This window comes from Chryseobacterium sp. MYb7, assembly GCF_002979455.1.
In the GTDB taxonomy this organism is placed as follows: domain Bacteria; phylum Bacteroidota; class Bacteroidia; order Flavobacteriales; family Weeksellaceae; genus Chryseobacterium.
In genome coordinates this window covers 1-57,141 of sequence record NZ_PCOU01000034.1, presented here as the reverse complement: position 1 = coordinate 57,141, position 57,141 = coordinate 1, and the positions used below count along the sequence as shown (strand labels likewise).

Sequence of the window (57,141 nt, the reverse complement as noted above, 5' to 3'; positions counted from 1 at the left end):
GGTTTTGGTTTTGATGTTGGAGCTATTTATAAAGCAGATAACGGATGGAAATTCGGGGGAATGGTGAGAGATATTACCACTACTGTCAACTTCTGGACGATCAATCAGAAAGAACTTTCAACTGTGGTGAATGGGGAAGAGTTCAACCCGGCTCCGAAAGACAAACTGGAACTTACAATGCCTAAGCTGAATGTAGGTGCCAGTAAATTATTTGAAATTAATAGCAGTGTATATGTATTGCCGGAAGCGGGTATCAATGTTGATTTTGCTAAAACTGCTTCATTGATTTCCACAGATTTTGCCAGTATCAGTCCTTATGCAGGAGCTGAATTGGGGTATCAGAAAATGATTTTTGTGAGATTGGGGATCAACAGATTCCAATCCATTACAGATATAGAAGACCTTAAAAGAAAAGTTTCTTTCCAGCCAAGTGCAGGTCTTGGAATCAGATACAGAGGGCTTACACTGGATTATGCGATTACGAATTCAGGAATAGGCGGATCTAATTTCTATTCCAATTTCTTCTCATTGAAGCTGGATATGGGAGCATTCAGAAACGATTAAAATAATTAAAATGAAAAAGGTATCAACGTTGGTGTTGGCAATATGCTCAACAATGGTTTTTGCACAGAAAGTTTCAGACTACAAATATGTTGCAGTTCCTGAAAAATTTGAAACGTTTAGGGAGGATTATGGGTTGAAAGACTTTTTCACCAAAGCTTTAAAAGGGAAAAAATATATAATACTTCCAGTTATTAAAGATAACTGGCCTTCAGAAGCCAGAAATAATTTCTGTAATGTAGTGAATGCTGATGTCATTAATGATAAAAGCTTATTTAAGAATAAAGTAATAGTACAGTTTAAAGACTGTAATAATAATATGATTCTGGAGTCTAAAGGTGGTTCAAAAATCAAAGAATTTGAAGAAGGCCTACAGGATGCTTTGAGAGAAGCTTTAATACAAATGCCGATTTCTAACCCTGTTGCACTCTTACCTGCTACAACTACTACTAGTGCCAGTACTCAGAATTCGTCTCCTGAACCTGTAAAATCTACAGCAACTCCTGAGTCTAGCAATTTCTCAAATGGGAAAATGGATCTTCAGAAAATCCAGATTGATCCTAGTCAGTTTATTTTGGCTAAGTCTGGCAGCTCTGTTCCGTTTGCTGTTTTCAAAACAAGTTCTAAGGATTCTGTTTTCATTGTAAAACTCGCTGACGGAAATACGACTGTTGGGTATTTTGAAAATGGAAACATAGTAATCGATATTCCACAGGCAGACGGAAAATATACCAAAGAAATTTTTACAGCTAAATAACCAAAAAAACTAAAAAAATATCCTTAATTCATTTCTATGAGTTAAGGATAAACTCTTATCATAATGAGAAAAATCTATATTTCGATACTGGCAGCTGTGTCAGTATTTTCGAGTGCACAAACTATTCTGAACACCAAATTACAGGAATTCAATTTCGGCGGTTCAAGTGATCCCACTAATTTTATCAAATTCAATGATCGTATCATCTTTCCGGCAACAAGATTTACTGAAGAAGGAAGAGAGTTATGGAGTTTTGATCCTGCTACACAAAAATCAACTTTATTGAAGGATATCTTTCCAGCATATAGTGTAGGGATATCAGGAAATCCTAATTTTATGAAGCTGAATAATAAAGTATATTTTATTGCTGTTCAGAGCAACAATTCATCCAACAATCAACTTTGGGTAACAGATGGAACTACAGCCGGAACTTCAAAAGTAAAAGATCTGAATTTTGAGTTTGCTGTAGAAACAGCTGCAGCAGCCGGAAATAATATTTTCTTTTATCATCATAATGAGCTTTGGGTTTATAATATAACTACAGACAACCTTCAGCTCCTGAAAACATTTCAGTATTCTTCCGGAGACATGAATATGTATGTCATGAATGATACATTGTTTATTGCCGCAAATGATGGTGTACATGGAAAAGAAATATGGAAGTCGGATGGAACTATTGCCGGAACATCTATTTTAAAGGATATCGTTCCTAATACATATGGAAGTATCAATGGAGATTTTAAAGCATTGGCTTTTAATAATAAGCTTTATTTTGTTGCTAATTTAGGGACAGGAACTGCGGGATATGAGTTATATGAGACAGATGGAACAGAGGCAGGAACGGTATCAATAAAATCCATAGGTAATCCTTTATTTGATGGAGCAGCAACAGATAATTATTTTGTTTTTACAGGATTTGATGCTGCCAATGGATATGAGCCGTGGGTTTCTGATGGAACGGCAGCAGGAACTCATTTGTTAAAAAATCTTACGCCTGGAGCAACAAGTTCTATGGCGATGAAAAAATTTGCAAAGCTTAATAATAAAATATATTTTGAAAGCGGGGCTAATGGAGTTAATTCTGCATATGGCAACTATATCTGGGAAACCGATGGTACGGAAGCAGGAACAGTTCTGTTCAATAGTCATACGGATGCTTTGATATATGGGACGAGTTCAGATGGCAATCATTTGATTCTTACGATGGCCAATTACGGAAACAGATATTGGGTAACGAATGGAAATTCTTCTCAGAGTTTTGAGATTACAGGACTGGGAATGCCTTATAATAATAGCTTTATAGACCTGAATTCTAAGATTTACCTTACAGGAAATACCCCAAAATATGGAACAGAAGTATTTTCAGTAAATCCATTTACACAGGAAATTGCATTAGAATCAGATATCAATAGGCTTGAAAGTTCTAATCCTCATGCTTACCAGCCTTTGAACAATGATCTCATTTTTATTGCTGCAGACAGACAGTACAACAACCAGATTTATAAAAGAAATAAAAATACACAACAGATAGAAAGGCTCTCTAACTTTGGGGGGAACTCATTTGTTGGAATGTATACAGAAGCTAATGATAATTTCGTTAAAGTTGGAAACTACCTTTATACCGCTGAAGGTGCTTACAGAACAGACGGAACAATAGCTAATACCACAAAAATTTCATCTCCGGATATTTCCAGTAGAGTAATATATACCAGTTTGAATGATAATACCTTGCTTTTTGCAGGATATAACAATCTGGTAGGGACAGAACTTTGGAAAGTGGATAATACATCTAATGCTGTTACTTTGGTAAAGGATATTTCTGCTGATAATATGGGAAGTCTTTATACTGTAGATTCTAAAACAGCCGTATTGAATGGCTTTGCTTATTTTATTGCAAAAGAAAACGGGAAGTTAGGGATCTGGAAAACAGATGCCACTGAAGCCAATACTTTAAAGACAATCCAGTTCTCTTATCAGGATGGAACAGATGGTGATATAAAGGTATTAAATGCTTTTAACAATAAATTGTTCTTTACGAAACAACAAGAAAATACATCAAGTAATTATAGTTCCGGGCAAAATGAACTTTGGGCTTCAAATGGAGATCAGGCATCCGCTGTATTATTAAAATCTTACGCTGTACCTTATGGCTCTTCCAGTATTTCAAGAGAAACAGCAATATTTAATGATAAACTGTTTTACATTACTTCCGGGTATCCTTCTCCAGCACTGAACTCTACAGACGGAACAGTCGCCGGAACAGAAGAAATTTTACAAGGAAATTTTTATGGAGACGTTAAGTTTAAAAAATGTGGAAATCAGTTATTTTTTACCAATAATAACAGTACACAGCTTTGGAAAACAGATGGTACAGCAAATGGAACGTCGAAATTATCCCAAAACTTTACTTCTATAAAAGATATGATATGTACCAACAATTATCTTTATTTCCTGAATGGAGATTCCCAGAAAGTATGGAAAAGTGACGGAACTTCTGTATCTCCTTTAGATATCTTTGTTACCAATGACGACAATCAGCTGCTTGCTAATGAAAATATTCAGAAAATAGGAACTGACGGAGAAAAACTATATCTGACAATTTCTACAAAAGAACATGGAAGTGAGTTGTATGAAACAACAGATCCACTGCCGGTTTATTTAGCAACGAGTGAAACCCCTAAGACCGTAAATAAAAACGGAAACATAGACCTGCAGATTTATCCTAACCCTGTTTCAGAGTATTTCTCTATTAAATTGAAAGATAACTATCGGGTGGAAACCATAAAGATTTTTGATGCTTCCGGAAAATTATTGAAAAATATACCTTACAATAATGATAATATTAATGTTGCAGAACTATCATCGGGAATATATTTCGTGAAGATAAAGACAAGTAAAGGAGATTATCTCGGTAAGATCATAAAAAAATAATAAATATAAAAGGCTCTTGAAAAAAAGAGCCTTTTATAATATATATGTTGATGTGTTTTTCATAGTCTCAAAATTGGAAATGATATTTTTGATGTGATTTTAATAAAAAAAGTAGTCATGCGTTTTTTATAAAATCACTTAATTTCCTATATGGGTAAATAGAATGTGTGAAAAACTTATAAAATTTGAATGATTTACATGGTATTATTGGTATTAGTTGACAATACTAATTTATGAAAAAAATATAAATAATACTATTATTTGATAAAATATTTATCAAAATATGAGTTTCTTTATTGTATTTCCTTTTACTTTGAAAAATTGTTGATTTTTTATCCCATTCTGATGAAATAGGAAATGGTGGTGAAATCCTATGAAAAGTACATTTTAGTTGTAAAAATTTAATAGCTTATACCACAAGGGAATTAATTAGCATTAAAAAACTCCCAAATCACTTTCGCCTTACTTTTCCCTAAAATTTCCTCCAGAGTCTCGAGATTGGCTTCTTTGATGCGTTTTACAGACTTTAATTTAGATAAAAGAAGTTCAATAGTCTTCTCTCCAACCCCCGGAATTTCTTCCAGCTCAGATTTTATAGTAGAATTTTTCCTTCTCGTTCTGTGATGCTTTACCCCAAATCGGTGAGCTTCATCACGCACGCGCTGAAGGATTTTCAATGTTTCGGACTTTTTATCCAGATATAACGGAATAGGATCTTCCGGGAAGAAAATTTCTTCCAGCCTTTTGGCGATTCCCACAATGGTAATTTTTCCATAAAGCCCCAATAATCTAAGACTTTTCACTGCAGAAGACAGCTGTCCTTTTCCCCCGTCTATCAGAATCAGCTGGGGAAGATTTTCACCTTCATCAAGCATTCTTTTATAGCGGCGATAGATCACTTCTTCCATCGTCGCAAAATCGTTAGGTCCTTCTACAGTTTTAGGATGGAAAATTCTGTAATCTGCTTTGCTAGGCTTGCCGTCTTTGAAAACAACACAAGCAGACACAGGATTGGTTCCCTGAATGTTTGAGTTATCAAAACCTTCAATATGTCTTGGCTCCACAGGCATTCTCAGAAGTTTTTGCATTTCTGCCATGATTCTGTTTGTATGTCTTTCAGGATCCACAATCTGAACCTGTTTTAGCTTTTCCAGACGATATTCTTTAGCATTCTTCTCAGAAAGCTCTACAATTCTTTTTTTATCTCCTACTTTAGGAACAATCAGCTTTACATTAGGAATTTCTACAGACAAATGAAACGGTAAAAGGACTTCTTTAGAATCCGAAGAGAACTTTTGACGAATTTCTATCAAAGCCTCCTCCATAATGTCTTCATCTGTTTCTTCAAGAATTTTTTTGATCTCTGTAGTAAAACTCTGGATGATATTTCCATTTCTGATTTTGAAGAAATTCACATAGGCTGCCGTTTCATCACTGGTCATTCCGAAAACATCCACATCATCAATATTGGGATTGACTACCGTATTTTTAGCCTGATAATCTTCCAGAATATCCAATCTTTCTTTAATGATTTGTGCCTCTTCGAACTGAAGATTGGAAGCCATTTTCATCATCTGATTCACCAGATAATCTTTAGCCTTCCGGAAGTCACCTTTGATGATCCCACGAATGGCATCTACCTTTTCATCATAATCTTCCTTGCTTTCAAGATCTTCACATGGCCCTTCGCAGTTTTTGATATGATATTCCAGGCATACTTTATACTTTCCGTCCGCTATTTTGGAAGGTGAAAGATTCAGATTACAGGTTCTGAGCTTGTAAATATGTTTGATCGTATCCAGTAAGATCTTTGCAGGACGTACTTTTGCGTAAGGACCATAATATTCTGATCCGTCTTTAATCACATTTCTCGTCAGGAAAATTCTTGGGAAATCTTCATTTTTGATGCAGATCCATGGATAGGTTTTATCATCCTTCAGCATGACATTATAAAACGGCTGATGTTCTTTAATCAGATTATTTTCCAATAAAAGTGCATCATATTCGCTGTTTACAATGGTTGTTTCCAGCCGCTGGATTTTACCGACCATTATTTTGATCCTGTATCCGGAAAGGTTTTTGTTGAAATAGGAGAGAACCCTCTTTTTCAGATTTTTAGCTTTCCCAACATACAAAAGCTGTTCGTTTTTATCATAATAACGATAAACGCCGGGTTCGGATGGTAAGGTTTTGAGCTGTAGTTCTAAAGAAGGATTCATACAACAAAATTAAGGAAACTTTCCCTATTTAAAAAAAGAAAAACCTGCAGATGATTCTACAGGTTTCAGTATTTTGATTGTTTATTTTTATCCGTGGTTCATTTCAGTATACTGGTAGATAAGAAAGCTTAAATAATTCCATTCTACAGAATTCTTAGGATATTTTTTCATGAATTCCGGGTTGTCTCCAAATAAAAAATCATAGTTGTCTTCAAAATCATCTTTGTGAAGCCACATTACCTTATCTCCCTTCCTTACATAATAAGATTTGATAACACCGCCGCCAAATGCAGGAGCGCCTGCAAAGTCTGTAGTAGCTGTTTCTGAAGCAAATGGATCGTGATAAACGGTAATAAGCTCATTAAACTCAGGATTGATAACCTGCATTAAAAAAGCTCTTGGTTCCTTTTTATTCTTTAATGAAACAATCTGATTTTCATACGGAACAGCATCTTCAGTTACGGATTTGCCATATTTCTTTGTGCTGTAATTTCTCATATTTGAAATAAATTTCGCAGCTTTCATAGATTTTTCAGTCTCTGTAGGATATAAATACATTTCAGCAATATCTGCCGCAGTAAATTTCATAGGTTTTTTTGTATCTACATCTTCGATCGTAATAGAAAGAATCTGCCCTCTCTGTTTTTCCCAAGATTTACTGTAGCCCTGATGTTCAGTGTTGTCCTTTAAGATAATGGTGGAAACTTTTTTATCTGTTGCCGTATTGAAACCTTCATTAAACAGATAACGGTTCATTTCTTTTCTTTCTTCTTTGGAGTATTTTACTTTTTGCGCGAAAGCAGTAGTACCTGCAACGCATAAAGCAAGCAGTAGAGTTTTCATTCTCATGTCTATTGGTTTTAATTTTCGGGGCTAAAAGTAATAAATTAATTTACTTCTTTTTATAAAAATCTACAAGATTGAAATTTAGTTTTTCCAATTATTGTTAAATGCGTAATTTTAAGAAAATTTTTTAGAAATGATATACGGAGTAGATGTTTTTACTTTCCATGATGTTCTGGAAATCTGTAAAAAGCCAAATAAAGCCAAGCTGAATAAAGCAGCAAAGGAACAAATTTTAAAATCTCAGAAAAACGTACAGAAAATAGTAGAGTCCGACAGATGTGTATATGGAATCAACACAGGATTTGGGCCGTTATGTGATACTAAAATATCGGCTGACGAGACCGCACAGTTACAATATAATCTGATTATTTCTCATGCAGTAGGTGTTGGAAAGCCCATTGATAAAGAGTTTTCCAAGATTATGATGATTGCTAAAGTTCATGCCCTTTCAAAAGGATTTTCAGGAGTTTCTCTGGAAGTTATTGAAAGAATGATTCTGATGCTGGAAAAAGACATCATCCCGGTAGTTCCTGAACAAGGATCTGTAGGAGCTTCAGGAGATCTTGCTCCATTAGCACATTTAGTATTGCCTTTGCTTGGTTTAGGACAGGTTTGGGAAGGAGGTCAGGTTTCAGAAACGTTGGATGTTCTGAAGAAACATGACCTTGAGCCATTAGCTTTAGGACCAAAAGAAGGATTGGGATTAATCAACGGAACTCAGTTTATCCTTGCTCACGCCATCAAAGGACTTGAAAAGTTTGAATACTTATTAGACCTTGCAGACATGACAGCTGCCATGAGTATCGAAGCATACAGAGGTTCTGAAAGTCCTTTCAAAAAAGAGCTTCACGAGATCAGACCTTTTGAAGGCAGTAAAAAAGTAGCGGCAAGAATGCTTAAGTTCCTGAAAGGGTCAGAAAATATGAAAGCTCACGAAGATTGTGAGAGAGTTCAGGATCCTTATTCCATGAGATGCGTCCCACAGGTTCACGGAGCCAGCAGAAATGCTTTTGAGCATCTTAAAGGAATGGCTGAAACAGAACTGAATTCTGTGACAGATAACCCGATTGTATTAAGTGCTGAAGAATCGATCTCAGGTGGAAATTTCCATGGACAGCTGATGGCATTGCCTTTAGACTATGCTACACTGGCAGCCGCAGAACTAGGAAATATTTCAGACAGAAGAAGCTATTTATTATTAGAAGGAAAATATGGACTTCCAAGATTATTGACGGAAAGCTCAGGATTGAATTCAGGATTTATGATTCCTCAGTATACTTCAGCTGCTTTGGTGACGGAGAATAAAACATTATGTTTCCCTGCATCAGCAGATTCCATTCCTACAAGTTTAGGTCAGGAAGACCATGTTTCTATGGGAAGTATTTCAGGAAGAAAATTCAATCAGGTTCTTGGAAATCTTGTGAATATTCTGTCTGTTGAGTTGATGTTTGCAGCTCAGGGACTGGAATTCAGAAGACCTGCAAAATGCTCTAAAGTGATTGAAGAAAACTTTACAATTATTCGTTCTAAAGTTGCCAAGCTTGAGGATGACAGACTGATCGGTAAAGATATGCTCGCAATTGCAGAATTGATTAATGAGAGAAAATTTATTGTCAACTAATCTAAAATAAACAAAGGCTTCCGAAAGGGAGCTTTTTTGTTTCCATAAATCTTTTAATCATTAAATTTTTGAATCTTTAAATCAAATAAAAATGCACATCCTCAGAACAAATTCCTCCAATACAGATTTTCAAAACCTTGTAAAATCCCTTGATGCCACTTTGTCTGAGCATAATGGAGAAAATGATGATTTCTTTGCACAGTTCAATACCATTGACACTATCAAAAACTGTATTATAGCTTATATAGATGATATGCCGGCAGCCTGTGGAGCCTTTAAACCGTTTTCAGAAGATACCGTAGAAATAAAAAGAATGTTTACCGATCCGGAATTCAGAAAGAAAGGATTAGGATCAGCCATTGTAAAAGAACTGGAAAGCTGGGCAGCAGAGTTGAATTTTAAAAAAGCAGTATTGGAAACCTCCAGGGACTTGAAAAGTGCGATCTCAGTATATGAAAGAAACGGATTTTCCAGAATTCCCAATTACGGACAGTACATTGGTGTAGAACAAAGTGTATGTTACGGAAAAGAATTATAGACTTTAAAACTAAAGAATAATTTTCTCAATTCATAAATATTACAACTGAAGCTGTGAAATTCCCCTCCTCTGGAGGGGTGGCGAAAATTCAAAGAATTTTTGTCGGGGTGGTAATAGCTATCTGTCTTCCAATATGTTAATTTAATATTCATGTAATGGTAAATTCATTTTTTTTAAGTTTTTAATTCCCGTTAAAGTGTTATATTGTGGCTCCAACCAAAATAATAACATATGAAAAAAACTGTATTCCTACTGGCAATATTTTTTGCTTTAAACTCGTGTTCCAGAGAAGAACTTCAGAACGAAAATGTAAAAACAGAAATGGCTCAGAAAGATCCACTGACTGCAAAACAGATCAATGAAAGGATCAATCAGGCTATTAAAACGGATGGCTCTTTCAACTGGAAGAATGAATCCGATCATTTTGTATGGAGTGCTATTTTCCGTGGAAACAAAATGGTATCTATCGGTTTTGGAGCTTCTAAAGATGATTTCGACAGGAGTAAATCTCCAAACAGCAGTGATATGGAAAAAGAAGTTCTTTCCGTCATCAGAAAATATGAAGAAAAAGATGAAAGAAATTTCCTTCTTCTTTCAGATCAATATCTTAATCAGATGGATGTTGTGATTGAAAAAGAAGAAACCATTGCTGCTCTTCGACAAATGAAAAACATCCGATACGTAGAGCCGGCAGACTATCATTATTTTGAATTTGAAGCTCAATATAATGCAGCTGCGAAATCTTCAGGAAGCGGTTCATCAGGATGTGGTTTTTCTTCAGCAACATTAAATGCTGCAGACTATACGTCTACAACACCAAGTGCAAAAATTCCATGGGCTTTTGCAAAACATAATATTCCTGATGCATGGAGCTATAGCACAGGTGCAGGTGTTACCATAGGACTTATTGATACAGGAGTTTCTCCTGAACAGACTTTATTGGGAGGAAGTTTTAATAATGGCGCTTCTTCAGGAAGAACCATCAGTAAATTCGGAGTGTATAATTCAGACGGATCTGGTGATCAGTGCGGGCACGGAACAAAAATGGCTTCTGTAATGGCCGCTCCGAGAAATAATGCTGGATTACCTGTAGGAGTAGCTTATAATGCCAATCTGATTGCCTACAGAGCAGCAGAAAATGTTGTATTGGAAACTTCCAGTGAGCAGACTGCTGTAAAAACAGCATTTACAGATCTGGGTAACAATACCAGTGTGAAGATCATCTCTATGTCGATGGGGCATATCTTCTCTGTTGGAAAAATAGAAGACGGTGTTAAATATGCTTATTCTAAAGGAAAACTGATTTTCTGTGCCGGAGGTACTTCTACGAGCTTTACCAATTTTGTAGGTGTAATTTTCCCTGCATCGATGTCAGAAACTCAAGCGATCACAGGAGTAAAAGAAAATACATCCAATCAGAAATGTGATGTTTGCCACTCAGGAAGCCAGATCGACTTTACTTTCCAGATGGAAAGACCTTCAGGAAACACCGTTCCTGTATTGAGTTATTACAACGGGCAAGCTGATTATGTAGGAGGTTCGTCAGTAGCCACTGCAGCTACAGCGGGAATTGCAGCTTTGGTTTGGGCTAAAAATCCGTCATGGACCAGAGAGCAGGTACTTAATAAAATGAGACAGTCTGCTACATACTATCCTAATGTAAATTCAAGCTACGGCTACGGAAACATCAATGTTCTGAAAGCGGTACAATAAATACTCATTTCATAAAAAATGAAAGGAAATATCTCAGCTGAGGTATTTCCTTTTTATTTTAAGATCAGAGCTGTTTCCTGTTTAATCTCCTAATTGATAATCAAGTGGAAGCATGTTCTCAATTTTATTTTTGTAAAAATCGCCTTCATTGATGAGCTGATCAGGAGTTGTAATATTGCCTTCCTTTGAAACTTCAAATGATTCCCCATCAGAATGCAGAAATGATGATAAAATATTACGGTTTGTTCTTTTGACAAATTCTTTTCCTTTGAGTTCGTAATAAAACTTCGGATAATTAACCTGAAGAATATCTTTAAATTCAATAAAAACCTGCCCGTTAGACCTTTTAACATAATCCGAATCAGGAATTTTTGTTTTTACAATAGCCAGCATATATGGGCTCTGAGCATTCTTTCTGCGGGAAATTTCTTGGATGTTTTCAGGAATCGTATTGAGGTCAGGCTTGGTTACGAGTTCCAGATAGTTTTTTAAAGTATTCAATTCTTCTTCTGAAGGATATTCCGGGTTGGGAATTCTCACCACCTGATTGACAATAAAACCCGCCTCAACAATTTTATTATCAAAGATACTTCTGAAAAAATGGAGGAGACTGCCTTCATAGGCATTCATACGGTTCAATTTTACCTTATCCGTATTTTTTGTTTCTTTAAAAAAACTGGTTCCGGTATAGTTGACCATTTGGGAATTGAAATCTGCGGAAAAAGTGATCAGATTATAATTGATTTCATAGCCCAGATTTTTATTTTCAATAATGAGTGTATTGGGAGCTTTTACTTTCAGAAGTTTGTTCTTCTTGTCATAAGAGAACTTTAAAGATCGTTGGTTTTTGATTTTCACTTCTTCCCGATTATAGCCTATAAATGTGTCCAGAAAATAATTGATGTAGTTCTGATAAGCTTCAGATGTATAAGGAACCAGCCTTATTTCCTCAATAGCATTGGTTTTGGTCAATACTACCTTTAAAGTCTTATTCACCACATCCGATAATCCAATTGTAAAAGTTTCATAGTTCTCTTTCTGAAAAACAAGATTCCCATATTTTTGGGTAGAAAGATTCAGGGTAAAAGTTCCGTCCTCTTTTGAAACGGTTCCTGTTTTGGTTCCGTCAAGATAAATGTTCACATCAGATATTCTGTGGCTGGTATCATCTACTACAGTTCCTTTTACCATTTGTGCGGAAAAAAGGGAAGTGGTAAGCAAAAAAAATAGTAATACTGTTTTCATGGTAAACAATATTACTAAACTTTTAGTGATAATAAAAGAAGAATTTATCCTATCCTTACGCTAGTCATACTCAATGATCCACCAATAAGCTCATCATTGAATAAAGTAAGTTCTTCAGATTGATCTTTCAGCCCTAACGTATACAATAAAGGCAGATAATGGTCAGGGGTAGGAACAGCATATTGTAAGAAAGTTCCCTGTTTCTGATAATCAATAATATTCTGAAAATTACCATCCAGAAGCCAGTTGTTGGTTTTTTCACGAGCTTCCACTGCCCAGTCCCAGCCGGCTCCCACCGTATTTATATTTTTCCAGTCGATGAGACGGAGATTATGCACAATATTTCCGCTTCCGATGATCAGGATACCTTTTTCGCGAAGCTTGTTCAACCTTTTGGCAAGGTCGTAATGATACTGTGGAGGTTTTGTATGATCAATGCTCAGCTGGATTACCGGAATATCTGCATCAGGATACATATGTTTGATCACTGACCATGCACCATGATCCAGCCCCCAGCTGTGATCTTCTTCCACCTCTACAGGAAGAAGTAATTCTGCGGTTTCTTTAGCAAGCTCCGGATTTCCCGGAGCAGGATACTGCACATCAAAAAGTGCTTTTGGAAAACCATAAAAATCATGAATTGTTTTGGGCATATCCATCGCCGTTACAAAAGTTCCGTCTGTATACCAATGGGCAGAAATACAAAGAATTGCATTGGGTTTTGGAATTTCAGTGGCTGCTTTTCTGAAACCCTGCACAAACTGATTCTCTTCAATGGCATTCATTGGAGAACCATGTCCAAGAAATAAAACGGGCATTCTCTGTGTGCTTTTAAAACCGTCGCTTATGTTTTGAAGATCGTTGAGGTTCATAAATATTGAAGATTATAAAAAAATAAAAGGTTCAAGGCTTTTAGAAAATCCCTGAACCTTTTGTAATATATGTTAATTTACTATGCCTGTTTTACAAACTGTAATTCACCAGCTACTTTTACATCATCACTCACCATTACACCTCCTGCTTCAAGAGCTGCATTCCAGTTTAATCCGAAATCTTTTCTGCTGATTTTTCCTTCAAAAGAGAAACCTGCTTTTGTATTTCCCCATGGGTCTACATTAATTCCTCCGAAGTCTACATCAAGCGTTACAGGTTTTGTAATTCCGTTGATGGTTAGATTTCCCACAATAGAGTTATTGAGTGCCTGAGATTCAAAAGTGATGGTAGGATGTACTTCAGCATTGAAGAACTCTGCAGACTTTAAGTGGTTATCTCTGTCTGTATTGTTTGTGAATACAGAATCCGTCTGGATAGTAGCGGTAGTTTTTGCATTTGCAAAAAATTCGTCTTCAGATTCAATTTCAGCGGTGAAAGTTCTGAAGCTTCCTTTTACGTTAGAGATCATCATGTGTTTTACTTTGAAAGTAATTTCACTATGCGTAGGGTCTAAAATCCATTTTGTTGCCATTGTATTTTGTATTTTTTGTTTGTTATTAATAATGCAAATTTAGGATAGAGCACCTATACAAGTCATTGATATAGGATAAGAAATGAGATTTTTTGTAAATCGTCAAATTTGCTTTGCAAGTGAATGGTGAATATTTATTGCTTTCCAAAAATCAAAAATTGACAAGTGCAGAGGATTGACCATTCACAATTCACCGCTCTAATCCCTTTAAAAATTCTACTATTAAGTTATGGAATAATTTCTTTTAGTGAATGAATTCCATTTTATGAATGTTTTAATTTAACATTTTTTAACGAATGGTTTTTATTTCTTATTTTTGGTGGATTCAATTTTATACAATGAAATTACATAAATTTTCTTTATTGATGCTGGTTTTAGGCAGTTCAGCATTTGCCCAGACCCAGAAGTTTACCATGGCGGAGGCTGTAAATGGAATGAGAACCAACCTTGCCGTGAAAAATATTTCCCAGTTTTCATGGGCTGCTGACGGAAAATCTTATATCCAGGCAGTAAAAGGCGGTTATCTGATTACAGATTTAAAAACCAACAAGCAGGATACGCTGATCTCGTTAAACCAACTGAACAGAAACCTTTCCAATGATAAGCTGAAAGCTGTTCCACCTATTAAATTTACAGGAAATTCCAATGGATATTTTACGACTGGTGGTAAAATGTCGTGGATTGAAAAATCAGGAAATGACTGGAAAGTAAAAAGCACAGCTGCCATTGATCAGGATGCTGCAAACGTGAAAATGTTTGGTGATGGTCAGACTTTTGCTTTCACAACAAAGAATAATTTATTTGTCAACAGAAACGGGAAAACCATTGCTGTAACCAACGAAACTAATGAAAATATCATCAGCGGGCAGGCCGTTCACAGAAATGAATTCGGAATTGATACAGGTATTTTCCCTGCTCCGAACTCTGAAAGTGTAGCTTTCTATAAAATGGATCAGAGCATGGTAGCAGATTACCCAATCATCGACTGGTCTGTAACGCCTGCTGTCAATCACAATATCAAATACCCAATGGCTGGTCAGACTTCTCACCAGGTGACATTAGGGGTTTTCAATATTAAAACCCAAGCTACTACTTTCTTAAAAGTAGAAGGTGAAAAAGATCAGTATCTGACGGCCGTTACATGGAGCCCGGATTCAAAATACATTTTTGTAGGGGTACTGAACAGAGGTCAGAATCATATGAAAATGAATCAGTATGATGCTGCTACAGGAGAATTGGTAAAAACTTTATTTGAAGAAACAGACAGTAAATATGTGGAGCCACAGCATCCACTTACTTTCTTCCCGAATTCTAACACAGACTTCATCTGGCAGAGCCAGAGAACAGGATATAATCATTTGTTCCACTACAGTCTTGAAAAAGGATTGGTAGCACAGATTACAAAAGGGGATTGGCTGGTAACTGATATTTTAGGATTCAATGAAAAGAAAAAGGAAATCTATTTTACTTCAACAAAAGAAACGCCTTTAGAAAGACATTTATACAGAATCAACTGGACGAATTTCAAGATGCAAAGGCTGGACAATGAAGAAGGAATGCACATCGGAACATTGAGCAGTGACGGAAACTATCTGTATGATGCTTACAGCAATGCCAATTCACCGAGAGTTGCCAATATTATCAATACTTCCAATTTAAAATCTACGAATATCCTTACTTCTGAAAATCCATTAAAAAATTATCAGAGACCGGAAATTAAAAATGTAACATTAAAGGCTGACGACGGAACTCCTTTGTACGGAAAGATCATTCTTCCAACCAATTTTGATCCGAATAAAAAATATCCAACCATTGTTTATCTGTACAACGGGCCGCACTTGCAGCTGATCACAAATACTTTCCCGGCTTCAGGAAATCTTTGGTATGAATATATGGCTCAGAAGGGGTATATCATTTTCACAATGGACGGAAGAGGTTCTTCTAACCGTGGACTAAAATTTGAGCAGGCTGTATTCAGAAACCTGGGAACTACAGAAATGAATGACCAGATGAAAGGAGTAGAGTACTTAAAGTCTCTTCCTTATGTAGATGGAGAAAAAATGGGAATCCATGGATGGAGCTTCGGAGGATTTATGACGACAAGTTTCATGCTTCGTAAGCCGGATGTATTCAAAGTAGGAGTCGCAGGAGGACCAGTAATCGACTGGAGCATGTATGAAATCATGTATGGAGAAAGATATATGGACACTCCTCAGGAAAACCCTCAGGGATATGCTGCTGCAAACCTTTTGGATAAAGTTCAGAACCTTAAGGGAAAATTACTGATGATCCATGGAGCGCAGGATGATGTAGTAGTATGGCAGCATTCTATTAAATTTATCAAATCTGCAGTTGATAACGGAGTTCAGTTGGATTACTTTACATATCCGGGACATCCGCATAATGTGATTGGGAAAGACAGAGTTCATCTGATGCAGAAAATCACAGATTATTTTGATTTGTATCTGAAGAAATAATAATACAATCCAGCCTAAAACAAGGCTGGATTTTTTTTTGAACATTACCTTAACCTTATTGTATTATACTAAATTTAGATTGCTTCGCTTTGCTCTCAATGACAATACCACGTTATTAGTGGAAGATTAGTGTTATTTGTGTTTAAAAAATACAACTTTTCGATCTTAACAAACATCAATGTTTTTGATATTTCATAGTGGTATTTTTGTATCACTAAAATCAACAATATGGAATTAGGAATAGGAATGTTCGGGGATTTGGCTTTAGACCAATCTACCGGAAAATATAGAGATGCAGGAATTAAGATCCGTGAAATATTGGATCAGGTAAAATTAATGGATGAGGTGGGAATTGATGTTTTCGCAATGGGAGAACATCACCGTCCGGACTATGCGGTTTCCTCACCGGAGATCGTTTTGGCTGCGGCAGCAAGTATTACAAAAAATATAAAACTGGCCAGTGGAGTTACTGTTTTAAGTTCTTCAGAGCCGGTAAAAGTATATGAAGATTTTTCTACGCTGGATCTTATTTCAGACGGTAGGGCAGAGATCTTCGTGGGACGCGGAAGTTTCATAGAGTCATTTCCGTTGTATGGTTATTCATTGAATGATTATGAACAGCTATTTGACGAAAAATTAGAATTATTACTGAAAATCAATTCTGAAGAAAATGTAAGCTGGTCAGGGAAACTTCGTGCTCCAATGGAAAATCAAACCGTTTATCCAAGAGCAAAAAATGACGGAAAACTTTCAATCTGGAGAGCCGTTGGAGGAACTCCACAGTCTGTTCTGAGTGCTGCACAGCTTGGAATGCCTTTAGTGGTGGCTATCATTGGAGGAATGCCTATCCAGTTTAGAAATCTGATCGAATTTTATAAACAGGAATACCAAAAAGCGGGACATGATGTTTCGAAAATGCAGATTGCGGTTCACTCCCATACATTTGTAAGTGATGATCAGAAAGTGGTGGATGGATATTTTCATAACTATAAATCTCAGATGGACAGAATTGGGTCTTCCAGAGGATGGGCGCCTTACACAAAAGCACAGTATGAGGGAGGAAGAAGCAAAGATGGAGCATTATTTATCGGAAGTCCGGCAGAAGTAGCAGACAAAATTGCTTATATGAAAGAAATTTTTGGAATCACCAGATTTATCGGACACATGGATGTGGGAGATCCTGCACATGATGTGATGATGAAATCTATTGAGCTATTCGGAAAAGAAGTAAAGCCTGCTGTACAAGGATTATAACAGGAACGTTTACAGATATGACAAGGAGACCAGAAAAGGTCTCCTTTTTTATTTTCTTATTTTTTAAATATAATAAACAGTTAATCATTTATTAACATCGTAATCTTTTAAACTTCATTTCTTTACAGTGATGAAACAAAGCGATAGCTATTAATGATTGACCTGTCTATGATCCACATGATACAAAATCTGTATTATACTGGTAACGAACAGTTTCCTCCTACTTCTATTTCACTAAGCAGGTCGTTTGGATGTTCCAAAGTCTATTATTATTCAGGATGTCTTCCTCATTATACCTTTCTGATGGTTTCATTTTTCAACATTCTGGACGCTCTGTTGATCCAGTTATTCCAAAATCTAAACAAAAAACCATGCTTTTAAATAATATCCTATTTTTTTCAGTGGATCCGGATCTCAGTACAGGCCTTGTCATTATTTTCATCCTGTGCCTGGTAGCCGTTGTGGCTTTTGAGTTTGTAAACGGTTTTCATGATACAGCCAATGCTGTGGCTACCATAATTTATACCAAAGCCCTTAAACCTGTTATTGCAATTCCGTGGTCCGGTTTCTGGAATTTTCTGGGAGTTTTTACTGGAGGAATTGCCGTAGCGATGGGAATCTTAAAACTGGTTCCTATGGATACGCTCATAACGCTGCCAATTGCTGTGGGAGCCTCTTTGGTTTTGGCTGTTCTACTGGCTTCAATCATCTGGAATCTGGGAACCTGGTATTTTGGAATACCGTGCTCCAGTTCCCATACTCTGATTGGGGCTTTGATTGGTGCCGGGTTAGGATTTACCTGGTATTATGGAGGCGGCGTGAACTGGCATAAAGCTGAAGAAATTGGGATGTCACTCATTTTATCCCCTATCGTAGGATTTTGTTTAGCTGTTCTGTTGATGTGGTTCTTTAAATATATAATCCGTTATAAGGCACTTTTTCATATTCCGGAAGGAGCCAATGACAAACCTCCTTTTGCTATAAGAGCCATTTTAGTAACAACCTGTACTCTAGTAAGCTTTTTTCACGGTAGTAATGACGGACAAAAAGGAGTAGGGCTTTTTATGCTGATTCTGATTGCTTTCATGCCTGCCCAATTTGCAATTAATCATGATATTCCTAATGATAAGATTATTTCCATCCTAAATACAACAGAACATACATTACAGGCTGCCGCTGCCCAAAATACTCAGAATACAGCAGAATTTAAGACATTGAATCTGGCTGTTGAAAATGTAAAAGAGAATCTAATCCATAAAAATGAAAAAGACAAAGCGGCTACCTACAGATTTAGAAAACAGGTAGACAACCTTGTTGATTCTCTGAAAAAACTGAACGAAAATAAAGCCATAGCTATTGACGAATCCAGCAGAGCAATACTTAGCAGTCAGATTTCTGAACTTAAAAAATTAACCGAATTTGCTCCTCTATGGGTCATTATTATTATCTCCGTATCTCTCGGGTTGGGAACTACGATAGGCTGGAAAAGAATTGCAGTAACCATTGGTGAAAAAATAGGAAATGAACATTTGAATTATGCACAGGGTGCCTCCAGCGAAATTGTTGCAGCATCTACTATCGGTATCAGTACATTTCTGGGATTGCCGGTAAGTACCACGCACGTTTTGTCAAGTGGTATAGCAGGTTCTATGGTGGCTTCCGGTGGTAAAAGTAACCTTAATCCGGCTACATTAAAAAGTATTGGTCTTGCCTGGGTGCTTACTTTACCGGTATCTATTGTATTATCTTTACTGTTATTTATATGTTTCCATCTTTTTATTTAGTGGCAGATTTTTTAGTTCAGTGATTATTATTAAAACCGAAAAAAAATGAAACAAATATTAGTTGCCTCAGACTTTTCAAACAACGCAGGTAATGCGTTGTTGTATGCTCTGTCCCTCGCTAAAACCTTAAAGATGAAAGTAACAGTGCTGAATGCCATTCATCCTACGGAAGGGATTAATAATAGTACATACAACGCTATTTTTATTGAAGATTACTATGCAAGAAAAAGATCTGCTCTGAAAGAATGGACAGAAACCTTCTGTAATAACAGCGAATATAAAGATATTCCGGTTAAAACCGTTTGTGATGTTGGCTTTTTAAGAAATGTCATTACAAAATACATCGAATATAATGATGTATCGTTTTTAGTAATGGGAATGACGGGCGCTACGGGCATTAAAGGAATTATAGGAAGCAATGCCAGTTTAGCCATTAGCAAAATGCGGATTCCGACATTAATTGTTCCTGCGGAAAGTATACTTCATCCAACACCTGTTATCACGCTGGCTGCTGATTATAAAACCACAAAACTATCCGTAAGGGATGTAAAGGCATTGAACCAGATCCTTAAAGTTTCTGATCCTAAAAAGCTGGAAGTACTTCATATATCGGACAAAGATACAGCTGCTAGAACCATAGAACATGGAGAAAAGAAATTAAAAGATCAGCTTTCCTCTGTGGAAATCACCTTTCATTACGTTGAGGATGATAAACCATCAAGCGGAATTATTGATTTCATAGAAACCAATAAAACAGATATTTTATGTCTGGTAAAACACAATCATAATATTATTTACCGATTATTCTCCGGTAGTACTGTAGACGAGATCCTGAACAAATCTGTGAAGGCTGTATTGATTCTTCATGCATAAATTTTCAAGCCAGCCTTCGTTGAATGTCTTTTGAAGTTTAAAGATTAATTATACAATTTCAATCAGGCTTCCTCTTTCCTCGTCTTTAATGATATTGAGAGATGTAGGGATTTTCTCTTTCAGCTCTTCAACGTGAGAGATAATTCCTACAATCCTGTTTTCTTTCATCAGATTGGTGAGGGTTTCAAATACGATATTCACAGATTCTGTATCCTGAGTTCCGAAACCTTCATCAATAAAGAAAAAGTTCTTATCTGCCTGTGCATTGGCCTGAACACTTTCTGCCAGAGCTAAAGCAAGACTCAACGAGACCTGAAATGCCTGTCCTCCAGAAAGCGTTTTTACACTTCTGCTTTTTCCTTCGTTGAGATAATCAATGATTTCGAAATCGTTATTTTCATTAAGCTGAAGACTCAGCTGATTTCTTGTCATGCGGTGAAAGCGTAGATTGGCATGATCACAAAGCTGTCTCAGATAAATAGACGAAACATATTGTACAAAACCTGCTCCTTTAAACAGATTTGTCATGATTTTTAAATTTTCCGAACGTTTCTGAAGCTTTGCCAGTTCTTTTAAAAGGCTTTCTTTTTTTACAAATTCCTTTTCTAATCGATCTATTTCAGCGGTTTTAGTCACTACAGAATCACTGATTTTTTTCTGCTCATTTTGCGCTTCAACAAATTGCTGTTCAGCTAGAGAAAACTGTTCGTTATCGAATGAAAGACCTTTCAGTTTTAATTCCAGTTCTCCGATGAATTTCTTTAAAGCTTCAAATTCAACTTTGAAATGCTGAACTTTCGCTCTTACTAATTCAACGCTGATTTCCTGAAGTAAAATATCCTCAACCTCTTTGAACTCTTTGAAATTTTGATCTGCCAAAGCTTTGACGATAGCTTCTTCGTTACCGGAAATTTCCTTCTCCAGTTCTGCAATCTGCTTTTCAGATTGGCTGACGATCGCTTTTTGTTCTGCTAATTTCGGTGAAAGAATTTTTTCCTGCTCTAATGCTTTTTGGTAACTTTCCTCAGTTTCTTTGTTGGATTGTACCAGTTTTTGATAGGTTTCTTCAATCTCAGTTTTTTCTTTTTGAGCATAAAGATTCCAATCCAGAATTTTAAGACCGGAACGGCTGATATTGATCTGTTCCTGCTTCGAAACTTCTTCCAGACGAAAAGCTTCTAAAGCGCTCTTATACTTTTCCAGAGTTTTGGTTTCTCTGTCCAGATTTTCCCTTTCCAGAGTGATATTCCGCTCCGTTTCTTCAATCTTTTTTTCCAACGTAAAAGACTCCGAGCGTTTTTTTTCAAATTCTTCTTCCCGATCAGGAGAGAATGGTTTCCATGTGAAATTCAGAATATGTTTTTCAATGTTTTCCTGAATCTGGAGGACAATTTTCTGTTCCGAAAGAAGCTGTTCCTCGAATATTTTTTTTCGATCCAGAATTTTATCAATTTCTGCTTCCTGCTTTTGAATAGCAGCCGTTTTTTGTTCTACAGAAGTTATTTTTTCCTGAATTTCCAACAGTTCAGCATTCACATCATGGAATTCTACAATATGCGGATGTTCTTTAGAACCACAAAGAGGGCAGTTTTCACCGTCATGAAGCTCACTGGCAAAACGGGATAGCTCTTTTTGTATTTTGAGATGATCCAGCTTTTGAGAAAGTTCCTTTTTTTGAATTTCTAAGGTTTCTTTTCTGATTCTGAATTCTTCTTTATAATTTTCGGTGTAATGAAAAGGTTTTAGCTCTTCTGTAATTTCCCCGATTTGTTTTTGATGTTTCTCAATCTTTTCGGTTTGTTCCTGCAGTGATTTTTTAAAATTCTTTTGTTGAATAAACCAGTTGCCTACTTCAGAAAGCAGAGCAGAATCAAGTTTTTGTTCCTTTAAGACTTTAATCTGTGCAGAAAGTTCATCAATGTTCTTTTGAATCTTCTCTTTGTGAAGATCAACTTCTTTTACTTTCTCAGAACCTTTCTGCGTTCTTTCATTCAGAATTTTAACTTCTTCCGAAAACTTCATGATTTGAATGATGAGGTTCAAATCGTTTTCCTGGATTCTGGATTGCTCCAAAGCTTTAAACTGTGGCTCAAGAGCTGTAAGTTGTTCTTTTATAAGATTAAAAGCTTTTTCAGTTTCCTGCCAGATTTTGATCTGCTGTTCTTTCTCATTTCGTTTGTCCGAAATCTCTTTTGAAAGTTTATTTTTTTCAATAATTAAAGGATTGAAAAGTCTGAAAGTTCGGTCATATAATTCCGCCTGTGCTTCGAGAGCATCCATTTGAGGCTTTTCTTCGGAAAGTTGATTGAATTTTTCTTTATTCTGCTGTAAACCGTCGAAGTCACTTTTTAAGTTTTTCAGCTGTTGATACGTCTGGGAAATCTTTTCCAGTTTTTCATTGGATTCAGAAAGAAGTTTCTGTTCTTCTGTTAGTTGCTCTTTCTGAATATTGATTTTCTCTTCATTGATTTCTTCAAAACCTTTGAGTTGTCCTTCCAGCTGATCCAGTTCTGATCTGTTTTTTACATTAAGCGCAGAAACATTGTTCTGAAGGTCAAATTTTTGAAGATAAAAGATCTCCTTCATCATATTCGTTCTTTCTGCAGCACCCAATTCAAGGAATTCTTTAAACTGTCCCTGCGGAATAATGATGGTTCTTTTGAAGTTGGAATAGCTTAACCCAATAATCGCTTCTGCATTGGAATGATCCAAAGGAATCCATTTTCCATTGATGTTCTCATAAAAAGTAACCGCATTAGGTTTTACCTCTTCGAATTTTTTTGAATTTCGCTTAAAATCACGGGTGGCACGGAACAATTTATTCTCATAATTCACAAAATCAAATTCTATATAAGAACTGTTTGATTTTAAATTCATCATATTGTAAGCCCTCTTATCACGCATGTTAAGACGCTCCGTTTCTCCATATAAAGCAAACGAAATCGCCTCAAGAACAGAAGATTTTCCGGAACCCACGGCTCCAAAAATTCCGAAAAGACCAGCTTCGGTAAGATTTCGGAAATCAATCGTCTGACGTTCCTGATAGGAATAAAGTCCTTCTATAGTTAATTGAACAGGGATCATGGCTTATGCATTTAAAATTTCGTTAAACAAATTCATCAGTTCTTCATTGGCTTCCTGCCCGCCGTTTTTAGATTTAAAATAATCTTTGAATAAAATATCAATATCCTGGCTCAAATTGATCTCATGTTTTTGGTCTTCTGCCAATTCCATATTCCTTACTTTGGGAATAAGGTGAACAATTCCGCTATGGGACTGATAAATTAATCTTCTTTCGTCTGCCGTTAAAAACGTCTCACTTTCCAGCGTAAGCTCAATAAACGTATTGGGATTTTCACCCAGCCATTGAACAGTATCTTCGATGGAAGTAAATGTTTTTCTGACTAAAGTTCTTCCGCTTTTAAGTATTTTTTTCTCGTAAGAAACTGTTTTTCCCGGCTCTGCATCAATAATAGAAACATACTTTTTCTGCCCAGCTTCACTGAAACTGTAACAAAGGGGAGAAGATGAATAAATAACGGGTTTTTCCTTTGTTCCGATATTTTGAAAAGCATGAAGGTGACCGAGTGCTGTATACTGAATCTGGTCAGGAATACTGTCTGAAAAAATCAAATCTGCATTTCCGATTTTAATGGGTTTTTCTCCTTCTGGTTCTTCCAGCATTTCTGCACCTCTTTTATTCATATACAAATGAGCGGTCAGAAGATTCACACCGGAATCATCACAAAACTGATCAGCAAGATTTTTCCATGTCTGAAAAAGAACCTTGTTGATTTCTTCCTCTTTATTTTCACCAAAATATTCCTTTAGACGGATCTCATTCGCGAAAGGGGTGTGAAGAATTCTTACAGGAAAGTTGATCCCATCAATTTTCAGTTCTATAAAACCCTCTTTGGAGTTGGTAATATTAAAGTATTCTGTACCGAAAGGTGTGATCTCAGCTTTAGGATGACCTATTAAAATGATTCCACATTCCCTTGCCAAAGGATCAGGAGCATTGATTAGATTGGGAGAATCGTGATTACCGGAAATAGCAATTACCGGACGTTTACCATTCAATGATAAACGTTTTAATGTTTTATAAAAAAGTTCAGCAGCCTCTACACTTGGATTAAAATTATCAAAAAGATCACCGGCAACAAGAATAAGATCTGCATGTTCTTCATCAGCAATGCTTATGATTTCTTCCATTACCAAAACCTGCTCTTCCAGTCGTGAAAAGCGGTCCAGTCTTTTTCCCAAATGCCAGTCGGCTGTATGCAGAATTTTCATAAATTTATTATTGTTTAAAGTAAGTTGAATAATAAACCATTTTTATGGTTGATTATCAGATTTTTTTGCTTTGAAGTCTTCCAGAATTTGTTTTAAACGTGTTTTCCTTTCTGCCTCAGCATTTTGTATTTTACGCTTTTTCTGGTCAATTTGCTTTTTATTTTTTTTCCTGTTCGCATCGTTATTTTTGCTCATATCTTTGTACAGAATAATTTTTATGGGTGAGAAATAGCTTCTTCAAAAATAAGAAACAAAAAGAGAAGAAGTGTGGTGGATTTCCGTATAAACTTATAATAAATTAATTTTGTAAAAAAAAGATGGAACAACAGTCCAAAGATCCTTTACATGGAAAAAGACTGGATGCTATCCTTGAAGAGCTTGTAGAATACTATGAAGGCTTCGAAAGGCTTGGCGAACAGATCAATATAAAATGTTTTACAGATAACCCAAGCATCAACTCTTCTCTGAAGTTTCTAAGAAAAACACCCTGGGCAAGAACAAAAGTAGAAAGTCTCTATCTCTTTATGTTGAGACAGAAAAAAAGAGAAGAGGGTAGAAAAAAATAAAAACTGGAAATTCCTGAACTTATAATGGAGTTTATTATAAAGTAAAAAGAAGATCTATTTTTTCTCTATGCCTTTCATAACTTCCTTCTTCCATTCCCCAGCTTCCAGGCTCATTGAATCATTTCAAAAAATAGTATATTTGTAACATTAATCGTGAAACGAAATCACGAAAAAAAGAAAAAATATGACAATCGAAAACAATCACGTTGTAGCTGTAAAGTATATACTTCACACAATCGAACCAGATGGAAGTAAGATTCTTGTAGAAGAAACAACAGCAGAAAATCCGCTTACATTTTTGTATGGTATGGGAATGATGATTCCTAAATTTGAAGAAAATATCCTGGGATTAAAAGCTGGAGATAAAGCTGCTTTTACAATTCAGCCTGAAGAAGCTTACGGTGAAAGACAACCGGATGCTATCGCACAATTACCAGTGGAAATGTTTAAAGAATCAGGGCTTCCTCCAGTAGGAGCTATTTTGCCTTTGTCTGATAATCAAGGAAACAATTTCCAGGCTTTTGTAGTGGAAATTACTCCTGAAGTTGTAGTAGCAGACCTTAACCACCCAATGGCAGGTAAAGTATTAGACTTCCAGGTTGAAGTTTTAAATACTCGTCCGGCAACAGAAGAGGAATTGTCACATGGACATGCTCACGGAATTGACGGAAACGAAGCTCACTAAAAATAAAAAATGTCCGTTTTTTTGGACATTTTTGAATAAAAAATAAGCCACGGAAATTCCGTGGCTTATTTTTATTTGATAAAGTTGCAATAGGTATTGAATGCTTGGCATTCCCCTCCAGTGGAGGGGCGTCAAAAATTCTTTGAATTTTTGACGGGGTGGTTCTATGTGCAAAGCATTACTCTACATCATACTTCCTGCATCTATTTACTAATCCAAAAACTCCCCTGAAACATAATACCAGCGTTCATGCATTTTCTGAAAAACAGACAACTCATGATGAACCTGCGGATGGCCGTCCTGGTCTGTATAATACGCCTTAAATTCCACATGAGTTAAAGTGGGAGTCCTGATGATTTCCAGTTTTGTCCATTGATTGATTTCTCCCCATTCCTGAAGATCTTTCTTGTTGTGGTGTTTTCTTTTTCCCGGAAGGGTAGTCTCCATCAGATATTCACCATTAGGAATGGCAAAAGCAGAGAACCTTGAACGCATCAGAGCCTCAGCCGTAGGAGCATGTTTTTCTCCGGTATGATAAGGTTTGCAGCATTCTTCGTAGGATTTTCCAGAACAGCACGGACAGTTCATATAGTGTATTTTAATTTTTGAACTGCAAAAATAATGAATCTCATTAGAAACGTATAATCCTGAGCGGAGACGAAGGAAGCCCATTCAAAATAAACAAAAATATTTATCGGCTTTAGCCAAACATAAAAAAGAAGCACTCTAATTAAAGAGTGCTTCCCATTGATTTATTTAATAAAACCTCTGTTTCTTAATAAAGGTTTGATATCCGGGTCATGTCCTGTAAAGTCTCTGAATGCCTGATTAAGGTCTACAGAATTTCCTACGGAAAGAATATATTTTCTGAAACGGTCACCATTTTCTCTGGTTAGCCCTCCATTTTTACTGATCCATTCCCATGCATCGTTATCTAATGTTTCAGACCATAAATAGGCATAGTATCCTGCAGAATATCCACCTCCCCAGATATGGGCAAAATAAGGCGTGTGATATCTTGGCGGAACCGTTGCCAAATTAAATCCATGGCTGGCTAAAGACTGCTTTTCAAAATCCAGAACAGGAATAAACTGACTGTCATTGCTTACTGTATGCCAATCCATATCCAGTTCGGCAGCAGAAACCAATTCAGTCGTCATATATCCCTGATTGAAAGTTGATGCCTTTTTGATTTTATCGACCAAAGCCTGGGGAATAGGCTGTTTTGTTTCATAATGTACAGCATAATTTTTCAGAACAACAGGATCTAAAGCCCAGTGCTCATTGATCTGAGATGGGAATTCCACAAAGTCTCTCGGTACATTCGTTCCTGAAAGAGAAGGATATTTCTGGCTGGCAAACATCCCGTGAATAGAGTGACCAAATTCATGGAAGATGGTTGAAACATCATCATAACTGATTAATGAAGGTTTCCCTGGAGCTGGTTTCTGATAATTGTAGCAGTTAACGATAACAGGTTTTGTTCCCAATAAGTATGACTGCTCAACAAAATTACTCATCCATGCTCCACCATTTTTAGAATCTCTGGTATAGAAATCCAGGTAATAGATTGCAATAGATTTTCCATCATGATCAAAAACTTCATACGTTACGACATCCGGATGGTAAACAGGAAGATCTGTTCTCTTTTTGAAAGTCAGCCCGTAGAATTTTTCAGCAGCGAAGAAAACTCCTTTCTCCAGAACCGTTGTGATTTCAAAATAAGGCTTTATTTGGCTCTCATCAAGATCAAACTTAGCTTTTCTTACCTGCTCAGCATAGAAATTCCAGTCCCAAGGCTCTACCTTGAAACCTCCTTTCTGCTGATCAATAAGGTCCTGAATATCTTTTGCTTCACGTCCCGCTGTTTCCACTGCCGGAGTTGCAATCTGATTCATTAGTTTAGTAGCTGCTTCAGGTGTTTTTGCCATTTGATCCTGAAGTTTCCATTCAGCAAAATTTTTCTTACCTAAAATCTGAGCTTTCTTCAATCTTAGTTTAGCCAGTTGCTCGATCGTTGATCTTGTATCGTTGGCATCTCCTTTTTCAGCTCTGGTCCATGAAGCTTTGAATAGCTTTTCTCTGGTAGCTCTGTTTTTTAAGTTTTGAAGAAGAGGCTGTTGTGTCGTGTTTTGTAAAGCCAGAAGATATTTTCCTGGTTGTCCTGCAGTTTTAGCATCAGATGCAGCAGCAGCAATTTCATCCGCAGAAAGTCCGTCCAGCTCTTTAGCATCAGAGAAAAATACCCCTCCCTGCTTTCTTGCTTCCAATAATTTGTTGGAATATTGGGTAGAAAGAGAAGCCAGTTCCTGATTAAGTTGCTTTAATTTTTCTTTATCGGCTGCAGAAAGGTTAGCTCCTGCAATTTCAAAATTCTGCTTATAATATTGTACAAGTCTTTTGCTTTCAGAATCAAGACCGTCTTCTTTGATGGATTGTATTCTTTTATAAAGATTTTCATTCAGGTACAGTTTATCAGAATGTGCAGCAAAAATAGGTGCATATTCTTCATCCAAAGCCTGCAAAGTAGGGTTGGTATTTGCGCTTGTAAGATTAGAGAAAACAATTTGTGCTCTTCTCAATACTTCACCACTTTTTTCCAATGCAACGATTGTATTTTCAAAAGTGGGGGCGGCCGGATTGTTGGCAATTTTTATAATTTCAGCTTCATGCTGCTTTAAACCATACTCAAAAGCAGGTTTGAAATGTTCGTTTTTGATTTTGTCGAACTCCGGAGCTTCATACTGAAGCTTGCTTTTCTTCATAAAAGGATTTGAAGATAAAGAGGGGTCAGGTGCAGGAAGCTCCTGTTGAATATCGGTCTGTTTCATTGTAGTACAAGATTGATTGAACGCCAAGGCAGAAATTAATAATACCGATGAAATATTCTTCATAAATATAGTTGTTATTAAAGCATAAAGATATTAAAAACTTGCATCATAGAATCTATTTTGGGAGATGTATTTATTGAAACTCTATAGGGAATGTTTTATAATGAATAAGATAAGTGTCTTAGACCCAGAAAGTATTTTTGAAAAATCGATATGGCAGGCCATTGCAGTATTTTTAAATGTAATGTAATATTTTTTATAAATTAGTTGTTATTTAATTAAAGAAATCAACAAAAAGAATTAACAAAAGAAATAAGCATGAAAACAAGGACTTTATTTATTTTTTCAGCCTTAGCGGCATTAGTCTCATGTAATGATAAACATGAGAACAGAAACAGAGATAGAGAGGGTGACAGAAGTAATTGGGTAGAAAAAGTAGTAAGCAAAGAAAGCGGCCCGATACAGCATAAAGAATTTAACGGAGATTTTGATGAAATTCAGGTTTCTCAGGCTATTGAAGCTGAAATTATAAAATCTGAAACAGAAAAAGTAGAAATATCAGCTCCTCAAAGCATTATCAATGAGATTCTTGTAGACAATGACGGCGGAAAGCTGCACATTCATTATAAACCAGGAATCAGAGTGATGAACATCAGCAAAGTGACAGCAAAAATTTATACGAAGGATTTTAATAAACTTCAAGCCGATTCAGCAGCGAGAATTATTATAAAAGATAAATTTACTCAGGAGAAAACAGATATCGAAGCATCAAGTGCAGGCAGTATTTCCGGAGATCTTGAAGCTAATGATATGGATATCAATATAAGCAGCAGCAGCAGCTTCGATGGTAAAATATGGGCTGTAAACCTTGGTATTGAAGCCTCATCAGGATCAACGCTTGATATTTCAGGAAAAGCGAAAAAGGCAGATGTGAGTGCGTCTTCAGGAAGCAGTGTTTCAGCTAAAGGAGTTATTGCGGATAATGTAGAAGCAGATGCCTCCAGTGGAGCAAGTATTCAAATCAGTGCTGTTTCCAGCGTCAACGCAGGAGCTTCATCTGGCGGAAGTGTGGATATCTCGAAAAAAGGAGAACTTAAGAATGTGAGCAAAGAAGAAAGCAGCGGTGGAAGCGTAAACATCCAATAAATTAATCCTGGGATTCTTCCTCATCTTCTTCATCGGCAGATGAGGAACCTTCCCAATTTTTATTATCAAAATTAAGATTATCATAAGCCAATAAATCCTCCTCTCGCTGGAGGATTTCTTTTGTGGTAAACAGGGTAATATCTTCATCATTTTCCTTCATTTTGGCCAGCTTTCGGATAGAGGCTTTGTCAATGGCCATAAACCTTTGTCCCATACGCCTTGCTGCATATTTTCTCATTCCTGTTTCATGAAGTACATCCACAGCCATGTCAACTGCTGTTCCTAATGTTTCACGGTAAATATGATTGACTCCGTTATTCAGATAGTCATAGGCGTCAAGCCTGTTTTTTGCTCTTACGAAAATTTTTACACTAGGATAATGTTCACGGACTAATTCTGCAATGAATTTATTATCATCCGGATCATCCAGGCATAAAACCAAAATTTCAGCATCTTCAATTCCGGCAGCTCTTAGAATAGGAATTCTGGTAGCATCACCGTAATATACTTTAAAACCATAGCTTCTGAGCAGTTTTACACGATCAGAATCACGATCCAAAACGGTAGCGGGTATTTTATTGGCTTTTAAAAGACGTCCCACGGTACTTCCAAAATGCCCAAAACCTACAATGATAATTTTCTTTTGAGCAACATCGCTGTCGAGAATATTATAATCATGCTCTTCTTCAGGAATTTCTTTGATAAATTTTGGAATAATAAATTTGTCATTGATGATAAGGAGAACAGGAGTGATACACATGGTAATTGCCGTAACAGCCATCATCTGTGCATTCATCTCCGGGCCTAAAAGATAAAGATCTGATGCATAATTGAGCAGTACAAATGCAAATTCTCCTACCTGAGAAAGGGCAAATGCATAAAAAAGACTTTGAGGAGTATCTATCCTGAAAAACTTTCCAATGGCATATAAGACAATAAATTTTACAGCCAGCACGGCAAAAACAGTACTGAAAATAAATAAAGGATCTTTCTGGATAATATTAAAATTGATAGTTGATCCTACACTTACGAAGAAAACAGCCAGTAATAATCCTTTGAAAGGATCAATCTGAGCTTCCAACTCATGACGGAATTCACTGTTGGCAAGCATTACGCCTGCAAGGAAAGCTCCTAATGCCGGAGAAAGTCCAATAACCACCATAAGCTCCGAAACCCCAATTACGAGGAATAGGGAAGAGGCCGTTAACAGTTCTGTCATTCCTGATTTTGAAACATAACGCAGGAAAGGAACGAAGACATATCTGCCCAGTAAAATAAGCAGTGCAACTCCGAAAATTACAGTGCCGGCCTGAAGCCATTCCGGCAGTTTCTGGATAAGAATCTGGATTTCATTATCATGATGCTTGGCTTTATAATTAGCTACAATAGGAAGTATGGCCAAAATAGGGATCACAGAAATATCCTGAAATAAAAGGGTAGAGAATGAGGCTTCTCCGGCAGTGGTTTTAAGATTATTTTTTTCCTGTAAGGTTTGCAGAACAATGGCTGTAGAAGAAAGAGCGAAACACATGGCAATAGTAATAGCTTTGTCCAGTCTCCAGCCTACACTTATAAATATTAAGAAAAGCAATAGAATGGTGAGTGCCATCTGAGAAAGACCCAAACCCATTATTTTTTTTCGCATTTCCCAAAATTTCCTGGGTTCCAGTTCCAAACCTACCAAAAACAATAGCATGATCACTCCAAACTCACTGGCATGCATAATATCATTTACATTATTTCCTGTAAGTTTAAGGACATAAGGGCCTATGATAATTCCTCCTAAAATATAACCAATAACAGAACTCAACCCAAATTTCCTGGCCAATGGAACCATAATAATGGCTACACCCAGGAAAATTAATGTGTTCATCGCTAAGCTGGATTCCATATGTTATTGATTGAGTAGTTCTGTAAATTCCTTTTTATGTAAAATAATTTCTTTTTTAGACAGTTTGTTGGCCTCGTATACGATTTTGATATGCTTAATATCCGCTTTAAAGACCTTTAATGAAACGATCAGTCCGCTGATGAGTTCTTCAATGGTATATTCATAAGTGCCGGTTTTGCTGAATGATCTTTCTTTTCCCCCGGTGGTTACCAAGATATAAACCTCTTTTCCTTCCAAAGGATTATGTTCATCCTCTTTAAGCCAGTCTCTGTCGAAAACCTCGTCAATCCATAATCTGAGAAGCGGAGGCATCCCAAACCATATCAGTGGAAACTGAAAAACAAAACGTTCGTAATTTTTAAGGCGTTTTCTTTCTCTGAAAGCTGCAATGTGGAAGTCAGGATATTCTTCGTAAAGATCTCTTAAGGTATAATGCTGGTGGCGAACGTAGAAATTGATGAGCTCTACATTCGAATTGGAGTGCTCCAGATAAGGGTGTGCAAATACTACCAGCGTCTTCTTCATAATCCTGTTTTCAGTAAATATAAGGAAAAAATATTGAATAAAAGATGGTTTTTGTGAGGTTTTATTAATTTTTTGATATCTAAATATCAATTTAAGATCAAGAAAAGTTAAAGAATTGAGGTTATTTTAGCTTATTAAATAAAAAAAATCAGATCGTGATGATCTGATTTCTATATCAATTTTAAAATGACTTATTCGTTTTACCAGCCTCCGGATGCACCACCGCCTCCAAAACTTCCGCCGCCGCCAAAGCCTCCGAATCCGCCGCCACCGCCACCGGAACTTCCACCACCAAAACCGCCTCCTCCGAAGCTGCCTGGGAATGGGAAGAAACCGCCAGGGTAATTTCTGCGTCCCTTTCTGGTGATGATCACATCGTCGTCATCGTCATTATTTCCGCCACGTCCGCCACCTCTGTTACCAAATAGGATGGCAATAATGATAAAAATAATAAAAGCAATGATGAGTACCTTAAAAGCACTTCCGTTGCCGGAAGGAGCTGTAGTGGCTTCAGGTTTAAATTTCCCCTGTACAGCCTCCATAATCGCTGAGGTTCCTCCGTTGATCCCATCATACCAAAGTCCTTTTTTGAAATTTGGAGTGACAATATAATCCAAGATCTGTCCTGCTACTGAAGCGGTAAGATATTGTTCTACGGCACGTCCCTGCTGGATAGACATCGTTCTGTCTTCTGTGGCAATCAGGAAAACAACTCCGTTATCTACTCCTTTTTTTCCAATTTTCCATTTTTCGCCAAACATGGTTGCCAGAAAGTTCACATCTTCTCCTTTTGTGGAGCGGATGATCACTACTTCAATTTCTGTTGAGGTAGAATCTGCAAACTTGATTAGTTTATTATTAAGCGCATCTTTTTCCTGCTGAGAAAGCAATCCGGCTTCATCAAAAACAGGGTAAAGAACCGCTGGCTTTTCGGGAACGGTGTATTGTGCTGATACAAAAGTGTAAAAGCAGAGTAGTAAAAATGAAAATACTATTTTAAGAGAACGTAATTTCATTTGGAAGTTGGTTTGGGTTTTCTCCTTCTACAGGAAAATGTTTTTTGAGTTCAAGGCCTGTTTCCAGGATAGCACTTTTCAGTGCCTGGTAATAATTTCCTTTGGCAAATTCTGCAGTGATATAATCGTGAAGATGGTCCCAGTAAGACTGTCTTACTTTTTCATGAATTCCGATGTCGCCAATAATGGTAAGGTATTTCTGTTCGAAATTGACATGGAAAAGCACAGCATTTCTTTCAGCAGTTTTATCCATATCCAATTTTTTGAAAACATCAAATGCCGTTTTAGCATCACGGGTTTCCGTATTGGAGTCAATATGCACTCTGATCTCTCCCGTAGAATGATCTTCCGCAGATTGAATCGCTTCCACAAGGGAAGCGATCTGTTGATTTGTTAGGAAATTACCCATTATTATTTGAATGCTTCAGGGGCTTTTTCAGCACCTGCCTCAGCTTTGAAATAAGGTTTTTCTTTGAAGTTGGTGAAATTCGCCAGAATATTATTCGGGAAAGTCTTGATAGAAGTGTTGTAATCTTTTGCAGCATCGTTATAATAAACAGTTTCAGTTCTGATACTGTTTTCAATAGCAGTGTATTCTCTCTGGAAGTTGATATACTGCTGGTCTGCTTTTAAGTTAGGATAAGATTCTACTACAGCCATCAATCTGCTCAATGCTCCGGACAATTCACCCTGTGCTGCCTGGAATTTAGCAATATCAGCTTCAGTCATATTCGTAGGATCAATGTTGATAGAAGTAGCTTTAGAACGCGCTTCTACCACCTTTGTTAAAGTTTCCTGTTCAAATTTTGAATACGATTTTACCGTTCTTTCCAGATTAGGAATAAGATTCGCTCTTTTCTGATATACAGTCTCTACATTAGACCATTTTGAATTGACAGTCTGTTCCTTTTCTACAAAGCTGTTATATCCGCTTTTTCCCCAGAAGAAGAGAATAGCCACAATGATAAGGAGGGCAATACCAATAGTTCCGGCACCCAAACATCCTTTATTTTTCATAGTTTATTTTTTTTAAATTTTTTGTGCTAACCAAATATACAAATTATGTGCTAATTTTGTAAAAAATTATTTGAATGACAACAATAGTGGTGGCAATGGGAGAGAAAAATGAAATTGGTTTTGAAAACCAGTTGCTTTGGCATCTTCCCAAAGATTTGAAACATTTTAAAGATATTACTTCAGGACATCCGATTATTATGGGAAGAAAAACTTACGAAAGTATTGGAAAACCTCTTCCGAACCGTACCAATATTGTTGTGTCAAGAAAGAAAGACTGGTTTGAGGAGGGAATCCTTATTGTAGGAAGCATCAAAGAAGCATTGAAATTTGCTAAGAAGATTGATGAAGAAGTTTTCGTTATCGGTGGAGGAAATATCTATGAACAGACTATGGATCTGGTAGACAGACTTGAAGTTACTTTGGTGAAAGCAGATCTTAAAGCAGATACATTCTTTCCTAAAATAAATGAGAAAATATGGAAAAAAACAAACGAAATCTTTCATGAAAAAGACGAGAAAAATGAATATGATTTCTGTTTTCAGACGTTTGAAAAAATTAAAAAAGAAGCATAATTGTCAATAGTGAATTTTTGCTTCGCAAAGTGAATCGTGAATTTCTCACAGGTACAAAAATTAACAAGCGTAGCGAATTGACCATTCACAATTGACTTTTTGAACTTTAAGACCTAAATTTATTATCTTTGCACTTTTAAAATTTAATAATGAATAAATACATAAAAATTGCAGTAGCAGCACTTCTTATCCTGGCGGGACTTGGATTGATGATTTTTACAAGAAATCTTGGATGGGGAATTGTTGTTTTTCTTTTAGCTGCATTCCCAATCTTACTATTCTTTAAAAATGAGTATATCCTATTGGCGTTCTGGCAATTGAGAAAGCAAAATATGGAAAAAGCCGGAGAATGGTTATCAAAAATCACAGATTATAAAGGACAGCTTCATAAAACCCAATACGGATATTTCCACTATTTATCAGGATTGACACAAGCTCAGGATCACCCTGCAAAAGTAGAGCCTTTTATGAAGAAAGCTTTAGAGTACGGTTTAAATATGAAACACGACAGAGCAATGGCTACTTTAAATCTTGCAGCAGCCGCTATTTCTAAAGGAAGAAAGCAGGAAGGACAGAAATTGCTTGAAGAAGCAAAAAGATTAGACAGCGCAGGAATGATGACGGATCAGATCAAAATGATGAAAGATCAGTTGAAAATGCCAACCATGCAGAAGCACATGCATAACCCGAATATGAGAAACAGAGGGAAATTCTTCTAGTTAAACTAATATATAATATAAAAGTCCTGAATTTTTCAGGACTTTTTTTATTGTTGGAATTAAAAGTTTCTTTTGAGCAAATAAATACTTTTAAATATTGTTGTCCGATTAAATTAAAGAATAATTAACAGGTCGCTCCTCCGGAGCTATAATTTTAGAACAAATACATTCTATTAACAGTTAGCTCCCATTGGAGCAGGATTTGATCCCGTTGGAATCTACTGTTAGCTATATATTTAAACTTTTTATCGGGCAGTAATGACTTTTAAATTACATTTCCGAATTATTATGGTCATAGCCATAAAACTTGGGCATCTGCCAGTGGTATTTCACAGCAAGCGTCCGTATGGCAACAATAAGTAGAATGGTGAGAATCTGTACAAAAGTATAAGATAATACAGAATATTTGGTCATCAACAGAAAAACCGCTCCGCCTACGATACATGCTGTGGCATAAATTTCCTTTCTGAAAATTAAAGGAATTCTATTGAGTAATATATCCCGGATAATCCCTCCGAAACAGCCTGTAATAGTTCCTAATGCAATACAGATCATAGGATGAATACCTGCATTTAATCCTTTCTGAACTCCGATAATGGTAAATAATCCAAGCCCGAAGCTGTCGAAGATAAATAAAGTGACTTTAAAATTCTTTTCAAGAGATTTGAATATCATGGAAAAAATACTGGTCACCAGAATTAGCGTACACATCAGAATATCATGCATCCAGAATACAGGGATATCCAGTAACAGATCTCTCACAGTTCCTCCTCCCACAGAAGTTACAAATGCAATAATAAGCACTCCGAACGGATCAAGCCGTTTCTGCATCGCTGCAAAACTTCCGGACATGGAAAAGGCAATGGTCCCAAGGACTTCTATCGCAAAATTGAACTGTTCGTGCATATATTATGAATGATAAGTAATGAGCAATGAGTAATAAAAATTATGCCATTTAAATTTGAGATAATTTAAACTTATCTGTGGTCATAACTTTTACGAGTTCTTCGCATTCTGCTTTTAAATGTAAAATTTTTTCCGGATTTAAATGTTCTAATTCTTCAATAATTTCAAGCCAAAGTTGAGTTTCATCAATTTCTTCGACGACTATGCACATTTTAGCAAATTTTTCTTTCTCAGATCTTGCTCTGGATACAGCCCGATAATTGGCTGCAACAGAAGTTGCGGATCTGATAATTTGTTTTCTTATTATTGAAATATCATCCGAAAAAGGTAATGAAGAAAGGGTTTTAATGATAGTAATGGAAAAGCTTTTGGTCCTTTCCCTGAAAATTTGGTTAAAATCTGCTCTATCAAAATTACTCATTACTTATTGCTCATATATTTATTTCTCCACTCTCACGGAATCCGGGACCATCAGCTCATATTCACCGCCGTGGGTAATGACTTCCCTTACAATGCTGCTGCTGATGAAAGATTTTCCTGAAGAAGTCAGTAAAAATACAGTTTCCAGTTTTTTGTGGGCCAACGTTCTGTTGGTATGAGCAATTGCTTTCTCGAATTCAAAATCGGCAGGGTTTCTCAATCCTCTGATAATGTATTGAGCATTTTTTTCAAAGCAGTAATCTACCGTTAAGCCTTCGAATGAATCTACTTCCACATTGGGAAATTCTGCTACAGAGTTCTGAATAAATTCCTTTCTTTTTTCAAGAGGGAACATATATTTTTTCTGAGAATTCTGTCCGATAGCAATAATTAATTTATCAAATAGCGGTGCCGCTCTTTCTATAATGTCGTAATGTCCTAGTGTAATCGGGTCAAAAGACCCCGGGAAAACAGCAATTTTCATGTTGTACGAGTTATGTGTTGAATGGTAAATTATCTGTTAAAAGCTATGAGCATAATGTATTTCTAACTTCTAACCTCTAATTTCTAACTTCTATTTTATTTATTAAGGGCTTTTTCTACTTCATTTCCACAAAGATCCATGATGGAGATTCCATAATGTTTTGCCTGTTGAGGAAGGATACTTGCAGGAGAGAATCCAGGATTGGTGTTCATTTCAAGCATATAAGGAATTCCGTTCATCAAAATAAATTCACTTCTTGAAAATCCGCTCATTCCTAATGAATTGTAAGCTCTCTTGGCGATTTCTTCCACTCTTTTTGTGGTTTCTTCGTCAATTCTTGCCGGGGTAATTTCTTCAGAAGCACCTTCGTATTTGGCTTCATAATCAAAGAATTCATTAGTAGGAACAATTTCTGTGATTCCTAAAACAATAGTTTCTCCTTTAAAATCTATAACTCCCACAGATACTTCCATGCCATCCAGGAAGCTTTCAATCAAAATTTCATCATCTTCTTTGAAGGCAATTTCAGTAGCGGCAATCAGTTCAGATTTTTCTTTTACTTTGGAAATTCCCAGAGAAGATCCGGACTGGTTAGGTTTTACAAATAGTGGAAGATTAAGTTCTGATACAATCTCATCCACATTGATGTTTTCACCTTTTCTTAAATAAATACTTTTTGCAGAAGGAATTCCATATTTTGATAATACAGCAAGTGTATCTTTTTTATTGAAAGTAAGGGCACTCTGGTAAAAATCACAACCTGTGTATTTTTGACCGATCGCATCCCAGTATGCCTGAAGAATTCCGTTTTCTCCCGGAGTTCCGTGGATGATATTGAAGCAGGCATCAAATTTTAAAGTTTCTCCATTATCTAAAGTCACAGAAAAATCTCCTCTGTTGATGGCATATTTTTTATCATTCTCACCTAAAAAATACCATTCATCTTTAAGGACTACTACTTTATATACATCATAGAGATTTCTATCCAAAGAATCATAAATCAATTGTCCGCTTTTTAAAGAAACGACATATTCATCAGAATAGCCTCCCATTACTACGGCAACACTTTTTTTGTTCATAACCATATAGTATCAATTAAGGCAAATTTAATCATTTTATGTAATGCAATATGGGAAATCCACAAATTTTAAAGTCAAAAATGAATTGTGTTAAATAAAAAGTCCATTCTAAAATTATTAGCTATATTTGCGGTTATAATTAAAGTATTTTTAAGTATGCTTAAATCACTTTTCAATTGGAAAGTTTTACTGAATTTAGTAGTAGCCATCGGTATTTTCGTAGGGCTTGTATGGCTTACATTTCGCTGGTTGGAGTACCATACTAACCATGGTCAGGAAATTCCTGTTCCCAATGTAGTTAATAAATCTATCCATGATGCTGTTAAGATATTGGATGATACAGGGCTTGAATATGATGTAGACAGTGCCAATTATGACCCAAAATACAGACCTTTCCAGGTATTAATGGTGTATCCTGCACCCGGTTCCCGCGTAAAAGATGGAAGAACTGTAACGCTTAAAGTAAATCCTAGAACATGGGCTCCTATTGCGATTCCGAATGTTATTAATAAATATTCGGGACTTGCTTTCCAGAGATTGGATCAGGTAGGACTTAAAATCGGAGATACTATTTATGAGCCTAGTATTCAGAAAGATGCTCTTTTAAGAATATTGTATAAAGGAAATGCTGTAAACCCGGGAACCCGCATCCCTAGATTCTCTATTATTGATGTAGTGGTAGGGTCTGGTCCGATGAGAAATATTTCCATTCCTAATGTTGTAGGACTTACGGTAAAAGAAGCGAGAGCAGTAATTACCAAAAGTATGTTTGAAGTAGGATTGGTAGAACACGAAGATGGCAGCAAAGACGAGTCTGATATTATCTATTATCAGGATCCTGCTTCCGGAGATGTTCGTGACCAGGGAATGCAGATTGACCTTTGGGCAAGTAAAAAAACTCCGGCAGAACTGAGAGGAAAAATAGATCAGCTCAATTCTATCTACAGAATGAAAGTAGATACTTCACTTCCTCCGGTACGTTATGAAGAAGTACATACTGAGCCAAGCTACGAAGCTCCGCCAGTACCAGCTCCTGCACCTAGAAGAGAGACTCCAAAAACTGAAGTACCGAAAACTGAGACTCCAAAACCTCAGACAACAACTTCTAAACCTGCAGGTCAGGGTACAGAGAAGCCTAAAACTTCTACCACAACTCCTGCCACAGGAAATACAGCCAAACCGGCTGCTTCAACAACGACACAACAGCCTGCTCAAAAGCCAAAAGCTAAGAAGGTAGTCGTAGAATAAAATTAGATTAATATCAAAAATACAGGCTTCAACTATAAAATGTTGAAGCCTTTTGTGTAAAAAATATAAAACAATGTCAGAAGATAACGAAGATTTTTTAGATGAAGAATTATTAGATTCCAACAGTATTGAAAATATCGATATTGACGAGGAAAATAAAGGATTGTATGAACATCTTAATATCACTGTGGACAGCAAGCAGGAACCATTAAGGATTGATAAGTTCCTTTTAGTATACAGACAGAATTCTTCAAGAAATAAAATTTCACAAACCTGCAGAGCCGGAAACGTTATCGTGAACGGAACTGCGGTGAAGCAGAACTATCGCGTAAAACCGGGAGATCAGATCTCAGTATTGCTTACCCATCCACCAAGGGAGAATGTTATTATTCCTCAGGATATTCCTGTGAATATTATTTATGAAGATGATGATCTTGTTGTAGTAGATAAAGAACCCGGAATGGTAGTACACCCTGGATTCGGAAACTGGGACGGAACATTGGTAAATGCACTGGCTTTCCATTTTGAAAAGAATGGTGAAAAATCTGATCTTGACAGAGTGGGACTTGTTCACAGGATTGATAAAGATACATCAGGCCTGCTGGTGATTGCCAAGAATGAATATGCATTGAGCTTCCTGGCAAAACAATTCTTTAACCGAACTACGAAAAGATTGTATTGGGCTTTCGTATGGGGAAATATGCAGGATGATGAAGGCACCATAAGAGGCCATATCGGAAGACATCCTAAAAACAGAATGCAGATGTCCGTTTATGAGGACGGAAGTCAAGGAAAGCACGCTGTGACACATTATAAAGTCCTTGAGCGATTCAAATATATGACTTGGGTAGAATGTAAGCTAGAAACCGGAAGAACACATCAGATCAGAGCGCATTTCAGACACATCGGGCATACTTTGTTCAATGATGAAAGATATGAAGGACATACGCCTTTAAGAGGGGTGAATCTTCCGAAATATAAGCAATTTATAAAAAATGTTTTCGAGATTTTGCCAAGACACGCTCTTCATGCCCATACCCTTGGATTTATACACCCGACGACAAAAAAGGAATTATATTTTGAGAGCCCAATGCCCAAAGATATGGCGGATGCCGTAAAAAAATGGAGAAATTATTTAGAAAACTAAAAATATATTGAGAATTTTTTTATATTTGTTGAATTGAAATCAAGATTTGTTATGAGAAAACTATATGCTATCGTATGTTTAGCTCTTTTGTCAAATGCATACAAAGCACAAGAATCACTACCATACTATCAGCAATATCTTTTGGATGGTGAGTTCCTGTTCAACCCAGCTCAATACGGAAAAACAGATTACGTACAGCTCAACGCCAATTATCAACAACAATTTTCAAAGTTCAACAATTCTCCGAATGTACAGTCAATCGGGATTAACGCGAATATCTTTGATAGAGTAGGTGCTGGTATTTCTGTGTTCAGAGATAGCAACGGGCCTATTTCTGCAGGAGGAATTACAGCTGGTGCTTCATATTTTATTCCTCTAAGTAGTGAAGGGGACAGAAAAGACCAGTTCTCTTTCGGTACTAGTGTTAACTTCTATAACATGAACTTTGATTATTCTAAAATTAATACTGAAGAAGGAGGTGACCCGTTATTAAGAGGTGAAGAAAGTAATATCTTCATGGTGTATGCAAACTTCGGTTTGGCTGCTACCTACAGAGGTTTATTCGGGGGTGTTTCCGTAAATGATATCGCATTAAGTAATGATGCTTCTATCGTAAACAACTACGAGCCTTCTCCAATTAAATTCTTCTTAAACTTAGGATATAACTGGAACATTGCTGACAATATTACCATTGCACCATCAGCATTGATTAACCTTAATACAAACTCAACGAGAATGATCGACTGGAACTTAATGGCGACTTTCTCTAATGAGATCAACGCATTCTCTTTCGGGGTAAGCTACAGAACGGTTCAGAACAGATTTGACAATCAGAACCTGAGTATCTCTCCAATTGTAAAAGTAAGATTCAACAAATTCATGATTGGAGCTACTTATAACCTTGGATTGTCTGACATCCAGAGTTATGGAGGAAACAGCTTCATGATTGGTCTGGGTTATAACTTTGACAACTTCATTAATGCTAGAGGATTTAGATACTAATTAATTTAATTTAAATAAATTTGAGCTCTGAAATTTTTCAGAGCTTTTTTTATGATGTATATTCACATTCCGTTCTGTAAACAAAAATGCAGCTATTGCAACTTTCATTTTTCAACATCCCTGAATTTTAAGGATGAAATGCTTCGTGCCATGAAAACTGAAATACTATTGAGAAAAGATGAGTTGCAGAACAAAAACTTGAAATCCTTGTATTTTGGAGGTGGAACTCCTTCTATTCTTTCTGTAGATGAGATCAGTTCCTTAATAGATGAAGTATTAAAATATTTCAGTTTTGAAAAAGATATAGAAGTCACGCTGGAAGCCAATCCGGATGATTTGGATAAGAATTTCTTAAAACAGCTGGCTGGAACCCCTGTAAACAGACTTTCCATTGGTACTCAAAGTTTTTTTGAAGAAGATTTAAAATTGATGAATAGAGCTCACAGTGCTTCCGAGGCAGAAAGTTCTATCAAAAGGGCTCAGGATTTTGGTTTTGAAAACCTGAGTATTGATCTGATCTACGGTTCACCCACTTCCAATCTTGAGATCTGGAAAGAAAACCTGAATAAAACCATTGCTCTGGAAGTTCCTCATATTTCCTCCTATGCATTGACGGTAGAACCCAAAACGGCATTAGAAAACTGGATATCAAAAGGGAAAATAAAAAGCCCTAAAGAAGAAGAACAAAACAAAGAATTCTATTATTTATCTGACTTTTTAAAAGATAATGGTTTTGAACATTATGAAGTTTCCAATTTTGCAAAACCAGGCTTCTATTCACGCCACAATTCTGCTTATTGGAAATACCAGGAATATCTTGGAATTGGTCCTTCGGCACATTCTTATAACGGATTTGATGTCAGAAGCTGGAACGTAGCCAATAATCAGCAATACATCAAAAAGCTTAATGATAAATTATTAGCCAAAGAAGAAGAAATTCTTTCCAAAGAAGATCAGTTTAATGAAATGATCATGATCGGCTTACGAACTATTTGGGGCGTAGATTTGGAAAGTTTAAAAAATAAATTCTCAGATAGAGAACTGGAGCATTTTCAAGCAGAAATCAAACCGAAAATAGAAGACGGAATTTTACTTATTGAAAATGACCATTTGAAAATTCCTGAAAAGCATTGGTTTATGGCCGATGGAATTGCTTCGGATTTGTTTATTGTATAACAGTTTGTTGTATATGGTATACTAAAAATTCATTATTTTTGTATAAAATTTCAGCTCATTTGAAAACGAAAAAACAAGATTATTCACATCTTTCACCAAGCCAGCCTATCGGAATTTTCGACAGCGGGGTAGGAGGTCTTACCGTTGCCAAAGAAATCAAAAGACTTCTTCCTAACGAAGATCTGATCTACTTTGGAGATACAAAGCACCTTCCTTACGGAGAAAAGTCCAAGGATGCGATTATTGAATACTCTACCAAGATTACCAATTTTCTGCTGGAGCAGAACTGTAAAGCGATTGTAATTGCCTGTAACACGGCAACGGCTAATGCTTTGAATGAGGTTATGCAGTCAGTTGCAGGAAAAGTTCCGGTCATAGACGTTATTAATCCTGTTGCTGAAAAGGTATCTTATGAAATCCATACTAATGTAGGAGTGATTGCCACCAAAGCAACTGTGAATTCAGGATTGTATAAAAAGAGCATCCGAAAGCATAATAAATGGATCAAAGTAGACGAACTGGCTACACCATTATTGGTTCCTGCTATTGAAGAAGGTTTTAAAAATCATCCGATCACGCACGCTATTATTTATAATTATTTAAGTAATAATAAACTAAAAAATATTGAAACATTGATTTTGGGCTGTACCCATTATCCACTTTTAATAGATGAAATCAAACAGTATTACGGAAACAGAGTCCGTGTGATAGACTCTCCGAATATTGTAGCCAATCATCTAAAGATCATTCTGGATAAGTACAATCTCTTAAATGATCATAACTCAAAACCCAATTATCATTTCTATCTTTCGGATATTACCAAGAACTTTGAGAAAATCTCTAAGAAATTCTTCGGAAAAACAATTGATTTGGAATTGAAAGTATTATAAATAAAAAGTCTGCTATTTAGAGCAGACTTTTTTATTTGTGTTCTTTGTGAAATTCGTGTTTAAATTACGCTTCCACAATTACCTTTTCAGCATTCAGTCTTTTCTTTGGATTAAATTTAGGCTGATTAGCATCTGCTTCATCTCTTTCCCCAATAGCTACTGCAAATAACGTTTCATATTTTTCATTATTCAGAATAACATCATATTCTTCAGGTTCAATTCCTTCCATTGGAGTAGAATCTATTCCCATTGCTGCACAGGCAGATAAAAGCACTCCTAAAGATAAATAAACCTGATGCCCAAGCCATGATTTTATAGCCTCTTCTCCTTTAGGTTTTACCATCGTTCGGTAATAATTAACCGAGCCTTCCGGAAGGTTTTCTTCAATTTGCTTTTCAAAGTTTTCAATGTTTTTGATCACTTGGAAAACAATAACATGGCTGCTATCCAACACTTTTTCTTTATTAAAATAAGACTTATCTCCCAATTGTTTTTTCAGTTCCGGATCATTTACAAAAATAAAATTCCAGGGCTGGCTATTAATGGATGAGGGGCTTAAATTTAAAATATCCTGAAGCGTTGCAATTTGTTCTTCACTGATTTTTCCCTGTGGGTTATACTTTTTTACAGTATACCTTTTTTTCATTTTGTCTAAAAAGTTCATAATTTTATACTATCATTTTTATAGTTACAAAATTAATTTAAGTTTACTAACTTTGCAATAACGGTAAAAAATGATAGTATAAAAAATGTATATAATTGATAATAAATCCTATCCCTGCTGTACCAGTGTCACAATGAAATTTATAGGAGGGAAATGGAAAGCAGTAATTTTGCACCATCTTATTGGCGGGGCTAAACGTTATAATGAGATAAGAAAATCCATTCCTACCATTACGGAAAGAACATTGAGTTTACAGTTAAAACAATTGGAAGAAGATGGAATTGTGGACAGAAAAGTTTTTACAGAAAAACCTCCTTTAGTGGTAGAATATGAATTAACAGACTTTGGAAGAACTTTATTACCTGTTTTGGAAGCGATAACAAAATGGGGCGAAGAATCTCCGGTCATATCAAAAAAAATAATCAGGAATTAAAGTTCCTGATTATCTTCTTTATTCGGTTCAAAAAAACTGAAACTTACGTTTCCGTATTTTCGGGTATCTATTAAATTGGGATGATCAAGCTTCATGCGGCTTTGGTGTTCCACAATAAGAACTCCATTTTCTTTAAGGTATTTATTGTTTAAAACCAAAGAGATCAGCTCGTGGTACTTTTTCTCTTCCATTTCGAAAGGAGCATCAGAGAAAACGATCTCAAATGACTTTTTATTTCTGAATTTTTTAAGCCAATCAAATACATCACCTCTCTGTACATTGATCTGAAGCGCCATGTCAAGCTCAGAAGCTGTAGTGTTGATAAATGCAGTATGTTTTGGGTTCATTTCCACAGAAGTAATATTCTGGCATCCCCTGGAAGCAAATTCAAAGGTAATAGAGCCAATTCCGGCAAAAAGATCAAGTACGGAGATGGACTGCATATCGTATTTGTTTTCCAGAATACTGAATAAAGCCTCTTTCGCAAAATCGGTAGTAGGTCTTACATCAAAGTTTTTAGGAGCGGCAATCTTTTTGGCTTTCCATTTGCCTGATATTATTCTGAACATATTTTTTTGTTAGGGTTTAGGTTGTAGATTATAGGTGGCAGGTGATTGTGTTTAGGATCTAATCCCTATTACCTGCGGCCTGCAACCTAGTTAAGTATAAAATTCTTGTTTGGAATATTGTCAAAAACAATTTTCAGGTTTTTAACAAATTTCTGAAGTTCGGAGATGAAGGTTTCATTTTCCGTAGTTTCTCCATAAGCATAAAAAGTAGTTTCATTGATTCCGAAACCTATTTTGCTCAATGTAAACATAATGAAGTAAAGAAAATCTACTTCTGAGTTCACATCCAGGTTGTTATAAAGAATGATTTTTTTATTGTCAATCGCAAAAAACTCACACTGATTATGATACAGATTGATGTGAATTTCTTTAGTAGTTTTATTATTGATGGAACTTAAAAACTTTTCTCCTGAAAAATTAAAATGAACCGGTATTGCCAGCTCTTTTATTTTCTTATAATAGTTTTTCGGGAAAGTATAATAAAACTGAATATTGAATTTTTTGTTGATAGAAAGCATCAGTTCTTCCTGCTCTCTGTTGGCAGGAGCATTGAAGGCAATCAGATCAAATCCTGTTTCATGCTCAGAAAAACCTTCCGGCATCAGGGTAAAATGATTAAATGCGGATATCACGTGGATCTCATCAAAGCGCTGCTTAATAAGAACCTCGTCCAGTTTTTGCTCAATAAGATCGGCTGGTGTGTCTTCAGTCACGAAATAAGACTTTTCCTCCAGAATGTTTTTGTTTTTAACAATCTGGCAGATCAATCCGTCTTTGGTAAAAAGTAAATTAAGTACGTTCATAATTCAATTCCTGCAAATTTAGTGAAATTCTACCATTACCGCACCCGATTGATGGTGAAGTATTTCCTTATTATAAAAATCAATATTGACCTGGCTTTCCAATACATCCCGAACCATCCTTTGCAAAGTACCGTCACCAATACCATGAACAATTTCCAATCTCTTCAGGTTGTTTCTTCTGCAAAACTCAATCACTTCAATTAATTTTTCCTTTTGAATAAACAATCTTTCAAAGCTGTCATAATCATTGGGATTCTTTACCAAATTATGAAAATGCAGGTCTAAAACCAAATGATTTTTCTGATGTTTCTTAGAAATTACTTTTTTAGGTTCTGCTTTTCTTATGATCCTTATATTTTCATAGAGACCTGTATCTTTCGGAACCAGTTTTTCTTTTGGATATTGATGGGTAAAACCATATTCATCTTTAAAAACAGCAATATTTCCCTTCACGGAAGTAATTACCCCGCTTAAATCTTCATCTACTACCGAAACCTGATCGCCGATCTTCATATTTTTTTAAAGAATTGTCTGAATTTATTATTGGGGCAAAGGTAAAAAGTAAAAGGTATAAAAAACAAACTCCTTTATCCTCAAACGCTCAAACTTTCACACCTTCTCACTCTCCAACCCTAATACTCATCAAACTCTTGGCCCCAATTCAATCACTTCCAGATCTTTAATTTCCTCACCGTCTACTACAAAGCGCATCATGGTTCTCACTTTATGCCACCCCTGTTTTCCGCAGGCACCAGGATTCAGATGAAGGAGGCTGTTTTTCTCGTCATACATGGCTTTCAAAATATGAGAGTGCCCTGAAATAAACAATTTCGGAGCTTTTTCTGCAATTTCTTTTTTCGTGAGTGGGGTATATTTTCCGGGATACCCTCCGATGTGGATCATCAGAACTTCCAATTTTTCACAAAAGAAACGGTTGACTTCAGGAAATTCAGCTTGAATTTTAGCATTATCAATGTTTCCGTAAACTCCTTTTAGAGGTTTTATTTTTTCCAGCTCTTCTATCACTTCCAGACTTCCGAAATCTCCACAATGCCACACTTCATCGGCCTGGGAAGCATATTCCAGAATTCTGTCATCTATATAGGAATGAGAGTCAGAAAGAAGAAGAACTTTTGTCATTATCTAAGGGTTCTTTCAGTAATATTTTCGTGGTATTTATCTTTGAATATGGCTAAACGTTCCGGATTCAGCTCACCATCATGATTGATTACTCTTTCTTTCAGTAACCATTTTACCAGTTTTTCCATTCCTTTTTTGGAATTCATAAAATTGGAAATTTTGCCGAGATCAGTAGACTCTACTTTTGTTTTTTCTGTGAGAAAATTCAGAATGAAATAATCATCACTTACATATCTTGGTGTTTCATTATCCATGTATCGGTAAAGAAGTACTTCTTCATCATCTTTCATAGAGAAGAATGAATATTGTGCCACGTTGATCTTTTCAGCTTTCAGGATCTGCTTTCCATCCACCAACACTTTATCGTCTTTGATGGTGACATCCTGAGAAAAATATAAATTACAGCTTACCATCAGTAAGAAGAAAGCCAGTATCCTTTTTATTGTCATTTTTACTATTATTTTTAAGATTGCAAATATAGAGAAGCACTCATCAATTCATAGGAGATTTTAGTCTGTAATATTTTTTGTTTTCCTGATAGAATCCAGTTTCTTTTCAATATCCGCGCTGAAAACTTTTTTTAATTTCAGCTGATTCTCTGTAAGTTTTGAAATAACAAAGGTACCGGTCATATTGGTATTGTAAGGAAATACTATAGTCAGTGTAGAATCGGAAGCTTTTTTCCAACTCCCGATGTAACGATCTGGTTTTTCCCCTTTTTTAGTAACAGGCTCCTCCAAAGCATCATATCTCAAGGTAGATTTAATGAGATTCCCGGTTATTTTTCCGTTTTTCTGAAATCTTATTCCTTCCCTTCTTGCTTCAAAACCATCCTGTTTTTCATAGGTATAAATATAGGAATCCATTTTACTGAGATTCCAGGTTTGCAAAAGCAAAGGGTTGGCAGTTCTGTCCTGGGCTTTGATACCAATGATAGCGAAAAAAGAAAAAATACAGATACAAATAGGCTTTTTCATGAATACAACTGATTTATTGTAAAGTTTTAACATTGCTAAAATTAGCATCGCTTAATATTTAGTAAATTTGGGAAAATTAAAATAAACAATGAAACAGAAACTTTCTTTTTTCATTTTTCTTTTAACCGTAGGATTGGCGAATGCGCAGGTTGAAGAAAAAAAACTGGACGAACTGATCCAAAATACCCTGAAAACTTTTGATGTACCGGGAATGTCAGTAGGAATTGTAAAAGATGGGAAAATGATCTATTCCAAAGGTTTTGGTGTACGTTCACTCACTTCCAAGCAGCCTATGGATGATAATACATTAGTAGGTATTGCTTCCAATTCTAAAGGTTTTACATGTACAGCGTTAGCCATTTTAGCAGACGAAGGAAAACTGAACTGGGATGATAAAGTTTCAAAATATATTCCTGAGTTCCAAATGTATGATCCCTACGTTTCTCAAAATGTAACGATCAAAGATCTTATCACGCACAGAGCCGGATTAGGACTTGGACAAGGAGATCTTATGTTTTTTCCGGAAGGAGGAAGTATGACAGTGAATGATATTGTTCACAATGTGAGATATCTTAAACCGGAAAATCCTTTCAGAACAAAACTGGATTATAACAATATTATGTTTATTGTTGCTGGAGAAGTGATTCACAGAGTTTCCGGATTAACCTGGGCAGAATTTATTGAACAAAGAATTATGAAGCCTGTAGGAATGACTTCAAGTTTCGGAAGCTACAACAGAGCAAAAGCTACAGCCAATAAAATTGATGCACACGCTCCGGTAGATGGAAAGGCAATTGCGGTTCCCCATGACTGGAACGAGACAGGGAATGCGGCAGGAGGAATCATGAGTAATATCAAAGATATGACAACCTGGGCAGAATGTTTGTTAAATAACTTTACCACAAAAGACGGGAAAAAGCTGGTTTCTGATAAGAATGTTCAACAGCTTTGGAGCCTTCAGATTCCAGATAGAGTGGCAGCGAAAAATCCATATGATACAAGTTTTTACGGATATGGTTTAGGGTGGTTCTTAAGTGATGTTAAAGGACATAAACAAATACAACATACCGGCGGATTGATAGGAACCGTTACACAGTTTACATTAATTCCGGATATGAAACTGGGAATTGTAGTATTGACGAACCAGCAGTCCGGAGCAGCTTTCAACACCATTACCAATACCGTGAAAGATTCTTACCTTGGGGTAGCAGACAGAAACTGGCTGAAAACATACGGAGACAGAATGTCTAAAATGGAAGCAGAATTTGACAAGCAGAAAAAAGATGCTTTTGCAAAATCTGAAGCCTTTAAAAAAGAGAAATCTCTTCAGCCAAAGGCAGAGCAATTTACGGGAACTTATAATGATGTTTGGTTTGGTGATGTTGAAATTGCACAGCAGGGAAATACGTATAGAATTTCATGTAAAAATTCTCCAAGATTAAAAGGAGAATTACTTCCTTATTCCAATAATTCTTTTATCATCAAATGGGACGACAGAAGCTATGATGCGGATGCCTACATTATTTTCAGCTATGATGAAAACGGAAAAGCAGAATCTGCAAAATTGAAGGCCATTTCTGATGTAACGGATTTCAGTTTTGATTTTGATGATCTGGATTTGAAAAAGAAATAAAAAGCGAAAGCATAAAAGATATTCTATGAAGAACGGGCATTGGTCCGTTCTTTTTTGTTGCTCAAACACGAATTGCGCTAATTGTTCACAAATAACACTAATATTTTACTGAAGGAGGTTAAGATCCTGATTTGCCAAAGTAAGCTCTGAGTTAAGGTGCTGTTTTTCGAAGAATTTTTTTAATTCAAGAAGTCTTTTCTTATTGTCATAATGAATGCTTGAATTCAATTTTCTTTAGCAAAGTGAACAGGCTCTGGCTAGATGATCATCCGTTTCAGGTAGTGAATTGGTTCCATTCATCACGCAATTGGCATTCAGGCAGTGGCTGATTCCAAACATATGACCAATTTCGTGTGAGCTTATTTTTACTAATCTTAAAAGGCTTTCATTGAAATTTGAATCGGTTAAATGACCGTTGGCAAATCTGTACATCGAAGTTACTCCTACACCATCTTCATAAGAAGCCAGCCCGAAAACGTAGTTCCATTCCGGTTTTGGGAAAAGGTCTTTTTCTGTAATTCCCATCAGGACTACAGCATCTTTAGGTTTTTTTTTGATCAGAATGCTATCCAGCACATATCCTGCAAGAATCTGTTCCTGTCCTTCTTTTGAAATTCTCCTCACTTTTTCAGGAAAGATGGTATTGGGTAGAGCAGGCAGTATTTTTGTTTCCAGCTGGTAATATATTTTTAAGTATTCTTTTGTGAGAACTATTTCCTTTTTCTGAAGTTCATCAAAAGTTCCGATAGGCTGAAGATAGATGGTGTTTTTTCCAGCTTCCGGGTTTTGGTGAAGAAGAAAGCTTGATGTCATTCAATGAAATAGATTCATAATAAGTTTTCTTCTGTTTCTGGCATGAGAAAAGAAGAATCAGTGTTGTAACATAAAAAAATAATGAAATGAAGTTAAATTTTCCCGGGTTCATAAAAGAAAAGCAATTTCTTTTTAGCACCGTCGAATTCAGACCAGGATTCACAGTCTACTTCAAAACCGGCCACTCCACAGGTGGGGAAATGGAAAATATCTTCAGAAATGGAATTGGCAAAATTGGAAATTCCATTATTGTGGGAGAAGAAAGCAACCGAATTCAGGTTGTCATCCAGATCGTAGATTACAGATTCAAAACTTCTTTCCGAAGGATTATATAGTTTTTCATCAGTAGAGCAGTTCAGCTGATAGGTTTGATTAAAAATTTTACAGGTATTCAGTGCACGTACCGCAGGGCTGGACACAAAATGATCAATGGAAATATTATTGCTTTTCAGGAATCTGGACATGTGCATAGCGTCCTCCAAACCCTTGTCTGCCAAAGGTCTGTCAAAATCCTCCGTTTCCTCCGGCCAGTCGCTTTTCGCATGTCTTACGAGGATGAGTTTCTTCATATAATTGTTTTTTGGAAGATTAAAATTATAAAAAAAATAATGGAATAAAACATGATTTATATAAAAAAACTGCGGTATGAATAAAATCAGTAAATTTTACTAAATTTGCAGACTTATGGGACAAATTCTTGCAATAGACTACGGAAAAGCTCGTTGTGGTATTGCCGCAACTGATGATATGCAGATTATAGCCAGTGGGCTGGAGACTGTAGAGAACCGTTTTTTAATGGAATTTTTGAAAAAATATTTCAGTGAAAACAAGGTAGATGAAGTTGTAGTTGGGCTTCCCATAGATTTGAAAGGAAATGTTTCGGAAGTGGAAACCGATATTTTAAAATTCATTGAAGAATTTAAAAAAGAATTTTCGGATATTGCGGTTCATCGTTTTGATGAAAGATTTACTTCCAAAATGGCTTCATTTTTTATTTCTCAAAGTGGAAAAAGTAAGAAAAAGAGGCAGGAAAAAGGATTAATAGATAAAGTAAGTGCAACCATCATATTGCAGAATTTTTTAGAACAAAGATTAAGATGATATTACCGATAAGAGCTTTTGGGGATCCTGTTTTGAGAAAAGTGGGAAAAGATATAGAAAAAGACTATCCCGAATTACAGGAACTGATAGATAATATGTTCGAAACCATGTACAGCGCAAATGGCATAGGTCTTGCAGCGCCTCAGATTGGTTTGGATATCCGTCTGTTTGTAATAGATGTGACGCCTCTTGCAGAAGATGAGGATTATGAAGATATTAAAGATGAATTGGCAGAGTTCAAAAAAGTATTTATCAATGCCCAAATTCTTGAAGAATCCGGTGAAGAATGGAAGTTCAATGAAGGTTGTCTTTCTATTCCGGATGTAAGAGAAGACGTGAAAAGAAAAGGGACTATCGTTATTGAATATTATGACGAAAATTTTGTGAAACATACAGAAACTTTTTCCGATATTAGAGCCCGCGTAATTCAGCATGAATATGACCACATTGAAGGAGTTTTATTTACTGACCACCTGAGTTCTTTGAAAAAGAAACTGGTAAAAGGTAAACTGACAAAAATCTCTCAGGGTGACGTAAACATCGGTTACAAAATGAGATTTCCAAAGTAATTTAAACAAGGATTAAAACGAATAATAAAAAGCAAAAAGCTAGTGCTGATTGCAGAATTTACAAAAAATAAAATTATGCTGTTAGAAAAAATAATTTCAATTTCTGGAAAACCAGGACTTTTCAAATTAGTTTCTCAATTAAGAAACGGATTCATCATTGAAGATGTTACCAATAAGAAAAAAGTAAGCATTGGAAACTCAAGCCAGGTAAGCTTACTGGATAATATTGCAATGTTTACATTTGAGAAAGAAGTTCCTTTGTTTGAAGTATTTGAAAATATTGCTAAAAACAATGATTATAAGGAAACTATTTCTCACAAATCTTCTGATGCAGATTTGAAAGATTTCATGCTAGCTTCTCTTCCTAACTATGATACAGAAAGAGTATATTCTTCTGATATCAAGAAATTGGCTCAGTGGTATAATATCCTTCATAAAGCAGGATATATCACTCCGGATAGCTTTGTAAAAGCAGAACCTGAAACTTTGGACGGAGAGCCGGCAACAGAAGAAGTAAGCATTGAAAAAGAAGCTAAGAAAGCTCCAAAAGCAGAGAAACCAGCTGCTCCAAAAGTAAAAGCTACTTCAGCTGCAAAATCAGCTCCAAAGAGTACACACAGAAAACAAGGATAATTCATTCAATTTGAATTAAACATACAAAGCCTTGTCTGGAATTTCGGACAGGGCTTTTTGTTTTAGATAGTTAGCAGATGATAGGTTGCAGGGATTAGGACGGATTTTCTATCATGCTCAAATTTGATGTTTTATCTTTAAACATTAAACCAGAAACCCCGCATCTCGCACTTCAAACTCCCAACTTTCCCATCCAACCTCTACCACAGACCCAAAAATATCCCTTACATTTGTATAAGATTGAATTTCCCATAACTTATGAATACGAAACAGGAGAAACTGGAAGCCTTTGGCAGATTACTGGATATTATGGATGATTTGCGTGAAAAATGTCCATGGGATCAGAAACAAACGTTAGAATCCCTTCGTCATCTTACGCTTGAAGAGACTTACGAACTTTCGGATGCTATTTTGCAGAACGATTTGCAGGAAATAAAAAAAGAATTGGGCGATGTCCTGCTTCATCTTGTTTTTTATGCTAAAATTGGTTCCGAGAAAGAAAGTTTCGACATTGCAGATGTCATCAATTCTCTGAATGAAAAGCTGATCTTCCGTCATCCTCATATTTATGGAGATATTGAAGTGAAAGACGAAGAAGAAGTGAAACAGAATTGGGAGAAATTAAAATTAAAAGAAGGCAACAAATCCATTTTAGGAGGAGTACCGAAAAGTCTGCCGAGTTTGGTAAAAGCTTACAGAATTCAGGATAAGGTAAAAGGAATCGGTTTTGAATTTCATGATGCCGAAGATGCCTGGAAAAAAGTAGATGAAGAGATTCAGGAGTTTCATGCTGAAACTGATTTGGATAAAAAAGAACAGGAATTGGGTGATGTATTTTTCTCTCTAATCAATTATGCAAGAATTTCAGGAATCAATCCGGATTCTGCTCTGGAAAGAACTAATCTGAAGTTTATTTCGAGATTTCAAAAAATGGAAGGACTTGCTGAAGAACAGGATCTGAAATTGGCAGATATGTCTCTTGAAGAAATGGATGTTCTCTGGGAAAAGGCAAAAAAACTTTCATAATTCCTGATTGGAATAATTAATGCTTCTTATATTCCGTTAAAAAAATAAATATGCTACGTTTTCTTATTTTACCTGCTTTGCTTTTATTGAGCTGTAATCCAAAAGCTCAGAATTCCCCTGCTAAAGAAGATGAACTGAAAGTTCAGTTTGCTTTGCCCAAAAAGTTGAAAGAAGTTTCCGGAATTACTTTGTCTAAAGATAAAAATATCATTTGGCTGATCGAAGACAGAGGGAATAAAAATGCAATATACGGGGTCAATAATAAGGGAGAAATGGTAGCAAAAGTTCCGGTAGAAAATGCGGAAAATACTGACTGGGAAGACATCATATCAGATACTCAGGGGAATATTTATATCGGAGATTTTGGGAATAATGATAACGATAGGCAGGATCTGGCTATCTTAAAAACAGACCTTAAAGATAGTAAGCAAACGGTGACGAAAGTGGTTCAGACTACAAAATTCCATTACCAGGGGCAGATGGAGTTTCCTCCGAAAAAATCTAACCTGTTGTACGACTGTGAGGCTTTTGTAGAAATGGATGGGAACTTTTACTTATTCACCAAAAACAGAAGCAAGGGTTTTGACGGAACTTTCTTTGTATTCCAGGTACCTAATAAAGAAGGTGATTTTGAAGCGAAGTTAATAGGAACGTTAAAACTTGAAGGAGGGTATAATGATGCGGCGATTACCTCTGCTACCATCAACAGTACAAAAGATAAAATTGTATTGCTAACACACAAAAATGTACATGTTCTTACAGGATTTACTGCAGATAATTTCAGTGCTGCAAAAATTCAGAAAATTCCTTTGCATCACAATTCTCAGAAAGAAGCTATTGTTTTTCTTGATGATAAGACATTAATGATTGCTGATGAGAAGGGCAAAGATGAAGGTGGAAATGTGTATACGTTCTCTTTTTAAGTCATTTTGTGTAATAATGTAATTGTCAAAAAAAGTAAATATCCAATTTAAATTATTCTGAGATATAGAGAACTGAAATATTGGCGGTGCTTAGTCTATATTGTTTTGTATAATTACAATGTACTGTAAAAGTTTCACCCACATCAAATTGTCTTATGCCAGTTAAGCTATGGAATATTGTGTCAGTTCTTTCTGAATAGTTTGTTGATAATGCTGAAACTTTCACAACATCACCAATTTTATCAATTATTGATATTGCCATACCATTTGTTTCATTTAAAGGGTTGGCACTCAAATCATATGTCAGATAAGTGGTAATACTGTAAAATCCTGATTTTTTCACGGTAAAAATACCTGTATTAGAATCATAGGTTATATAGGAATCAAAAATTTTTCTGACAGAATTATAGCGTATATTGTGGGTGCTGTTGGCCAGATAAAAAGTTATTGTTGAAGGATCTGTATTAGTCTTATCGGCTATAAATACCATTTTCTGAGAACTCAGAGGTTTCCATTCCGGGGCTTTGCCTGGTCCATTGCTTCTTAGAAAATCTCCTGCATTTCCTGAAGACCCTGCTGTACTGCCATCTCCACCTACATTGAGATCTTTTACTATCTGAAGAGAACCATTAACGTGTAAAGTATTTTTAGGAGTTGCTGTCTGTATTCCTATTTGTGAGAAAATAAGTAATGGTGTAGTTAATAATAGTATGAAGAATATTTTAGACATGTTTTTATTTTAGAAGCAAATGATGATGAATTACGGAGAAGAGTAATATGGAATTATATTTTAAAATATTCCTATAGTCTAATACCAAAAAGCTTTACAGATTTTGTAAAGCTTTTTAGTTTAAGATTGTATATATGTCTAAAATTATTCTGAAATATATTGGATAGAAATGTTTGCAGTGCTCAATCTGTATGGTCTTGTATGGACGCAGGTTACTTTAAAGGTTTGTCCAACCGCAAATAGCCTGATTCCTGTTAAGGTGTGATACACGTAATCGGTTCTTTCTGAATGATTGGTTGACATTTTTGCTACTTCTATAACATCACCAGCCTTATCAATTGTACTTGTTGCTGTACCTGATGTCCAAGCATTATCATTATTATGCAAGTCGTATGTCAAATAAGTATTAACACTATAGAATCCTGCTTTTTTCACGGTGAAAATACCCGTTGCGGCATCATAACTAATATAAGTATCAAGAATTTTATTTACTGTATTATATATCAAAGTGTTGGATTGACTACCTGTATAAAAAAGGCCTGGTGATACAGATGGTTTTATTGTTACATTTGATGGATTGACGTTATTCTTATTACCTATAAATACCATTTTGGTAATACTCTGTGAGTCCAGAGATTTCCATTCCGGAGCGTTACCGTTACCGTTGGTACTTAAGAAATCTCCGGCCGTTCCTGAAGAGCCTGTAGTACTACCATCTCCGCCTACATTGATCTCTTTTACAACCTGAAGTGAACCATTAACATGTAAAGTTTTTTTAGGAGTGGGTGTTTGTATTCCGACTTGTGCAAACGTGAATAATGACATAGCTATTAACGCTACGCTTAGTAGTTTTGTTTTCATCTTAGAAAATTGTGTTTTTTATTGAGACAAATGTATACAATATTTCAAAATGAACAAAATCTAATGTGTTGGTGTTTTGTCTATTATGTTGTTTTGTTTTTAGTTTAAATATTGTTTTTGGTGTAATTTTTAAACATTATATGTGTTTTTTTGATTTTATTTAAATTGTTTTTTCTCTGTTTTTTTATTTAATTTATACCTGTAGAAGTATGTCTATCTCACATGGGTTTATGATATAAAATAAGTACTGTAAGAAAAGCTCAAACTGCATGGTTATTATATTCTTCATTTTGAACTCATCTTGACTTTCTTTTTATGAATTTTTTACAAGCAATAACAATAAAAGCTAAATAATTGAATCCGATCCAG

The 57,141-nt window shown here is 36.0% G+C and carries 58 protein-coding genes (1 of these 58 only partly in view); 28 read left to right on the top strand and 30 right to left on the bottom strand.

All coding sequences use genetic code 11. The features are described 5' to 3' along the window. From CQ046_RS20930 to CQ046_RS20920, 3 genes are all read left to right on the top strand, one after another. Window positions 1-564, top strand: partial view of a PorV/PorQ family protein gene (locus CQ046_RS20930; protein WP_034693290.1) — the 3' portion only. Its footprint begins 519 nt before the window's first position; 564 of the gene's 1,083 nt are visible here — the last part of the coding sequence; its start codon lies beyond the left edge, outside the window; its stop codon occupies window positions 562-564. A 10-nt stretch (window positions 565-574) separates the two neighbouring features. Beyond that, entirely contained in the window at window positions 575-1,318 is a 744-nt protein-coding gene (locus tag CQ046_RS20925; RefSeq protein WP_105704126.1) for a hypothetical protein, read from the top strand. A gap of 63 nt (window positions 1,319-1,381) precedes the next feature. Then, window positions 1,382-4,249 (top strand): T9SS type A sorting domain-containing protein, encoded by a 2,868-nt coding sequence (locus tag CQ046_RS20920; protein WP_105704125.1) that lies wholly within the window; start codon window positions 1,382-1,384, stop codon window positions 4,247-4,249. A gap of 425 nt (window positions 4,250-4,674) precedes the next feature. On the opposite strand, the gene uvrC is transcribed toward CQ046_RS20920, so the two are convergent. Both uvrC and CQ046_RS20910 read right to left on the bottom strand, forming a co-directional pair. Continuing rightward, complete coding sequence (uvrC, locus tag CQ046_RS20915; protein WP_105704124.1) at window positions 4,675-6,468, bottom strand: excinuclease ABC subunit UvrC; 1,794 nt, start codon at window positions 6,466-6,468, stop codon at window positions 4,675-4,677. An 87-nt stretch (window positions 6,469-6,555) separates the two neighbouring features. Beyond that, window positions 6,556-7,311 (bottom strand): hypothetical protein, encoded by a 756-nt coding sequence (locus CQ046_RS20910; protein WP_228407008.1) that lies wholly within the window; start codon window positions 7,309-7,311, stop codon window positions 6,556-6,558. A 136-nt stretch (window positions 7,312-7,447) separates the two neighbouring features. On the opposite strand from CQ046_RS20910, the gene hutH reads away from it, so the two are divergent. The 3 genes from hutH to CQ046_RS20895 all read left to right on the top strand — a co-directional run bounded on the left by hutH (window position 7,448) and on the right by CQ046_RS20895 (window position 11,186). Beyond that, complete coding sequence (gene hutH / locus CQ046_RS20905) at window positions 7,448-8,935, top strand: histidine ammonia-lyase (protein ID WP_105704122.1); 1,488 nt, start codon at window positions 7,448-7,450, stop codon at window positions 8,933-8,935. A 91-nt stretch (window positions 8,936-9,026) separates the two neighbouring features. Then, window positions 9,027-9,473 carry a GNAT family N-acetyltransferase gene (locus tag CQ046_RS20900; RefSeq protein ID WP_105704121.1) on the top strand — a complete coding sequence of 149 codons (447 nt, stop codon included), beginning with the start codon at window positions 9,027-9,029 and terminating at the stop codon, window positions 9,471-9,473. A 231-nt stretch (window positions 9,474-9,704) separates the two neighbouring features. Continuing rightward, on the top strand, window positions 9,705-11,186 hold the full coding sequence (locus CQ046_RS20895) for a S8 family peptidase (RefSeq protein WP_105704120.1): 1,482 nt from the start codon (window positions 9,705-9,707) through the stop codon (window positions 11,184-11,186). An 81-nt stretch (window positions 11,187-11,267) separates the two neighbouring features. Here CQ046_RS20895 and CQ046_RS20890 read toward each other — a convergent pair whose 3' ends face one another. The 3 genes from CQ046_RS20890 to CQ046_RS20880 form a co-directional block, all read right to left on the bottom strand. Then, on the bottom strand, window positions 11,268-12,431 hold the full coding sequence (locus tag CQ046_RS20890) for a carboxypeptidase-like regulatory domain-containing protein (RefSeq protein WP_105704119.1): 1,164 nt from the start codon (window positions 12,429-12,431) through the stop codon (window positions 11,268-11,270). 44 nt (window positions 12,432-12,475) lie between these two features. Then, on the bottom strand, window positions 12,476-13,303 hold the full coding sequence (ygiD, locus tag CQ046_RS20885) for a 4,5-DOPA dioxygenase extradiol (protein ID WP_105704118.1): 828 nt from the start codon (window positions 13,301-13,303) through the stop codon (window positions 12,476-12,478). A gap of 80 nt (window positions 13,304-13,383) precedes the next feature. Continuing rightward, complete coding sequence (locus tag CQ046_RS20880; RefSeq protein WP_034693303.1) at window positions 13,384-13,896, bottom strand: YceI family protein; 513 nt, start codon at window positions 13,894-13,896, stop codon at window positions 13,384-13,386. A 338-nt stretch (window positions 13,897-14,234) separates the two neighbouring features. Here CQ046_RS20880 and CQ046_RS20875 point away from each other — a divergent pair, with 338 nt between their 5' ends. The 5 genes from CQ046_RS20875 (at window position 14,235) to CQ046_RS20860 (ending at window position 20,284) form a co-directional block, all read left to right on the top strand. Continuing rightward, window positions 14,235-16,373, top strand: coding sequence for a S9 family peptidase (locus CQ046_RS20875; RefSeq protein WP_105704134.1), 2,139 nt, complete (start codon window positions 14,235-14,237; stop codon window positions 16,371-16,373). A gap of 228 nt (window positions 16,374-16,601) precedes the next feature. Then, on the top strand, window positions 16,602-17,627 hold the full coding sequence (locus CQ046_RS20870) for an LLM class flavin-dependent oxidoreductase (protein ID WP_105704117.1): 1,026 nt from the start codon (window positions 16,602-16,604) through the stop codon (window positions 17,625-17,627). Window positions 17,628-17,780: 153 nt separating this feature from the next. After that, on the top strand, window positions 17,781-18,008 hold the full coding sequence (locus CQ046_RS23805) for a hypothetical protein (RefSeq protein WP_123906662.1): 228 nt from the start codon (window positions 17,781-17,783) through the stop codon (window positions 18,006-18,008). Next, window positions 17,999-19,411, top strand: coding sequence for an inorganic phosphate transporter (locus tag CQ046_RS20865; RefSeq protein ID WP_105704133.1), 1,413 nt, complete (start codon window positions 17,999-18,001; stop codon window positions 19,409-19,411). Before CQ046_RS23805 ends, CQ046_RS20865 begins: the two co-directional genes overlap by 10 nt. A 45-nt stretch (window positions 19,412-19,456) precedes the next feature. Continuing rightward, window positions 19,457-20,284, top strand: coding sequence for a universal stress protein (locus tag CQ046_RS20860; protein WP_047377707.1), 828 nt, complete (start codon window positions 19,457-19,459; stop codon window positions 20,282-20,284). A 48-nt stretch (window positions 20,285-20,332) separates the two neighbouring features. Here the strand turns inward: CQ046_RS20860 and CQ046_RS20855 are convergent, their stop codons facing one another. Genes CQ046_RS20855 through CQ046_RS23730 form a run of 3 tightly spaced genes read right to left on the bottom strand, consistent with a single transcriptional unit; the run spans window position 20,333 to window position 24,772 of the window. Then, window positions 20,333-23,368 carry an AAA family ATPase gene (locus CQ046_RS20855; RefSeq protein WP_105704116.1) on the bottom strand — a complete coding sequence of 1,012 codons (3,036 nt, stop codon included), beginning with the start codon at window positions 23,366-23,368 and terminating at the stop codon, window positions 20,333-20,335. Between the two features lie 3 nt (window positions 23,369-23,371). Then, entirely contained in the window at window positions 23,372-24,577 is a 1,206-nt protein-coding gene (locus tag CQ046_RS20850) for an exonuclease SbcCD subunit D (RefSeq protein ID WP_105704115.1), read from the bottom strand. A gap of 42 nt (window positions 24,578-24,619) precedes the next feature. Continuing rightward, window positions 24,620-24,772: a hypothetical protein gene (locus CQ046_RS23730; protein ID WP_165790567.1), complete on the bottom strand. Its 153-nt coding sequence runs from the start codon at window positions 24,770-24,772 to the stop codon at window positions 24,620-24,622. Window positions 24,773-24,894: 122 nt separating this feature from the next. Between CQ046_RS23730 and CQ046_RS20845 the strand changes: the two genes are divergently transcribed. Then, window positions 24,895-25,143: a VF530 family DNA-binding protein gene (locus CQ046_RS20845; protein WP_105704114.1), complete on the top strand. Its 249-nt coding sequence runs from the start codon at window positions 24,895-24,897 to the stop codon at window positions 25,141-25,143. A gap of 184 nt (window positions 25,144-25,327) precedes the next feature. After that, complete coding sequence (locus CQ046_RS20840; RefSeq protein WP_105704113.1) at window positions 25,328-25,828, top strand: peptidylprolyl isomerase; 501 nt, start codon at window positions 25,328-25,330, stop codon at window positions 25,826-25,828. 210 nt (window positions 25,829-26,038) lie between these two features. On the opposite strand, the gene CQ046_RS20835 is transcribed toward CQ046_RS20840, so the two are convergent. Further along, the gene (locus CQ046_RS20835; RefSeq protein WP_105704112.1) at window positions 26,039-26,416 is read right to left on the bottom strand and encodes a YchJ family protein; all 378 of its coding nucleotides are present in this window, start codon (window positions 26,414-26,416) and stop codon (window positions 26,039-26,041) included. A 164-nt stretch (window positions 26,417-26,580) separates the two neighbouring features. After that, window positions 26,581-28,722 carry a M3 family metallopeptidase gene (locus CQ046_RS20830; RefSeq protein ID WP_105704111.1) on the bottom strand — a complete coding sequence of 714 codons (2,142 nt, stop codon included), beginning with the start codon at window positions 28,720-28,722 and terminating at the stop codon, window positions 26,581-26,583. Window positions 28,723-28,977: 255 nt separating this feature from the next. Here CQ046_RS20830 and CQ046_RS20825 point away from each other — a divergent pair, with 255 nt between their 5' ends. Then, on the top strand, window positions 28,978-29,805 hold the full coding sequence (locus CQ046_RS20825) for a GIN domain-containing protein (protein WP_105704110.1): 828 nt from the start codon (window positions 28,978-28,980) through the stop codon (window positions 29,803-29,805). Window position 29,806: 1 nt separating this feature from the next. On the opposite strand, the gene CQ046_RS20820 is transcribed toward CQ046_RS20825, so the two are convergent. From CQ046_RS20820 to CQ046_RS20800, 5 genes are all read right to left on the bottom strand, one after another. Continuing rightward, window positions 29,807-31,696 (bottom strand): monovalent cation:proton antiporter-2 (CPA2) family protein, encoded by a 1,890-nt coding sequence (locus CQ046_RS20820; protein WP_105704109.1) that lies wholly within the window; start codon window positions 31,694-31,696, stop codon window positions 29,807-29,809. Window positions 31,697-31,699: 3 nt separating this feature from the next. After that, entirely contained in the window at window positions 31,700-32,221 is a 522-nt protein-coding gene (locus CQ046_RS20815) for an NAD(P)H-dependent oxidoreductase (protein ID WP_105704108.1), read from the bottom strand. Between the two features lie 200 nt (window positions 32,222-32,421). Continuing rightward, window positions 32,422-33,237, bottom strand: a complete 816-nt coding sequence (locus CQ046_RS20810; protein WP_105704107.1) for a TPM domain-containing protein — start codon at window positions 33,235-33,237, stop codon at window positions 32,422-32,424. After that, entirely contained in the window at window positions 33,218-33,646 is a 429-nt protein-coding gene (locus tag CQ046_RS20805) for a TPM domain-containing protein (protein ID WP_185126224.1), read from the bottom strand. Before CQ046_RS20805 ends, CQ046_RS20810 begins: the two co-directional genes overlap by 20 nt. A gap of 2 nt (window positions 33,647-33,648) precedes the next feature. Continuing rightward, entirely contained in the window at window positions 33,649-34,254 is a 606-nt protein-coding gene (locus tag CQ046_RS20800) for a LemA family protein (RefSeq protein WP_105704105.1), read from the bottom strand. A 74-nt stretch (window positions 34,255-34,328) separates the two neighbouring features. On the opposite strand from CQ046_RS20800, the gene CQ046_RS20795 reads away from it, so the two are divergent. Both CQ046_RS20795 and CQ046_RS20790 read left to right on the top strand, forming a co-directional pair. After that, entirely contained in the window at window positions 34,329-34,826 is a 498-nt protein-coding gene (locus tag CQ046_RS20795) for a dihydrofolate reductase (RefSeq protein WP_105704104.1), read from the top strand. Window positions 34,827-34,975: 149 nt separating this feature from the next. Continuing rightward, window positions 34,976-35,545: a hypothetical protein gene (locus CQ046_RS20790; RefSeq protein WP_105704103.1), complete on the top strand. Its 570-nt coding sequence runs from the start codon at window positions 34,976-34,978 to the stop codon at window positions 35,543-35,545. A 270-nt stretch (window positions 35,546-35,815) separates the two neighbouring features. On the opposite strand, the gene CQ046_RS20785 is transcribed toward CQ046_RS20790, so the two are convergent. The 4 genes from CQ046_RS20785 to CQ046_RS20770 form a co-directional block, all read right to left on the bottom strand. Beyond that, window positions 35,816-36,451 carry a trimeric intracellular cation channel family protein gene (locus CQ046_RS20785; protein ID WP_047428487.1) on the bottom strand — a complete coding sequence of 212 codons (636 nt, stop codon included), beginning with the start codon at window positions 36,449-36,451 and terminating at the stop codon, window positions 35,816-35,818. 49 nt (window positions 36,452-36,500) lie between these two features. Continuing rightward, on the bottom strand, window positions 36,501-36,872 hold the full coding sequence (locus CQ046_RS20780; RefSeq protein WP_105704102.1) for a four helix bundle protein: 372 nt from the start codon (window positions 36,870-36,872) through the stop codon (window positions 36,501-36,503). A gap of 18 nt (window positions 36,873-36,890) precedes the next feature. Continuing rightward, window positions 36,891-37,355: a pantetheine-phosphate adenylyltransferase gene (coaD, locus tag CQ046_RS20775; RefSeq protein WP_105704101.1), complete on the bottom strand. Its 465-nt coding sequence runs from the start codon at window positions 37,353-37,355 to the stop codon at window positions 36,891-36,893. Window positions 37,356-37,450: 95 nt separating this feature from the next. Beyond that, window positions 37,451-38,434: a D-alanine--D-alanine ligase gene (locus tag CQ046_RS20770; protein ID WP_105704132.1), complete on the bottom strand. Its 984-nt coding sequence runs from the start codon at window positions 38,432-38,434 to the stop codon at window positions 37,451-37,453. Window positions 38,435-38,590: 156 nt separating this feature from the next. Between CQ046_RS20770 and CQ046_RS20765 the strand changes: the two genes are divergently transcribed. From CQ046_RS20765 to murI, 5 genes are all read left to right on the top strand, one after another. Then, a complete protein-coding gene (locus tag CQ046_RS20765; protein WP_105704100.1) occupies window positions 38,591-39,682 on the top strand; it encodes a PASTA domain-containing protein in 1,092 nt (363 codons plus the stop codon). A 73-nt stretch (window positions 39,683-39,755) separates the two neighbouring features. Beyond that, window positions 39,756-40,829 carry an RluA family pseudouridine synthase gene (locus tag CQ046_RS20760; protein ID WP_185126222.1) on the top strand — a complete coding sequence of 358 codons (1,074 nt, stop codon included), beginning with the start codon at window positions 39,756-39,758 and terminating at the stop codon, window positions 40,827-40,829. A gap of 51 nt (window positions 40,830-40,880) precedes the next feature. Next, window positions 40,881-41,831, top strand: a complete 951-nt coding sequence (locus CQ046_RS20755) for a PorP/SprF family type IX secretion system membrane protein (RefSeq protein ID WP_089696903.1) — start codon at window positions 40,881-40,883, stop codon at window positions 41,829-41,831. Between the two features lie 51 nt (window positions 41,832-41,882). After that, window positions 41,883-43,007: a radical SAM family heme chaperone HemW gene (gene hemW / locus CQ046_RS20750; RefSeq protein WP_105704099.1), complete on the top strand. Its 1,125-nt coding sequence runs from the start codon at window positions 41,883-41,885 to the stop codon at window positions 43,005-43,007. A gap of 59 nt (window positions 43,008-43,066) precedes the next feature. Further along, window positions 43,067-43,897, top strand: a complete 831-nt coding sequence (murI, locus tag CQ046_RS20745) for a glutamate racemase (RefSeq protein ID WP_105704130.1) — start codon at window positions 43,067-43,069, stop codon at window positions 43,895-43,897. 64 nt (window positions 43,898-43,961) lie between these two features. On the opposite strand, the gene CQ046_RS20740 is transcribed toward murI, so the two are convergent. Then, entirely contained in the window at window positions 43,962-44,561 is a 600-nt protein-coding gene (locus CQ046_RS20740; RefSeq protein ID WP_105704098.1) for a nitroreductase family protein, read from the bottom strand. A gap of 85 nt (window positions 44,562-44,646) precedes the next feature. On the opposite strand from CQ046_RS20740, the gene CQ046_RS20735 reads away from it, so the two are divergent. Next, window positions 44,647-44,994, top strand: a complete 348-nt coding sequence (locus CQ046_RS20735) for a winged helix-turn-helix transcriptional regulator (RefSeq protein ID WP_105704097.1) — start codon at window positions 44,647-44,649, stop codon at window positions 44,992-44,994. Here CQ046_RS20735 and CQ046_RS20730 read toward each other — a convergent pair. From CQ046_RS20730 to CQ046_RS20705, 6 genes are all read right to left on the bottom strand, one after another. Then, window positions 44,991-45,563 (bottom strand): RsmD family RNA methyltransferase, encoded by a 573-nt coding sequence (locus CQ046_RS20730; protein WP_105704096.1) that lies wholly within the window; start codon window positions 45,561-45,563, stop codon window positions 44,991-44,993. The two genes, CQ046_RS20735 and CQ046_RS20730, sit on opposite strands and share 4 nt — an antisense overlap. 86 nt (window positions 45,564-45,649) lie before the next feature. Beyond that, entirely contained in the window at window positions 45,650-46,366 is a 717-nt protein-coding gene (locus tag CQ046_RS20725) for a DUF3822 family protein (RefSeq protein ID WP_105704095.1), read from the bottom strand. Between the two features lie 18 nt (window positions 46,367-46,384). Next, window positions 46,385-46,879 (bottom strand): Smr/MutS family protein, encoded by a 495-nt coding sequence (locus tag CQ046_RS20720; protein WP_105704094.1) that lies wholly within the window; start codon window positions 46,877-46,879, stop codon window positions 46,385-46,387. 129 nt (window positions 46,880-47,008) lie between these two features. Further along, window positions 47,009-47,506 carry a metallophosphoesterase family protein gene (locus CQ046_RS20715; RefSeq protein ID WP_105704093.1) on the bottom strand — a complete coding sequence of 166 codons (498 nt, stop codon included), beginning with the start codon at window positions 47,504-47,506 and terminating at the stop codon, window positions 47,009-47,011. Continuing rightward, window positions 47,506-47,955: a hypothetical protein gene (locus tag CQ046_RS20710; protein WP_105704092.1), complete on the bottom strand. Its 450-nt coding sequence runs from the start codon at window positions 47,953-47,955 to the stop codon at window positions 47,506-47,508. The genes CQ046_RS20715 and CQ046_RS20710 overlap by 1 nt, the downstream gene beginning before the upstream one ends. A 60-nt stretch (window positions 47,956-48,015) precedes the next feature. After that, entirely contained in the window at window positions 48,016-48,483 is a 468-nt protein-coding gene (locus CQ046_RS20705; protein ID WP_123906661.1) for a hypothetical protein, read from the bottom strand. Between the two features lie 88 nt (window positions 48,484-48,571). On the opposite strand from CQ046_RS20705, the gene CQ046_RS20700 reads away from it, so the two are divergent. Further along, the gene (locus CQ046_RS20700; protein ID WP_105704090.1) at window positions 48,572-50,116 is read left to right on the top strand and encodes a serine hydrolase; all 1,545 of its coding nucleotides are present in this window, start codon (window positions 48,572-48,574) and stop codon (window positions 50,114-50,116) included. Between the two features lie 234 nt (window positions 50,117-50,350). Here the strand turns inward: CQ046_RS20700 and CQ046_RS20695 are convergent, their stop codons facing one another. Together CQ046_RS20695 and CQ046_RS20690 are read right to left on the bottom strand one after the other, a co-directional pair. Next, the gene (locus CQ046_RS20695) at window positions 50,351-50,929 is read right to left on the bottom strand and encodes an archaemetzincin (protein WP_105704089.1); all 579 of its coding nucleotides are present in this window, start codon (window positions 50,927-50,929) and stop codon (window positions 50,351-50,353) included. 92 nt (window positions 50,930-51,021) lie between these two features. Further along, window positions 51,022-51,498 carry a SixA phosphatase family protein gene (locus CQ046_RS20690; protein WP_105704088.1) on the bottom strand — a complete coding sequence of 159 codons (477 nt, stop codon included), beginning with the start codon at window positions 51,496-51,498 and terminating at the stop codon, window positions 51,022-51,024. Between the two features lie 115 nt (window positions 51,499-51,613). Here CQ046_RS20690 and ruvX point away from each other — a divergent pair, with 115 nt between their 5' ends. The 5 genes from ruvX (at window position 51,614) to CQ046_RS20665 (ending at window position 55,181) form a co-directional block, all read left to right on the top strand. Continuing rightward, window positions 51,614-52,030: a Holliday junction resolvase RuvX gene (gene ruvX / locus CQ046_RS20685; RefSeq protein WP_105704087.1), complete on the top strand. Its 417-nt coding sequence runs from the start codon at window positions 51,614-51,616 to the stop codon at window positions 52,028-52,030. After that, window positions 52,027-52,599, top strand: coding sequence for a peptide deformylase (def, locus tag CQ046_RS20680; protein ID WP_105704086.1), 573 nt, complete (start codon window positions 52,027-52,029; stop codon window positions 52,597-52,599). The genes ruvX and def overlap by 4 nt, the downstream gene beginning before the upstream one ends. Before the next feature lie 75 nt (window positions 52,600-52,674). Continuing rightward, entirely contained in the window at window positions 52,675-53,232 is a 558-nt protein-coding gene (locus CQ046_RS20675) for a DUF5606 domain-containing protein (RefSeq protein ID WP_105704129.1), read from the top strand. Window positions 53,233-53,490: 258 nt separating this feature from the next. Continuing rightward, window positions 53,491-54,258 (top strand): nucleoside triphosphate pyrophosphohydrolase, encoded by a 768-nt coding sequence (gene mazG, locus CQ046_RS20670; protein ID WP_105704085.1) that lies wholly within the window; start codon window positions 53,491-53,493, stop codon window positions 54,256-54,258. A gap of 50 nt (window positions 54,259-54,308) precedes the next feature. Continuing rightward, window positions 54,309-55,181, top strand: a complete 873-nt coding sequence (locus CQ046_RS20665; RefSeq protein ID WP_105704084.1) for a hypothetical protein — start codon at window positions 54,309-54,311, stop codon at window positions 55,179-55,181. A 52-nt stretch (window positions 55,182-55,233) separates the two neighbouring features. Here CQ046_RS20665 and CQ046_RS20660 read toward each other — a convergent pair whose 3' ends face one another. Both CQ046_RS20660 and CQ046_RS20655 read right to left on the bottom strand, forming a co-directional pair. Then, on the bottom strand, window positions 55,234-55,911 hold the full coding sequence (locus CQ046_RS20660; protein ID WP_105704083.1) for a hypothetical protein: 678 nt from the start codon (window positions 55,909-55,911) through the stop codon (window positions 55,234-55,236). Between the two features lie 144 nt (window positions 55,912-56,055). Continuing rightward, on the bottom strand, window positions 56,056-56,772 hold the full coding sequence (locus tag CQ046_RS20655; RefSeq protein ID WP_105704082.1) for a hypothetical protein: 717 nt from the start codon (window positions 56,770-56,772) through the stop codon (window positions 56,056-56,058). Window positions 56,773-57,141 lie beyond the last annotated feature (369 nt).

What these genes read in the sequence shown, in the direction of transcription:
- CQ046_RS20870 (WP_105704117.1), top strand. Translation starts at nt 16,602, where the DNA reads ATGGAATTAGGAATAGGAATGTTCGGGGATTTGGCTTTAGACCAATCT.
- CQ046_RS23730 (WP_165790567.1), bottom strand. Translation starts at nt 24,772, where the DNA reads ATGAGCAAAAATAACGATGCGAACAGGAAAAAAAATAAAAAGCAAATT.
- CQ046_RS20855 (WP_105704116.1), bottom strand. Translation starts at nt 23,368, where the DNA reads ATGATCCCTGTTCAATTAACTATAGAAGGACTTTATTCCTATCAGGAA.
- CQ046_RS20815 (WP_105704108.1), bottom strand. Translation starts at nt 32,221, where the DNA reads ATGAAGAAGACGCTGGTAGTATTTGCACACCCTTATCTGGAGCACTCC.
- CQ046_RS20810 (WP_105704107.1), bottom strand. Translation starts at nt 33,237, where the DNA reads ATGAAATTACGTTCTCTTAAAATAGTATTTTCATTTTTACTACTCTGC.
- CQ046_RS23805 (WP_123906662.1), top strand. Translation starts at nt 17,781, where the DNA reads ATGATTGACCTGTCTATGATCCACATGATACAAAATCTGTATTATACT.
- CQ046_RS20880 (WP_034693303.1), bottom strand. Translation starts at nt 13,896, where the DNA reads ATGGCAACAAAATGGATTTTAGACCCTACGCATAGTGAAATTACTTTC.
- CQ046_RS20690 (WP_105704088.1), bottom strand. Translation starts at nt 51,498, where the DNA reads ATGAAGAAACTCATCCTCGTAAGACATGCGAAAAGCGACTGGCCGGAG.
- CQ046_RS20715 (WP_105704093.1), bottom strand. Translation starts at nt 47,506, where the DNA reads ATGACAAAAGTTCTTCTTCTTTCTGACTCTCATTCCTATATAGATGAC.
- mazG (WP_105704085.1), top strand. Translation starts at nt 53,491, where the DNA reads ATGAATACGAAACAGGAGAAACTGGAAGCCTTTGGCAGATTACTGGAT.
- CQ046_RS20845 (WP_105704114.1), top strand. Translation starts at nt 24,895, where the DNA reads ATGGAACAACAGTCCAAAGATCCTTTACATGGAAAAAGACTGGATGCT.
- CQ046_RS20695 (WP_105704089.1), bottom strand. Translation starts at nt 50,929, where the DNA reads ATGACATCAAGCTTTCTTCTTCACCAAAACCCGGAAGCTGGAAAAAAC.
- CQ046_RS20655 (WP_105704082.1), bottom strand. Translation starts at nt 56,772, where the DNA reads ATGAAAACAAAACTACTAAGCGTAGCGTTAATAGCTATGTCATTATTC.
- def (WP_105704086.1), top strand. Translation starts at nt 52,027, where the DNA reads ATGATATTACCGATAAGAGCTTTTGGGGATCCTGTTTTGAGAAAAGTG.
- CQ046_RS20860 (WP_047377707.1), top strand. Translation starts at nt 19,457, where the DNA reads ATGAAACAAATATTAGTTGCCTCAGACTTTTCAAACAACGCAGGTAAT.
- CQ046_RS20890 (WP_105704119.1), bottom strand. Translation starts at nt 12,431, where the DNA reads ATGAAAACAGTATTACTATTTTTTTTGCTTACCACTTCCCTTTTTTCC.
- CQ046_RS20865 (WP_105704133.1), top strand. Translation starts at nt 17,999, where the DNA reads ATGCTTTTAAATAATATCCTATTTTTTTCAGTGGATCCGGATCTCAGT.
- CQ046_RS20705 (WP_123906661.1), bottom strand. Translation starts at nt 48,483, where the DNA reads ATGAAAAAGCCTATTTGTATCTGTATTTTTTCTTTTTTCGCTATCATT.
- uvrC (WP_105704124.1), bottom strand. Translation starts at nt 6,468, where the DNA reads ATGAATCCTTCTTTAGAACTACAGCTCAAAACCTTACCATCCGAACCC.
- CQ046_RS20710 (WP_105704092.1), bottom strand. Translation starts at nt 47,955, where the DNA reads ATGACAATAAAAAGGATACTGGCTTTCTTCTTACTGATGGTAAGCTGT.
- CQ046_RS20765 (WP_105704100.1), top strand. Translation starts at nt 38,591, where the DNA reads ATGCTTAAATCACTTTTCAATTGGAAAGTTTTACTGAATTTAGTAGTA.
- CQ046_RS20850 (WP_105704115.1), bottom strand. Translation starts at nt 24,577, where the DNA reads ATGAAAATTCTGCATACAGCCGACTGGCATTTGGGAAAAAGACTGGAC.
- CQ046_RS20785 (WP_047428487.1), bottom strand. Translation starts at nt 36,451, where the DNA reads ATGCACGAACAGTTCAATTTTGCGATAGAAGTCCTTGGGACCATTGCC.
- CQ046_RS20900 (WP_105704121.1), top strand. Translation starts at nt 9,027, where the DNA reads ATGCACATCCTCAGAACAAATTCCTCCAATACAGATTTTCAAAACCTT.
- CQ046_RS20770 (WP_105704132.1), bottom strand. Translation starts at nt 38,434, where the DNA reads ATGAACAAAAAAAGTGTTGCCGTAGTAATGGGAGGCTATTCTGATGAA.
- ygiD (WP_105704118.1), bottom strand. Translation starts at nt 13,303, where the DNA reads ATGAACCTCAACGATCTTCAAAACATAAGCGACGGTTTTAAAAGCACA.
- CQ046_RS20735 (WP_105704097.1), top strand. Translation starts at nt 44,647, where the DNA reads ATGTATATAATTGATAATAAATCCTATCCCTGCTGTACCAGTGTCACA.
- CQ046_RS20830 (WP_105704111.1), bottom strand. Translation starts at nt 28,722, where the DNA reads ATGAAGAATATTTCATCGGTATTATTAATTTCTGCCTTGGCGTTCAAT.
- ruvX (WP_105704087.1), top strand. Translation starts at nt 51,614, where the DNA reads ATGGGACAAATTCTTGCAATAGACTACGGAAAAGCTCGTTGTGGTATT.
- CQ046_RS20780 (WP_105704102.1), bottom strand. Translation starts at nt 36,872, where the DNA reads ATGAGTAATTTTGATAGAGCAGATTTTAACCAAATTTTCAGGGAAAGG.
- CQ046_RS20820 (WP_105704109.1), bottom strand. Translation starts at nt 31,696, where the DNA reads ATGGAATCCAGCTTAGCGATGAACACATTAATTTTCCTGGGTGTAGCC.
- CQ046_RS20725 (WP_105704095.1), bottom strand. Translation starts at nt 46,366, where the DNA reads ATGAACGTACTTAATTTACTTTTTACCAAAGACGGATTGATCTGCCAG.
- CQ046_RS20720 (WP_105704094.1), bottom strand. Translation starts at nt 46,879, where the DNA reads ATGAAGATCGGCGATCAGGTTTCGGTAGTAGATGAAGATTTAAGCGGG.
- CQ046_RS20790 (WP_105704103.1), top strand. Translation starts at nt 34,976, where the DNA reads ATGAATAAATACATAAAAATTGCAGTAGCAGCACTTCTTATCCTGGCG.
- CQ046_RS20665 (WP_105704084.1), top strand. Translation starts at nt 54,309, where the DNA reads ATGCTACGTTTTCTTATTTTACCTGCTTTGCTTTTATTGAGCTGTAAT.
- CQ046_RS20835 (WP_105704112.1), bottom strand. Translation starts at nt 26,416, where the DNA reads ATGAACTGTCCGTGCTGTTCTGGAAAATCCTACGAAGAATGCTGCAAA.
- CQ046_RS20800 (WP_105704105.1), bottom strand. Translation starts at nt 34,254, where the DNA reads ATGAAAAATAAAGGATGTTTGGGTGCCGGAACTATTGGTATTGCCCTC.
- CQ046_RS20825 (WP_105704110.1), top strand. Translation starts at nt 28,978, where the DNA reads ATGAAAACAAGGACTTTATTTATTTTTTCAGCCTTAGCGGCATTAGTC.
- CQ046_RS20675 (WP_105704129.1), top strand. Translation starts at nt 52,675, where the DNA reads ATGCTGTTAGAAAAAATAATTTCAATTTCTGGAAAACCAGGACTTTTC.
- CQ046_RS20700 (WP_105704090.1), top strand. Translation starts at nt 48,572, where the DNA reads ATGAAACAGAAACTTTCTTTTTTCATTTTTCTTTTAACCGTAGGATTG.
- CQ046_RS20875 (WP_105704134.1), top strand. Translation starts at nt 14,235, where the DNA reads ATGAAATTACATAAATTTTCTTTATTGATGCTGGTTTTAGGCAGTTCA.
- CQ046_RS20910 (WP_228407008.1), bottom strand. Translation starts at nt 7,311, where the DNA reads ATGAAAACTCTACTGCTTGCTTTATGCGTTGCAGGTACTACTGCTTTC.
- CQ046_RS20805 (WP_185126224.1), bottom strand. Translation starts at nt 33,646, where the DNA reads ATGGGTAATTTCCTAACAAATCAACAGATCGCTTCCCTTGTGGAAGCG.
- CQ046_RS20730 (WP_105704096.1), bottom strand. Translation starts at nt 45,563, where the DNA reads ATGTTCAGAATAATATCAGGCAAATGGAAAGCCAAAAAGATTGCCGCT.
- CQ046_RS20840 (WP_105704113.1), top strand. Translation starts at nt 25,328, where the DNA reads ATGACAATCGAAAACAATCACGTTGTAGCTGTAAAGTATATACTTCAC.
- hutH (WP_105704122.1), top strand. Translation starts at nt 7,448, where the DNA reads ATGATATACGGAGTAGATGTTTTTACTTTCCATGATGTTCTGGAAATC.
- coaD (WP_105704101.1), bottom strand. Translation starts at nt 37,355, where the DNA reads ATGAAAATTGCTGTTTTCCCGGGGTCTTTTGACCCGATTACACTAGGA.
- CQ046_RS20920 (WP_105704125.1), top strand. Translation starts at nt 1,382, where the DNA reads ATGAGAAAAATCTATATTTCGATACTGGCAGCTGTGTCAGTATTTTCG.
- CQ046_RS20895 (WP_105704120.1), top strand. Translation starts at nt 9,705, where the DNA reads ATGAAAAAAACTGTATTCCTACTGGCAATATTTTTTGCTTTAAACTCG.
- CQ046_RS20795 (WP_105704104.1), top strand. Translation starts at nt 34,329, where the DNA reads ATGACAACAATAGTGGTGGCAATGGGAGAGAAAAATGAAATTGGTTTT.
- CQ046_RS20660 (WP_105704083.1), bottom strand. Translation starts at nt 55,911, where the DNA reads ATGTCTAAAATATTCTTCATACTATTATTAACTACACCATTACTTATT.
- CQ046_RS20740 (WP_105704098.1), bottom strand. Translation starts at nt 44,561, where the DNA reads ATGAACTTTTTAGACAAAATGAAAAAAAGGTATACTGTAAAAAAGTAT.
- CQ046_RS20925 (WP_105704126.1), top strand. Translation starts at nt 575, where the DNA reads ATGAAAAAGGTATCAACGTTGGTGTTGGCAATATGCTCAACAATGGTT.
- hemW (WP_105704099.1), top strand. Translation starts at nt 41,883, where the DNA reads ATGATGTATATTCACATTCCGTTCTGTAAACAAAAATGCAGCTATTGC.
- CQ046_RS20755 (WP_089696903.1), top strand. Translation starts at nt 40,881, where the DNA reads ATGAGAAAACTATATGCTATCGTATGTTTAGCTCTTTTGTCAAATGCA.
- CQ046_RS20760 (WP_185126222.1), top strand. Translation starts at nt 39,756, where the DNA reads ATGTCAGAAGATAACGAAGATTTTTTAGATGAAGAATTATTAGATTCC.